The following is a 57,671-nucleotide window of genomic DNA, read 5'->3' as shown; positions in this document are numbered from 1 at the left end:
CGCTCGACGCGCTGAGCGCGACGTTCGCCATGAACGCCGGCAACGTCGCGCACGCCGTGCGCGTCGGCGGCCAGGTGTTGGCGTCGCCGGCGGCCGACGATCAGGCGGTGGCGTGGGCGGCCAGCGCCGCCGCGCTGTGCGCGGCGCGGCAGGGCCGCTTCGACGACGTGGAGCCGTTGGCGCGGCGGGCCTTCGCCGCCGAGCATCCCGGGCTGCTGCGGTTCACGGTCGGGCTCGGGCAGACCACCGCCCTGTTGATGACGGGCCGGCTGGACGCGGCGGCGGCGCTGGCGCAGCAGTTCACCGACTTCGCCGAATCGCAGCAGCCGGGGCGCGCGATCGGCGAGGTGCTGCTGGCGCACGTGTTGATCGCGGCCGGCGAGTTCGACCGCGCCGTCGCGCTGCTCGAGCCGGCGGCGTCGACGCTGCAACGCACCGGCTACTCGTGGGGCCCCCTGTCGCTGATGCTGCTGGCCACCGCGCTGGCGCAGCTCGGTGACACCGCCGCCGCGGCGAAGGCGTTGAGCCGTGCCGAATCCCGGCACGGCACCAAGTCGGCGCTGTTCGCCCCGGAGCTGGGCCTGGCGCGCGCCTGGCGGCTGGCGTCGATGCGCGACCGGCACGGCGCGGTGTCGGCCGCCCGCGACGCCGCCCGGATGGCCGAGCGCGGCGGGCAGCTGGCCGCGGCGCTGCGCGCCTGGCACGAAGCCGTCCGGCTCGGCGACACCCGGGCCGCCGAGCCGTTGGCCCGGCTGTGTGCCGAGATCGACTGCGCGACGGGGCGCGTCGCGCTGGCGCACGCCCGCGCGCTGGCCGCCGGCGACGACGCGGCGCTGCTGGCCGCCGCGGCCGAGCTGGCGGCGCTCGGCATGCACGCCGCCGCGACCGACGCCGCCGCGCAGGCGCGGGGCGCGCCGATCGGGCGACCGGGCTAGGCCGCGCTCAGCCGGTCAGGTAGTCGCGCAGCATGTCCACGGCCGCGGTGATGTTGGCGACCGGGACCCGCTCGTCGCGCTTGTGGGCCAGGTTCGGATCGCCGGGCCCGAAATTGACCGCGGGCACCCCGCGGGCGGCGAACCGCGACACGTCGGTCCACCCGTACTTGGCCCGGACCTGGCCGCCGGCGGCCTCGACCAACGCCTTGGCGGCGGGCTGGGACAGACCGGGCAGCGCCCCGGCCGCGGCGTCGGCCAGCTCGATCTGCACGTCGAGACCGTCGAACACCTCGCGGACGTGCTGCAGCGCGTCGGCGACCGACCGGTCGGGGGCGAAGCGGAAGTTGACCGTCACCGACGCGGCGTCGGGAATGACGTTGCCGGCCACGCCGCCGTCGATGCGCACCGCGGACAGGCCCTCGCGGTAGGCGCAGCCGTCGATGTCGACGGTGCGCGCGCTGTAGGCGGCCAACCGGTCCAACACCCCGCCCAGCTTGTGAATGGCGTTGTCGCCCAACCATGATCGGGCCGAGTGGGCGCGGGTGCCGGCGGCGCTGACGACGACGCGCAGCGTGCCCTGGCAGCCGGCTTCGATGTAGCCGCCGGTGGGTTCACCCAGGATGGCGACGTCGGCGGCCAGCCAGTCCGGCAGCTCCCGCTCGATGCGGCCCAAACCGTTGGCGGCGGCGTCGATTTCCTCGCAGTCGTAGAACACCAGCGTCAGGTCGTGGGCCGGCTCGGCGACCGTGGCCGCCAGGTGCAGGAAGACGGCGTCCCCGGATTTCATGTCGGCGGTGCCGCAGCCGTACAGGTCGCCGCCGTCGCGCCGGCTGGGCAGGTTGCCGGCCACCGGGACGGTGTCGAGGTGCCCGGCGAGCAGCACCCGCGATCCCAGCCGCCGGTGGGTCCGCGCCAGCACCGCGTTGCCGTTGCGGACGATCTCGAATCCCGACGTCTGGGCGCGCAACGCCGCCTCCACCTCGTCGGCCAGGCGCGCCTCGTCCCGCGATTCGCTCGGGATGTCGACCAGCGCCGCGGTCAGCGCGATCGGATCCCCGCCCAAGTCCAGCACGAACCTGAGGGTAATCGCTGCGGCGGTGCGTGCCGCGCTAGACGAACACCTGCGGCGGCATCACCTTGGGCTTGACGCCGTACCGCGGCCCCACGCCGTAGCCGCCGCGCCCGGCCGAGGCCACCGCCGGCATGCCCGTCGCCCAGGTGGTCTGCGGTTCCCCGTCGAGGGGCGCGGCCCATTCCGAACCGGCCAGCGTCGGTGGTGGGGCGGCCGGGGTTGCCGCCGACCAGGCGGCCGGCACCCGCAGCGCGCCGATCGCGTTCGCCGAGCCCAGACCCGCCAGCACCGGGGTGGCCGCGGAGCCGGCCGGGGCCCCCGCGGCCAGCAGAGCGCCCGCGCCGCCCAGCCCGCCGGCCACCGCCGCCGCGGGCACGGCCGTGTCCACGGTGTGCTGGTAGAGCACCCCGGACACGATGGCGTTGAACACGTTCCACGACACATCGTCGAACGCGGCGTTGCCGACGTTGGAGACCACCGAGTTGCCGAGGATGTCGTCCAGCGGGGTCGCGGTCGGATCCGCCAGCGACTGCACCAGGTCGGGCGCGTTGGACACGGCTTGGTGCAACCCGTTCGTCGTGGCCGCGGCCGCCGACGCCGGCGCCAAACCTCCGGCCTGGTCGGTGGCCGGGGGCGGCGCCGTGAGCGGGCTCAGCCGCGCGGCGGCCGCCGACGCCGCCGCGTAGCCGTACATGGCGGCGGCGTCGGCGGCCCACATCTCGCCGTATTGCGCCTCGGTGGCGGCGATGGCCGCGGTGTTCTGCCCGAGCACGTTGGTGGCGAGCAGCGCGGCGAGTTGGGCCCGGTTGGCGGCGACGACGGCCGGCGGCACCGTCATCGCGAACGCCGCCTCGTAGGCCGCCGCCGACGCCATGGCCTGGGCGGCGGCGTGCTCGAGTTCACCCGCGGTGGTGCGCAGCCACGTCAGGTACGGCTCGACGGCGCTCGCCATCGCGGCCGACGACGGCCCGATCCACTCGTCGCCGGTGAGGTTCGCGATCGCCGACTGACTGCCCAGGGCGGTGCTGTTCAGCTCGTCGGCGAGTGCGCCGAACGCCGCCGCGGCGGCCAGCATCGGCCCGGCGCCGGCGCCGGTGTACATGCGCAGGGAATTGGTCTCGGGCGGCAGCGCCCCGAAGTCGAAAGCCATTGCTCTGCTCCTGTTCGGCGGGTTGTCAGACGGCGGGCTTGGGCATGACGGTGGGCTTGACGCCGTAGCGCGGCGCGCCGAGGCCGGAGCCGCCGCGGCCGGTGCTGGCCATCGCGGGCAACCCAGCGGGGACGGCGCCGACGGGTGCGGCGGGCGGCGCGGCGGCGCTGTGGCCGGTCAGCTGCACCGGCGCGGTGCTGGCCGCGGGGACCCCACCGGCCGCCCAGCCGGGAGGCACCGACAACGCGCCGATCGACGGGCCCCCGCCCACGTTCGCGAGCACCCCGGGCGCGGCGCCCGGGGCCGCCGGCGGCGCGGCCGCAGCCACCGGCACCGCGGCACCGGCGTCGGCGGTGACGGCCGCGGAGGTGCTGAACAGGCCGGCGCCCGGGGCGAATTGGCCGGCCCCCAGCGAGATGAAGTCCGACGCCGCGGCGCCGACGTTCTGGCCCCATTCGATGGTGGTGCCCAGCGCGGCGCCCGTGTCGGACGACGGGTCGGCCGCCGCCGCGGCGGCGGCCCTGGGCAGGGCAGCGGCGCTGGTGGTCACCTGGTTGGCGGCCTCGGTGTCGCCGTACGAACCGGCGTTGCTGGTGAGCGTGCTGACCAGCGATTGGTGCACCGCTTTGGCCTGCGCGCTGACCTGCTGGTACCAGGTGCCGTAGGCGGAGAACTGCGCGGCCTGCAGCGCCGACACCTCGTCGGCGGCCGCCGGCGCGATGCTCGTGGTCGCGGCGGCGGCCGCCGCATCCTGGGCGGCCAGCGCCGAACCGAGACCGTCGAGCGCGCCGGCCGCGGCCAGCAGCGCCTCGGGTCGGATGGTGACAAAGGACGTGGTGACAAGGGACGTGGTAACGGACATCGTGTGCTCCTCCGGTGATCGAGCGGCCTCGACGGGCCGGCGGAGGGATCAGCGGCGGGCCCACGACGTGACCTGCCTCACCCCCGAGCGCCCGCGTACCCGGAAATCCGCCGTTAACGCCGCCGTTACGGGTGCGGCGTCGTCGGGGCCGGGCGGGTCCCGCACGGTCGTCCGGGGGCGATAACCTGACCGCCGTGACTGGAGCTGCGGTGGGTGTGGGGCTGGCGACGCTGGCGTCGGATGGATCGATCCTCGACACGTGGTTTCCGGCACCGGAACTCACCGACTCCGGGACGTCCGGCACGTCGCGGCTGGCGCTGTCCGACGTTGCGCCGGAGCTGGCCGCGTTGGTCGGCCGCGACGACGACCGCGGCACGGAGACCATCGCGGTCCGCACGGTCATCGGCTCGCTCGACGACGTCGCCGCCGACGCGCACGACGCCTACCTGAGGCTGCACCTGCTGTCGCACCGGCTGGTGGCGCCCCACGGGCTGAATGCCGGCGGCTTGTTCTCGGTGCTGACCAACGTGGTCTGGACCAACCGCGGGCCGTGCGCCATCGAGGGCTTCGAGGCGGTCCGGGCGCGGCTGCGCCGGCACGGGCCGGTGACGGTGTACGGGGTCGACAAGTTCCCGCGGATGGTCGACTACGTGCTACCGACCGGGGTGCGCATCGCCGACGCCGACCGGGTGCGCCTCGGCGCGCACCTGGCGCCGGGCACGACGGTCATGCACGAAGGCTTCGTCAACTACAACGCCGGCACGCTGGGCGCGTCGATGGTGGAGGGCCGCATCTCGGCCGGCGTCGTGGTCGGCGACGGCTCGGACGTCGGGGGCGGCGCGTCCATCATGGGCACCCTGTCCGGCGGCGGCACCGAGGTGATCTCGATCGGCAAGCGCTGCCTGCTGGGCGCCAACGCGGGGCTGGGCATCTCGCTGGGCGACGACTGCGTCGTCGAGGCCGGCTTGTACGTCACCGCCGGCACCAAGGTCGCCACGCCCGACGGTCAGGTGCTCAAGGCCCGCGACCTCTCCGGCGGCAACCACCTGCTGTTCCGGCGCAACTCGGTGAGCGGGGCGGTCGAGGTGGTCCCGCGCGGCGGGCAGGGCATCGCCCTCAACGAGGACCTGCACGCCAACTGACGGCCCCTATAGCCGCGCGGGCTGCTTGGGCGCCGCGCGGCCGCTGCGCAGCGTCGTGCCCCTGGTCTCGGGCAGCAGGTAGATGGACACGAAACTGGCCAGCACCAGGGCGGCCATCATCAGCCCGATCGCCCAACTGCCGTAGCTCGCCAGCAGCGGGCCCGCGAGCAGCGGCGGCACGGCCGCGCCGAGGATGCCGGCCAGGTTCATCGCCACCGCCGCGCCGCTGTAGCGGTACCGGGTGGCGAACAGCTCGGGCACGAACGCCCCGGACGGCCCGTTGGCGACGGCCGCGGCGGCGAACATGCCCAGGACGGCGACCGCGTAGAGCACCGGCTTGCCGGTGTCCATCAACGGGACGACCAGGAACGCCCAGGGCAGGCACGCCGACAGGCCCACCAGCATCACGCGACGGCGTCCCACCCGGTCCGACACCCACGCCGAGACGGACACGAACACGATGCTGGTCAGCCCGCCCAGCGCGCCGACCCCCCAGATGAAGGCGCGCGAATAGCCGAGGTGGTTGTGGGCGTACATCACGAGGAACGTGTTGCCCAGGTAGACGAAGCCCATGCCGCCCAGGAAGCTGCCCGCGACCAGCAGGATCTCGCGCCGCTGCAGCCGGAACAGCTCGGCCAGGGGCGCCTTGGGCACCAGGTCGCGGGCTTTCTCCTCCACGAAGACGGGGGTCTCCTCGATGTTGAGCCGCACGTACAGCGCGATGGCGATCAGCCCGCTGCTGATCAGGAACGGCACCCGCCAGCCCCATTCCATGAAGGCGGGGCTCTTCTCGCCCATGGTCACGTTGACGGCCAGGAAGGTCAGGCTGGCCAGCACGCCCGCGGTGCCGCCGCCCAGCGAGGTGAACATGCCGTACCAGCCGCGGCGGCCGACCGGCGCGTACTCGGCGCTCAGCAGCACCGAACCGGCCCACTCGCCGCCGACCGCGAACCCCTGCAGCAGCCGCAGCACGATCAGGATCAACGGCGCCGCGACGCCGATCGACGCGGTGCCGGGCACCAGGCCCACGCTCACCGTCGACGCGCCCATGATCAGCAGCGTGGCGACCAGCGTCTTCTTTCGGCCCAGCCGGTCCCCGAAGTACCCGAAGACGGCGGCGCCGAGCGGCCGGGACACGAACGCCGTCGCGAACGTGGCCAGCGACGCCAGGGTCGCCACCGCCGGGCTCAGACGCGGGAAGAACACCGTCGGGAACACCAGCGCCGCCGCGGTGCCGTAGATCAGGAAGTCGTAGAACTCGATCGCCGACCCCACCAGGCAGGCGGCGGCCACCCGCCGCATCGGTGTCGGCCGCGGACCGGCGGCGCTCGTCGGGGCCGAGCCATCCGGCCGCCTCAGCTGTGTCACGTGTCATCCTCGAAGAACGGGTGTCCGGTCGGACTCGGACGTCGTGCAGGTCCACAACGAAGCTATGCGAACGCGGGGCCGCACGCTTGTCCAGAATGCTGGCAATCTGCTGCGTGTCGGGCAGCGCGGCCGCTGACCGGGAGTTTTGTGCCGCCGTCGTGACGCAATTGAGACGTGGCGGCACCCCCGCGTTAGCCGTCGGCTAGCAGCTGCTTCTTGAGGACCTTGCCCATCGCGTTGCGGGGCAGCGCGTCGACGACGCGCACCTCCCGCGGCCGCTTGTGCACCGAAAGCTGCTGCGCCACATGGTCGATCAGCTCGTCGGGCTGGGCCGAGCCGACGACGAACGCGACGATGCGCTGGCCCAGGTCCTCGTCGGGCATCCCGATGACCGCGGCCTCGGCCACCCCCGGGTGCCCGAGCAGCGCGGTCTCGATCTCCCCGGCGCCGACGCGGTAGCCGCCGGACTTGATGAGGTCGACCGACTCGCGGCCCACGATGCGGTGCATGCCGCCGCCGTCGACGACCGCGACGTCGCCGGTGCGGTACCAGCCGTCGGCGTCGAACGCCGCGGCCGTGGCCTCGGGCCGGTTCAGGTAGCCGTCGAACATCGTCGGCCCGCGCACCTCCAACTTGCCGACGGTCTCGCCGTCGTCGGGCACCGGCGCGCCGCCGTCATCGAGCAGCCGGGTCTGCACGCCCGCCAACGGCAACCCCACCCAGCCGGCGCGCCGCTCGCCGTCCGCCCGGGTGGAGATGGTGATCAGCGACTCCGAGGCGCCGTACCGTTCGATGGGCTGGTGCCCGGTCAGCGCCTCGAGCCGATCGAACACCGGCACCGGCAGCGGCGCGCTGCCCGAGACCAGCAGCCGCGCCGGGCGCAGCGCGCGGGCGGCGGCCTCGTCGGCCACCACCCGCGACCACACGGTGGGCACCGCGAAGAACAGCGTCCCGCCGAGGTCCTCGGCGGCCTGCGCGTAGGCCTCCGGCTTGGGCCTGCCGGTGTGCACGAAGCGGTTGCCGATCCGCAGCGACCCCAGCAGCCCGAGCACCAGGCCGTGGATGTGGAACAGCGGCAGCCCGTGCACCAGCACGTCGTCGGCCGTCCACTGCCAGGCCTGCGCCAGCGCGTCCAGGTCGGCGGCGATCGCCCGCCGGCTCACCACCACGCCCTTCGGCGGCCCGGTGGTCCCGGAGGTGTAGATCACCATCGCGGTGGCCTCGGGCGGCGGCTCGGGATAGCGGTGCCAGGACCGGGCGTGCGCGCGAACGGGGATGTGCGGCAACCCCTCCCGCTCGTCGGGGACCGGCCCGAGCCACGCCTGCGCCCCGGAATCGGAGAGCATGTGCCGGCGCTCGGCCGCCCCGACGTCGGAGGGCACCGGGACGAACGGCACCCCGGCGATGAGGCAGCCGGTGACCGCGAGGACGGTCTGCGCGGTCGGGGTGGCCAGGATCGCGACGCGCCCCGCGCCGGCGACCCGCTCGGCCACCGAGGTGGCGCCGCCGACCAGATCGCTGCGGCTCAACACGGCGCCGTCGATGCGCACCGCATCGGGAATATCGGTCGCGGCGACCGCCGCGGGATTCAGAGACTCCAGCAGCACGACTGCAGGGTACCGCCCCTAGAAAGTCAGACCTGCTCGTCCCAGATCTTCATCAGCAGGGACAGGATCTCCTCGCCGCGGCCCAGCCCTCCGAGGTGACTCTCGCCCGGCAGCACGAACAATTCCGCGTCGGGCAACAGCTGCACCACGTGCTCGCCGTGGGAGAACGGGACGATGTGGTCGCTGTCGCCGTGCCACCAGCGGACCGGCACCCGCACCTCGTCGAGCCGGAACCCCCAGTCCTGGGTGAACAGGATGATGTCGTTGAAGGGGGCCGCGAGCTGCTTGCGGCTGCCGTTGAGCAGGTCGTCGAGGAACATGGCACCGAATTCCGGCCGGGTCAGCAAGCGCCGGTCCCCCTCGGGCGAGACCGCGGCGTAGAGGTAGAGGGCGGTGTTCGCGACGGGGCGGATGGCGCGGACCATCAGGCTGGCCCCGATGCGCAGGGGATCTCCGCCCAGCCGCAGCAGCGGCGCGGCCCGTTTGCCGAGATTCATCAGCCCGCTGGTGATGCCCTCGTCGCCGAGGAACGGCGCCACGCCGCCGAGGATGCCGGCCGCGACCACCCGGTCGGACAAGGCCGCGGCCGACGCGAGCGCGTACGGGCCGCCCCCGGACAGGCCGATGACGGCCAGCCGGTCGATGCCGAGGGTGTCCGCGATCGTCGCCAGGTCGTCGGCGAAGGCCCGGATGTTGGGGTACCGGTGCGGGGTCGACGAGCCGATCCCCGGACGGTCGAGGCCGATCAGGCGGATGCCGTGATCCTTGGCGTACACGCGGGCCTCGGTGGGAATTTGGCGGCGCGCGCCGGGCGTGCCGTGCAGCCAGAAGACTGCCCGCCCGTGCGGGTCGCCGAACTCGGCGAAGCCGATCTGGCGATCCTCACCGACGGCGACGTTGCCTTCGAGTTTGGGGCGGGCGATCTCCATGACCATGTCAGCAGCTTGGCATGTGACGGCGTGTTTACGAAAGGCTCACCGCGCGGGTCGGGCGGGCGGCGGCGGGTTAGCTGCGCATTGACACGGGCTGGCGCCGCGGAGTAGGCACAACGGGGCATCGTCGGGTCGCCGATCCCGCGCCGCGGCACATCAGGAGGGTCAGGTTGGTGGCAGGCTCCGACACCGATTCCGCGTTTCACGCGAAGCTGCGCGCGCTGGTCGGGCAGCACACCGGCGGCACCGGAAGGCCGACGGTGGCCCCGGATCCGGTAAACCAGCCGATGATTCGGCATTGGGCCCACGCGCTGGACGACATGAATCCCGTCTACCTGGAACCGGAGTTCGCCGAGGCGTCGCGGTTCGGCGGGATCGTGTCGCCGCCGGTGATGCTGCAGACCTGGACCATGCCGTCGCCCAAGCTCGACGGCATCAAGGAACGCGGCGGCGCCCCGATCGAGGTCGAGGGCAACCCGACGGCGTTCCTCGACGAGGCGGGCTACACCAGCACCGTGGCGACCAACTCGGAGTTCGAGATCGAGCGCTACCCCCGGCTGGGCGACGTGATCAGCGCGACGTCGGTGTTCGAAAGCGTCTCCGAGGAGAAAAAGACCGCGCTGGGCGCGGGCTACTTCCTGACCTGGGTCCTGACCTATTCCGATCAGCACGGCGAGGTGCTGGGCCGGCAGCGGTTCCGGGTGCTGCGCTTCCGGCCGGCGAACTGATGGCGGCCCGACTGGCGCCGGCCGTCAGCCCGGACACCGAATTCTTCTGGAACGGGTTGCGCGACAACAAGCTTCTGATCCAACGTTGTGACGGTTGCGGGGCGCTGCGCAACCCGCCACGGCCGATGTGCCCACACTGCCGGTCCCTGGCCTGGACCGCGATCGAGTCGTCGGGGCGCGGCACCGTGTACAGCCACGTGGTCCCGCTGGAACCGAAATTCCCGTTCTTCGACTACCCCTACGTCGTGGTGCTGGTCGAGCTCGACGAGGGCGTCCGGCTGGTCTCGAACCTATGCGGGGTCGACCCGGCCGCGGTCACGCCCGGGATGCCGGTGGAGGTCTTCTTCGAGCAATTCGACGACGGTCTCGTGCTGCACCAGTTCCGGCCCGCGCCCGAAGGACGCCCATGACCGCCCGCACCACCCTGCGCTGGGCCGACATCGCGGTCGGCGACCAGGTCACCCCGCTCGAAATACCGGTCACCACAACGCTGATCGTCGCCGGCGCGATCGCCACCCGCGACTTCATGCCAGTGCACCACGACCGCGACTACGCCAACCAGCAGGGCTCGCCCAACCTGTTCATGAACATCCTGACCACCAACGGCTACTGCGTGCGGTTCCTCACCGACTGGGCCGGGCCCGAGGCGATGGTCAAGAACCTGTCGATCCGGCTGGGCGTGCCGTGCTATCCCGACGACCCGCTGCGCTTCGCCGGTGCCGTCACGGGCAAGACGGCGGGATGCGGGGGCGAGAACTTCGTCGAGGTCGCCTTCGCCGGCGCCAACAGCCTCGGCAACCACGTGTCCGGCACCGCGGTCCTGAGCCTGCTCGACGCGGCAGGCTCCACAGCGTGAGCGCCCTGCCCGGCCACTGCGCCATCGCCGGCATCGGCCAGACCGAGTTCTCCAAGGAATCGGGGCGCAGCGAGCTGCAATTGGCTTGCGAGGCAGTCAGTTCCGCGCTCGACGACGCCGGCTTGTCCCCGTCCGACGTGGACGGCATGGTCACGTTCACCATGGATTCCAGCGACGAGATCGACGTCGCCCGCAACGTGGGCATCGGCGACCTGTCGTTCTTCTCCCGGGTGCCGCACGGCGGCGGGGCGGCGGCCGGTACCGTGCTGCACGCCGCGACGGCGATCGCCGCCGGCGTCGCCGACGTGGTGGTGTGCTGGCGCGCGTTCAACGAGCGGTCTGGTTTCCGGTTCGGCGGCAGCGGGCGCAGCATGGCTGAAACCCCGCTGTTCATGGCGCATTACGCGCCGTTCGGGTTGCTGACGCCGGCGGCGTGGGTGGCGCTGCACGCCCAGCGTTACATGTCGACCTACGGCGTCACCAACGCCGACTTTGGCAGGATCGCGGTCGTCGACCGCCACCACGCCGCCACCAACCCCGACGCCTGGTTCTATCGGCGGCCCATCACGCTCGACGACCACCAGCAATCCCGCTGGATCGTCGCGCCCGTGCTGCGGCTGCTCGACTGCTGCCAGGAAAGCGACGGCGGGGTCGCTCTCGTCGTCACCAGCGCCGAACGCGCCCGCGACCTGCGCCAGCCGCCGGCGGTCATCACCGCGGCCGCGCAGGGCGCAGCGCGCGAGGGCGAGATGATGACCAGCTACTACCGCGACGACATCACCGGGCTGCCGGAGATGGGCGTCGTCGCCCGACGGCTGTGGCGGGACTCCGGCCTCACCCCCGCCGACATCCAAACCGCCTTCATCTACGACCATTTCACGCCGTTCGTGTTCACCCAGCTCGAGGAGCTCGGGTTCTGCGGTCGCGGGGAGGCGAAGGACTTCGCGACCGTCGAGCGGCTGTCACTGGGCGGCGACTTGCCGATCAACACCAACGGCGGGCTGTTGGGCGAGGCCTACATCCACGGCATGAACGGCATCACCGAGGGGGTCCGCCAAATCCGCGGGACGTCGCACAACCAGGTGGACCACGTCGAGCACGTGCTGGTCACGTCGGGCACCGGCGTGCCCACGAGCGGGTTGATCCTGGCGCCGGCGGGGTGAGGTGGCGGCGCACCGCGTCCCGACGGCCCAGACCCGCGCGCTCACCGATGGGCCAGCGCGCGCAGGAAGAACGCGAGGTTGGCGGGCCGTTCGGCCAGCCGCCGCATGAAGTAGCCGTACCACTGCCCGCCGAAGGGGACGTAGACCCGCACGGCGTTGCCCGCTTCGGCCAGCCGGCGCTGCTCGTCGTCGCGGATGCCGTAGAGCATCTGGTACTCGAAGTCGGCTGTGCCACGGCCGAACTGCCCGGCCAGCCGCGGAACCGCCTCGACGATTTGCGGGTCGTGCGAGGCCACCATCGGATAGCCCGCGCCGCCCATCAGCACCCGCAGGCATGCCAGGTAGGACTCGGTGACCGCGGCCGCGTCCCGGTAGGCCACCGACGCCGGTTCGTCGTAGGCGCCCTTGCACAGCCGGACCCGCGCCCCGGTCCCGGCGAACTCCGCGCAATCGCCGAGGGTGCGCCGCAGGTAGGCCTGCAACACCACCCCGAGCCAGTCGAAGTCCCCGCGCAGTTCCCGCACGATGGACAGCGTGGTGTCGGTGGTCGTGTGGTCCTCGGCGTCCACGGTCACCCACACGTCCGCACGTTGCGCCGCCGCGCAGATCGCGAAGGCGTTGTCCCGCGCGATCTTTGCGCCGTCGCGGTCCAGCGCCCGCCCCAGCGCGGACAGCTTCACCGACACCTCCAACGGGCGCACGCCGCCCGCCGGCTGCGCGTCGCGGCGCCCGAGGCGCTCGATCAGGTCGAGATAGACCCGCACCGCGGCGTCGGCGTCGCGGACGTCGGTGACGTCCTCGCCGAGGTAGTCGAGGCTGACCAGGCGACCCGAATCACGCAGCGCCGCAGCGGTTCCCAGCGCGGCGTCGACGGTCTCGCCCGGGACGAACCGGCGCACCACCCTGCGGGTGGCGGGTAGGCGCTCGGCGGCGCGGCGCAACCCCTCGCCGCGGCCGGCCGCCAAGATCACCGGGCGCAGGGTGCCGGCGAACACGCCGGCCATCAGTCGGCGTCCATGTGCGGGTAGCCGTGCCGGGTCGCGGGCACGAACGTCTCCTTGATGGTCCGGGCCGAGGTCCAGCGCATCAGGTTGAGCACCGACCCCGCCTTATCGTTGGTCCCCGACCCGCGCGACCCGCCGAACGGCTGGCGCCCGACGACCGCGCCGGTCGGCTTGTCGTTGACGTAGAAGTTGCCGGCCGCGAACCGCAACCGCTCCTGGGCTTTCAGCACGGCCGCGCGGTCGTCGGCGATGACGGCACCGGTCAGCGCGTACCGGGAGCCGGTGTCGATGACTTCGAGGATGCGGTCGTAGTCGTCGTCGGGGTAGACGTGCACCGCCAGCAGTGGGCCGAAGTATTCGGTGGCGAACGCCTCGTCGGTCGGGTCGTCGGAGAGCAGCACGGTGGGGCGCACGAAATACCCGACGCTGTCGTCGTATTCGCCGCCCACCGCGACGGTCAGGTGGGCGGCGCCCTTGGCCCGTTCGATGGCGTCGACGTTCTTGGCGTACGCGCGCCGGTCGATCAGCGCGCCGCCGAAATTGCTCAGATCGGTGACGTCGCCGTAGCGCAGCGCCGCCGTCTGGTCCAGGAACTCGTCGCCCATGCGCCGCCACACCGACTCGGCGACGAAGGCGCGCGAGGCCGCCGAGCACTTCTGCCCCTGGTAGTCGAAGGCGCCGCGGATCAGGGCCGTGGCCAACACCTCCGGGCGCGCCGAGGCGTGGGCGAGCACGAAGTCCTTGCCGCCGGTCTCCCCGACGAGTCGCGGATAGCTCTGGTAGCGGTCGATGTTGGCGCCCACCCGTTGCCACAACTGGCCGAAGGTGGCCGTCGAACCGGTGAAGTGGATCCCCGCCAGCCGCGGATCGGCCAGCGCCACGTCGGAGACCGCGAGGCCGTCACCGGTCACCAGGTTGATCACCCCGGGCGGCAGGCCCGCGGCTTCGAGCAGTTGCATGGTGAGGTAGGCCGATAGCGTCTGGGTGATCGACGGCTTCCACACCACGGTGTTGCCCAGCAGCGCCGGCGCCGTCGGCAGGTTGCCCGCGATGGAGGTGAAGTTGAACGGGGTGATCGCGTACACGAACCCGTCCAGCGGCCGGTAATCGCTGCGGTTCCACTCCCCCGGCCCGCTGATCGGCTGCTGCGCCAGCAGCTGGCGCGCGAACGCCACGTTGAAGCGCCAGAAGTCGATCTGTTCGCACGGCGAGTCGATCTCAGCCTGATAGGCCGACTTGGACTGGCCGAGCATGGTTGCGGCGGCGATCTTTTCGCGCCACGGCCCGGCCAGCAGGTCGGCGGCCCGCAGGAACACCGCGGCCCGCTCGTCGAAAGGCGTTGCGGCCCAATCGTGTTTCGCCGACGTCGCGGCGTCGATGGCCGCTGCCGCGTCGGCGGCCACGGCGTTGGTCAGGGTGCCGAGCGTGGCGGCGTGGCGGTGTGGCTGCACGACGTCGACGCGATCGCCGTCGCCCATCCGGTGTTTACCGCCGATCACGTGGGGCAGGTCGAGGGGATTGTCGGCCAGGGCGGCGAGTTCGGCGCGCAGCCGGGCGCGTTCCGGCGAGTGCGGGGCGTAGTCGTGAACGGGCTCGTTGCCCGGCACGGGGACTTGGGTGATCGCGTCCATGGTGCCAGGGTCCTCGCGCCGGACGCGCAGGAATTTAGCCGATCGGACAAGACTGGCGCGCGAGAGTAGTACGATCGGACAGCATGGCCGGTGTCGGGCTGGGTCAGTTGCTGCTCGCGCTGGACGCGACGCTGGTCAGCCTGGTGGACGCGCCGCGCGGCCTGGACCTGTCGGTGCGCTCGACGGCGTTCATCGATTCCGACGACGTCCGGCTGGGTCTGGCGGCGGCGGCGAGCTCCGCCGACGTCTTCTTCCTGGTGGGTGTCGGCGACGCCGAGGGGTTGCGCTGGGTCGACGACCAGGCGCGGGACCGGGTGCCGGTGGCGGTCTTCGTCAAGGAACCGTCGGCGGCGTTGGTCAGCGCCGCCGTCGCGGCCGGGTCGGCCGTCGTCGCCGTCGACCCGAGGGCCCGCTGGGAGCGGCTGTACCACTTGGTCAACCACGTCCTGGAGCACCACCGCGACCGCGCCGACGCGGTGGACGACTCGGGCACCGACCTGTTCGGGTTGGCGCAATCGCTCGCCGAACGCATCCACGGCATGGTCAGCATCGAAAACGCCCGCTCCCACGTGCTGGCCTACTCGGCGTCCAACGACGAGGCCGACGAGCTGCGCCGGCTGTCCATCCTCGGCCGGGCCGGCCCGCCCGATCACCTGGAGTGGATCGGCCAGTGGGGCATCTTCGACGCGCTGCGGGCGGGCAACGAGGTGGTGCGCGTCGCCGAGCGGCCCGAGTTGGGGCTGCGTCCCCGGCTGGCCGTCGGCATCTACCGGCCGGCGCCCGACGCCCGGCGACCCCCGGTGTTTGCCGGCACCATCTGGGTGCAGCAAGGTTCGACGCCGCTGGCCGACGACGCCGAGGAGATGCTGCGCGGCGCGGCCGTCCTGGCGGGGCGCATCCTGGCGCGCCTGGCGGCCCGCCCGTCGACGCAGGCGCGCCGCGTGCAGCAACTCCTCGGGCTCACCGACGCCGGCCCCGTGACGCCCGACGACGTCGCCGCCGCCGCGCGCGACCTGGGCCTGAGCGCCGACGGCCCCGCGGCGCTCGTCGGTTGGGACGCCACGGGCAGCACCCCCCGGCTGGCCCGGCTCGACGAGGTGATCGCGCTGAGCGCCAACGCGTTTCGCCACGACGCGCAGGTGGCCACGCGGGCGTCGCGGATCTACGTGCTGCTGCCGCAGACGCAGCCCCGCGCGGTCGCGTCGTGGGCGCGGGGGGCGGTCGGCGCGTTGCGCGCCGAGCTGGGCGTGCAGCTGCGGGCGGCCATCGCCGCGCCGATCGCCGGCCTGGGCGGGGTCGCCGCGGCCCGCGTGGAGATCGACCGCGTGCTGGACAGCGCTGAGCGCCATCCGGTTTCGATCGGGCCGGTAACGTCGTTGGCCGAGGCGCGCACCACCGTCCTGCTCGACGAAATCGTGACGCTCGTCGGCGGCGAGGACCGACTGCTCGACCCGCGGATCGCGCAGTTGCGCGCGCAGGAGCCGGTGCTGGCCGAGACGCTGCGCACCTACCTGGACAGCTTCGGCGACATCGGCGCGGCCGCGCGGTCGCTGCAGGTACACCCCAACACCGTGCGCTACCGGGTGCGCCGGATCGAGAGGCTGCTGGCGGTGTCGCTGGCCGATCCCGAGGTGCGACTGCTGTTTTCGCTGGGCCTGCGGGTCGCGCAGCAACGATAGCGACACCCCGTACCACCCCGGCGGCCGCGGGGCCGTTCCCCGGTAACGTGGCCCGCATGCGCCAACTCGTGCGGGAGGTCCACGCCTGCGCGGGCGAGACATTGCGGGCCCCGGCGCCTTGATCCCGTCCGCCGTGCTGGTCACCATCGTCGTGATGGCCCTCGCCGTCAGCCTGGAGCCGTTCCGCATCGGCATGACCGTGCTGATGCTCAACCGGCCCAGGCCGGCGCTGCAGTTACTGGCCTTCCTGTCCGGCGGCTTCGCGATGGGGACGACGGTCGGCCTGGCGGTGCTGTTCGTCTTTCGGCGCGTGTTGCCCGCAGCCACATACTTCACGCTGCCCCGGGTGCAGGTCATGATCGGTGCGCTGGCGCTGCTGGCCGCGGCCGTGCTGGCGGGCCGGGCGAGCGTCCTGCGGCGATCGCGGCGCGATCGGGCAGCGCCGGCCGGCGACGAGCGGGACGGCTCCGGGGGAGCGCCAGGACGGTTGGCCTCGTGGCGAACCCGGATCCGCAACGAGCGCTCGCTCTGGGTGGCGGCGGCGGCCGGGCTGGGCATCGCGCTGCCGTCGGTGGACTACCTGGCCGCCCTGGCCGCCATCCTGGCGTCGCGTGCCGCGGTCGTCAGCCAGGTCGGCGCGCTGGTGGTGTTCAACGTGGTCGCGTTCGCCTTCGTCGAGATCCCGCTGATCGCCTACGCCATCACGCCCGAGGCGACGCGCGCCACCATGACCGCGCTGCAGCGGTGGATACGGTCGCGGCGGGACACCGAGGTCGCGGGCCTGTTGGCCGCGGTCGGTGCTGTCCTGCTCGCGGTCGGCGCGATCAGCCTGTAGCGCTAGGGCTGCGATTCGGCGAGGAACCGCTCCACCACGTCGGGCCCGGTGGAATGCAGCGCGATGGACAGCTCCAGCAGCCTGTCCTTGGCCTTCTTGGGGAGCAACTCGATCGACTTGGTGGTGGCCGAGTCGTACTTCGCACCCGGAAATCGCTGCAACACAACGTCTTTCTGCTCTTCGGTGGTGTAGATCTCCAGCAGCTTCATGCCGGCGAAGGCCTCTCTGGCCGAATCGGCCATCCCCGCCTCCGCCAGCGCCTGCAGCCGCTCCTCGTTGATCCAGACATTGACCTTGATCGCGGCGTCGGTCGTGCTCATCGGTCGCGTCCCTCCAATTGCTCCAGGTAGAAGATGGGAAGCCGGTTCTGCAGATACTCTTCGTCGACGAACGGCGACCCCTGCCCGTACTGGGCGGCGCTCTGCATGACCACGTCGAAAACCTCGGGCCGCATCACCATGCGCGTCGGCTTCACCTCGTCGGTCAGGATGCTTCGGATCAAGCTGCCGCTGAAACTCTGGGCCGTCTCGTCGAAGCCGCACAGCGCCGAGCTTTCGATGCCGGAACACTCCGGGCTGAACCAGTTCTCGCGCAGGAAGACGGGCTTGAGACCGAGTTGGTCCCGGTGTTGCTGCAGCAGGTTCTGCGCGTCGTAGGGGCCGTAGAAATCGCCGACCCCGGCGTGGTCGCGCCCGAACATGTGATGCGTGCAGCCGAGATTCGTCCGCAGGATGGCGTGGAAGATGGCCTCCCGAGGGCCGGCATACCGCATGTCCCACAAGGTGAACGACACCATGTGCACGTCCTCGCGGAAGTACCCGCTGGTGCGCAGCGCGTCTTGGGTCAGCAGGATGGCCTCGTCGACGTAGTCGCCAATCCTTTTCTGCCCCATGATCGCGTTAACGAGCACGCCGGTCTTCAACGTGTCGACGGGCAAGTCCTCGTTGGCGGCGAACCAGGCCTGCTTCATCAGCGCCTCGTGACCCGTGTGCGGGACGTTGCGGGTCTGGTGAGCGACGACGTGCTGCCAGCCTTTGCGCTGCGCCGCCTCGCGGTGCTGGATCGGGGTCAGCCAGAAGCTCTTGAAGGGCTCGTTGAAGACCGGTTCGTTGATCAGCGTGATGTCCCCGCCGACGAACCGGTTCTCATATGCCAGCGTCTTCTTCACCCCGGGATGCCGCGGATCCGTTGTCCCATAGGTCTTTTCGGCGAGGCTGTGCAGGTCGTACTCGTAGATCTCGGCGACGTCGAAGATCGCGATCGGGGCGTCGAGGTAGTCGAGCACCACGCTGGCGCCCTCCGTGATGCCCAGCCTCTCGATGTCGTCGGCGGAGATGTCGAACACGATCGGAATGCTCCACAGCGTTCCGTCCGGGAGCTGCAGTTTGTCCAGCGTGCTGTCCACCTCGTGGCGGCCCATGAACCCGGTCAGCGGCGTGAAGAACCCGTAGGAGAGGCTGATGACCTCGTGCGCCGTCGCCTTCGATATCGGAACTCGCGGCAAGCCCTCGATCCGGCCGGCCGCGCCCTCGGTCGACACCCGCTGCACGATCGGCTTTCCGTTGTGTCCCGTATAGCTCATCTGCTGACCTCGTTTCGACGATTCGCCTCTGACAGTGACGTTTTCGGCCGGCCCCGCGCTTCTGCAGGGCCCGCAGGGGTCCTAGACCTCGGCGCCGTCCCGGTCGGCGGCGACGGTCGGGATGATGCCGGTCTTCTCGAGGTGCGCAATCACTTCGTCGGCCAGCGTCTCGGCGTCCTTGAGGCCGCCCTCGAGCCGCAACTCCGGCTCCGCGGGAGCTTCGTACGGGTCGTCGATGCCCGTGAATCCCTTAATCTGTCCGGCCCGCGCTTTCTTGTAAAGCCCTTTGGGGTCGCGCTTTTCGCAGATCTCGATCGGCGTGTCGATGAAGATCTCCTGAAAGTCACCCTCGTCGAGGGTTTCGCGCACCGCGTCGCGGTCGCGCCGGTAGGGACTGATGAAGGCGGTCAGCGCGATGACGCCGGCCTCGCAGAACAGCTTCGAGACCGCGCCGATGCGCCGGATGTTCTCCTCGCGATCCTCCGCGGAGAAGCCCAGCCCGAACCGCCGGGCGAACTCGGCCCCGTGGCGCGGTTCGAGGGTGTCCGGGCCGGCGTTGAGCCCGTAGCGGACGTTGTCGCCGTCGAGCAGGTAACTGCGCACCCCGCGCTCGTAGAGCTTCTGCTCGACCGTGTTGGCCACCGTGCTCTTGCCGCTCCCGCTGAGCCCGGTGAACCACAGGACGCAGCCGCGGTGCCCGTTCAGTTGTTCCCGGCTGCCGCGGCTGATGTGGTGCTCGTGCCAGGTGATGTTCGACATTGCTAGCTCCTCGTGGCCGTCGCGGGCAGGGCATCGGGTGGGGCGTGGGGGTGACGCGACCTACCGCGACCGCGCACCGAGGCGACGGCGCCGCGTCGCTGACAGTCAGCTAACTTTACGACAGATCCCCAGCCGCCAAGTCACGTCGCTGCACGCGGTAGCCGCCCGCCGCGTCGTCGCGCGTCGGCGGTTTCGCGGCCTCGGCACCGCCGCGCCGTGGGCACCCGCCGGCCCGGGCCGCCGATCCGCCGCGCCGCGGCGCTCAATCGCGCACGAAGGCCCAGCAACGGTCGCCGCGCGGGCACGTGCGGTCGGCACCCGCGGGGTTCGGCGACGCGGCGCTCGACACCGCCCCGCCGGCCCGGCACGACGGCCCGCGGGTGCCGCGACGGCGCCGACGCCAGAGTTACGATCGGGGCGAGTTCAACTGCCACCCGCGGGTGGGGGTCACTGCCCACCCGGCTGCGCGACCACGTCGGGCACCTGCTCCGCCAAGTACTCGGCGAGCCCACCGATCGTCGGATAGTCGAAGACCGCGGTGGCGTTGATCGTGAACACCCCACCGAACTGAGCGTGCAACCGGTTGCGCAGCTCGACCGCCATCAACGAGTCCGTGCCCAGGTCCAAGAACCGGCTGGACGCGGCGGGCGGCGTGGCGAGCCGCAGGAAGTGCTGCACTTCGCGCTGCAGGTGCTCGGTGAGGAAAGCGGCGCGCTGCCCCTCGGGCACCTCGTGCAGTTGCTTGAGCAGCTCGCTGTCGACGACTTCGGCCGATTCGCTGGGCAGCACCAGATCCAGGATCGGCGGCCGCGAGCCGCCCATGACTTTCGCCGCCCGCGCCCAGTTCGCCTTGAGCACCGTCGCCTGCCCGGTGCCGTTGGCGACCACCTCGGCGAGCGCGCCGAGGGCGTCCGCGGCGTCCAGCGGGAGCAGCCCCTGGGCGCTGATGTTCGCGCTGGCCGCCTCCGACGCGGCCATACCGGCGCCACCCCAGGGACCGAAGTTGATGCAGGTGGCCGGCAGGCCGCGCGCTTTGCGGTCCGCGACCAGGCCATCGAGCAACGCGTTCGCCGTCGAGTAGTTCGCCTGCCCGGGCGGGCCGAGCAAGCTCGACACCGACGAGGACACGATGAAGAAGTCCAGCGCGTCGTCCCGGGTCAACCGGTCCAGGTGCAAAGCGCCGAAGGCCTTCGGCGCCAACGTGGTTCGGAACCGGTTGAGGTCCTGCTGCTTGAGCAACGCGTCGTCGAGAACCCCGGCCAGATGCGCGACACCGGCGAGCGGCGGCAGCTCGTCGCGGATGCGCTCCAGCAGCTGTTCGACGTCCGGCTCGCGGCCCACGTCGGCCGAGAACGTGTGGATCCGCGTCTTGTAGCGCTCGGTGATCTCCTCGATCGTCGCGCGCGCGTCCGCGTCCGGCTCCCGCCGGCTGGTCAACACGATGTCCCCCGCGCCGCGCTGCGCCAGGTAGGCCGCCGCGCTCAGGCCGATGGCGCCCAGGCCGCCGGTGATCAGGTAGGTCCGATCCGGTTGCGGCGCCAGCGCATTGGGCATCTGGCACACGATCTTTCCGATGTGGCGGGCCTGCTGCATGCGGCGGAACGCCGTCCTGGCCTCGGTCAGCGGGTAGACCTCGGCGGGCAGCGGCATCCACTCCCCCTTGGCCAGCCCTTCCGACACCTCGGTGAGCAGGTCGCGGATGCGTTCCGGCTCTTCGAACATCACCGTGTCCAGCGCGACGATCTCGTAGGCGATGTCGGGCCGGGCTTCGGCCATCTGCTCGCGGGTCCAGATGTCGCGTTTGGCGATCTCGGCGAATCGGCCGTTGCGCGCGGTGGCCCGCACCGTCGCCTCGATGAACCCCTCACCGGTCAGGCTGTTGAGCACCACGTCCACGCCGGCGCCGTCGGTGTCCCGCAGGATCTGGTCGGCGAAATCGGTGCTGCGCGAATCGTAGACGTGCTCCACGCCGAGGTTGCGCAGCGTCGCACGCTTGAAGGTGCTGGCCGTCGCGAAGACGTGAGCGCCGTGCTGCTGCGCCATCTGGATCGCCGCCAATCCGACACCGCCGCTGGCGGCGTGGATCAGCACCTTGTCGCCGGGGTTCAGCTTCGCCCAGTCGAACGAGAGCCGCACCGTGAGCGCCGCCGCCGGAATGGTGGCCGCCTCCACCGCGCTGACCCCGTCCGGGATCGGCGCCACGAATTGGGCGGGCACGTTGAACCGGCTGGCGAACGCGCCCTGCATGGAGCCGTAGACCCGCTGGCCGACCTCCAGTCCGGTCACGCCCTCGCCGAGTTGGGTGACGGTGCCGGCGAAGTCACCACCGACCGGGCCCGGGTCCCCGGGGTAGAGGCCCAACACGTTGAGCACGTCGCGGAAGTTCAGGCCGGCGGCCTCGACCCGCACCTGGACGTAGCCCCCGTCCGGCGGCAGGGCGTCCTTCTCGGTCAGACGCAGGTTGTCGATCGCACCGCGTTCGGTGGGCAACAGGGCGTAGTCGTCGGCGCGCGGCACGTTGAGGTGACCGCTACGCGACCACTGCAGCAGCCGGGACGCCAGCGCCTTGCCTTGCCGCACAGCCAATTCCGGCTCGTCGATGGGGCTGGCAAGCAAACCGGTCAGCAACGTCACCGCCTCCGGCGAGCCGTCGACGTCCACGAGCCTGCTGCGCAGCCCCGGTTCCTCGTTCGCCAGGGTGCGCCCCAGGCCCCACAGCGCGGCCTGGACCGCGTCGACCGGCTCCGCGGATTCGGTCGCCACAGCGCGTTCGGTGACGATCCACAGCCCGCCGGGCAGTTTCACCGAGTTGTCTTCCTGCGCGGTGTGCACCGCGCTGAGCAGGTTGTCGACCTCGGCCTCCAGCCGGCTGATCGCCGCGGCGGTCGACTCGTTCGCCGCGCGGCCGCGGCTGCGCCACACGATGCCCGTGTACGGCACGCCCGTCTGGTGCGCGTGCGCCAGCACCTGGCCCAGCAGCTCGGAGTCGTCGGTCCGGTCGAACGGGATGCAGCCCGGCAGCGCCGCCGCCAGTTCGCCGAACCCGGCGACCAGCCAGGTGCCGCCGGGGTGTGCGGCCTGCTCGGCCGCGGCCAGCGGCACCTCGTGCCAGCCCAGGGTGTAGAGCAACCGGGTCGCGTCGCCGCCGAGCCCGCGCAACAACGCCTCCCGCGGCGCCCGCTTGACGGTGAAGCCGTGGATGCCGCCGAGGTCGCGGCCGTCGCGGCCGACGTAGTGCAGGTCGAAGACCTGGGTTTCGCTCATCAGCTCGTTGGTGCGCCACGTGGCCCGGCAGTAGAACCGGCGAGGCATCTTGTCGGTCAGCGTGACCTGCTCGTAGCGCAGCGGCAAGAACAACCCGCTGACGCCTTGTTCGGCCGCCCGCAGCGCCGGGAACGCGGGAAACGCGACGCCCGTGCACAGGTCCATCAGCACCGGGTGCATCGGCTCGGTCCCCAGGTTCTCTGCCAGCTCCTCGCCGACCGAGATGTCGCCGACCGCCTCGCCCTCGCCGAGCCACAGCGATTTCAGCGACCCGGACCAGTTGGGGCCCCACGACAGCTCCATGTCGTCGAAGGTCTCGAACAGCTCCTGCGGACGCATCCGCTCCATCCGTTCGATCGCGTCGTCGATGGGCTCGGCCTGGTCGGGCTCGGCGCCGGCACCCGCGAGCGCGGTGCCGTCGGCGTTGCGCGACCACTCGGCATCCTTGACGCCGTAAGGCCGGCTGTGCACCGAAAACTTCCAGCCCTCGTCGAGCGGGTGCAGCGTCAGTTGCACCTCGCGAGACGCCTTGTCGGGCAGGATGATCGGCTCGTAGAAGAAGACCTCTTTGACGTGCGCCGGCGTGCCGACGGCGGCCAGGGCCATCGCGGCGTAGGTGGCGCCGGGAACGACGACGGTGCCATAGATGACGTGGTCACCCAGCCAGGGCTGCGATTTGACCGACAGCCTGCTGGTGTAGACCGTGTCGCCCGACGCGAGATCCTTGCCGCTGCCGAGCAATCCCGACATCGCCGGGCCGTCGACGGTGATCGCCGAGCTCTTGGGCCAGAAGCGGCGCCGCTGGAACGGGTAGGTCGGCAGTTCCAGCCGGCGGCCGCGCGGCGGGTGCAGCGCGGCGAACGTTGGCCGGTGACCGCTGACGTAGGCGTTGGCCAACGCGTCGGCGATCTGACGACGGTCGGCGACGCCCTTGCGCAGCGACACGATGGCCCGCGGTGCGGCCAGGTGCTCCGGCCAGACCTGGACCGCGGCCCCGGTCAACACCGGCTGCGGGCCGATCTCCATGAGCACCGTGCAACCCAGCGCGGCGACGGTGCGCACGCTCTCGGCGAACTGCACCGGCTGCCGGGAATGCCTGCGCCAGTATTGCGCGTCCAGCGGGGTTTCCGCGGTCAGGATGGCGCCCGTGCGGTTGCACACCAACGGCAGCGTCGGCGTCGCGAACGCGAATTGGCTTGCGAACGACTCGAATTCACCCAGGACCGGTTCCAGCAGCTCGGAGTGGAAGGCGTGGCTGGTCTCCAGCCACGTGCAGCGCACCCCGTCGCCGCTGAACGTGGCGACCACCTGCTCGAGGTCGCCGACCGGCCCCGAGAGCACCGTGTTGGGCCCGTTGTACGCGCCGACCGAAACCTTCGGGAACGCACCGGCCACCTGCTCGACCTGCGTGGGGTCGGCGAAGACGGCCACCATGCGGCCGCCCGCGGGCAGGCTGCCGAACAGCCGGCCGCGCTCGGCCATCAGGCGGGCACCGTCCTCGAGGCTGAACACCCCGGCCACGCAGGCCGCGGCGTACTGGCCCACGCTGTGGCCGAGGACGACGTCGGGCTCGAGGCCCCAGGACTGCCAGAGTCGCGCCAGACCCATCTCGACGGCGAACAACGCCGGCTGCGCGAACGACGTGTGCTTGAGCGTTTGCCCGGCCCTGCCGCCGGTTTCGCGGTCGGTGGCGAAGATGACGTCCAGCAGCGGCTGTCCGAGGGTCCCGCTGACCGCGTCCGCGCACCGTTGCACCGTCTCGGCGAAAACCGGCTCCGCGGCGAACAATTCGCGCGCCATCCCGGGGTATTGGCTGCCCTGCCCGGTGAACAGCCACGCCGTCGTCGGCCGGTCGGCGCACTCGGCGCGATACACGCCCGGACGCAGCTGGCCGGCGGACAGGTCGGCGATGCCCGTGAGGGCCGTGGGCACCGAATCCACCACGAGCGCGGCGCGGTGCTCGAAGTGCGAGCGGCCCGCACCGGCCGTCAGTGCCACCTCGGCGATGTCGGCGTCCGGGTGTTCGGTCAGCCACGCGCCGTACCGCTGCGCGAGTTCGACCAGCGCCTCCGCGGAGCGCGCCGACAACGGCAGCACGCTGACCGCGCCGCGCGAACCGGTCGACTCCGCGGCATCGGCGGGCTCGGCGTCGGCGACCGCCGGCGCCTCTTCGATCAGGACGTGCGCGTTGGTGCCGGTGAACCCGAACGAGCTGACACCGGCGCGCCGCGGCCGCCCGTTGGCCTCCCACGGCGTCGGCGCGTCGACGACCTTCACCGGCAGCGAGCCCCACGGGATGTGCGGCGACGGGTTGTCGAAGTGCAGGCTGGGGGGCAGCACACCGTTTTGCAGTGACAGCACCACCTTGATCAGCCCCGCCGCGCCCGACGCGGATTCGGTGTGGCCGATGTTGGTCTTCACCGAGCCCATCAGCAGCGGCCGGTTGGTGTCGCGCGCCGCGCCGTAGACGGCTCCGGCCGCCTGGACCTCGATCGGGTCGCCGAGCGGGGTGCCCGTCCCGTGCGCCTCGAGGTAGTCGATGTCCGCTCCGGACAGGCCGGCCCGGGCCAGCGCCGTGGCGATAAGCCGTTGCTGCGCACCACCATTGGGGACGGTCAGACCGCTCGACGCGCCGTCCTGGTTGACCGCGCTGCCCGGGATCACCGCGGCGACGTGGTCACCGTCGCGCCGCGCGTCGCTGAGCCGCTTGAGCACCAGGATGCCGCAGCCCTCGCTGCGGACGTACCCGTCGGCCGAGGCGTCGAAGGTCTTGCACCGCCCGACCGGCGACAGCATCCGGGCGCGCGACGCGGCGACCACCGTCACGGGACTGAGCAAGACGTTCACCCCGCCCGCCACCGCGAGGTCGCAGTCACCGGAGTGCAGCGCCTGCACCGCCTGGTGGACGGCGACGAGCGACGAACTGCACGCCGTGTCGACCGCGACCGCCGGCCCCTCGAAGCCGAGCGCGAAGGCCACCCGCCCGGAGATCGCGTTGAGCGCGTTGCCGGTGATGAAATACGGCTCGATCTTGTCGATGGACTCGGCCGAGAGCAGATGCGCGTATTCGTTGGCCGCCACACCGGCGAAGATGCCGGTTCGGCTGCCGCGCAACGACGCCGGCGCGTAACCGGCCCGCTCCAGCCCCTCCCACACGGTTTCGAGCATGAGCCGCTGCTGCGGCTCGATCCAGACGGCCTCGCGCGGCGAGATGCCGAAGAACTCGGGGTCGAACCCGTCGATGCCGTCCAGGAAGCCGCCGAAGCGGGTGTAGGTCTTGCCCACGGTGTCCGGGTCGGGGTCGTAGAACTCGTCGATGTCGAACCGGTCCTCGGGCACCTCCCGGATCGCGTCGACACCTTCGGACAGCACGCCCCAAAACGCCTCGGGATTGGGGGCTTTGGGGAACCGGCAGGACACGGCGATGATCGCGATCGGCTCGTCGGAGGCGGCCGCGGCCGCGGCGGCCGGCGCCGGGGTGGACTTGTGCTCGGTCAGCGCCAGGACGTCACCGAGCAGGTAGTCGACCACGTCGGACAACCGGGGGTAGTCCATGGCCAGCGTCGCGGGGATCTCGGCGCCCACCCCCTGCTCGATGCGCCGCCGCAACTCGACGGCCATCAGCGAATCCATGCCGAGGTCGAAAAATCCGGCGTCCTCGCGGATCTCGGACGGGTCTATCCGGGTGACGTCGGCCACCTCGTCGCGCAGGAAGTTCGACAGGAGTCTGCGGCGTTGCTGCACGGGCGCGCCTGCGAGCCGTTCGACCAACTCCGTCTTCCCGGACGCCCTGGTGCGCGCCGCGACGCCGCCGGGCACCTCACCCTCGAGTTCGGCCTCCAGCTCGGCCAGGAACGCGCGCCGGCCCGCTTGCTGGTAGAGCGGCAGGAATCGCGCCCAGTCGACACGGGCCACGACGCCCTGCGCGGCCCCCCGGTCACCGGCGATCAGGTCGGCCAGACCGGCCAGCGCGTCGGCCGGCGTGAGGGTCTTGATGCCGCGCTTGTCCAACTTGGCGCGCGCCTCGGCGTCGGCCATGCCCACCGACCAGGGGCCGAAGTTGGCGCTGACACCGGCGATGCCGCGCTCGCGCAGGCGCCAGCTCAACCCGTCCAAGAAGGCGTTGGCCGCGCCGTAGGCGGTCTGCCCGTAGCCACCCCACACCGAGGCGATCGAGGAGGTGCAGACGAAGAAATCCAACGCCAAATCCTCGGCGGCCTCGCTGAGATGCCAAGCCCCCCAGACCTTTCCGGCAAAAACCCGGTCGATCTCGGGGTCGCCGAGGTCGCTGAGCGCGGTGCCGGCGATCTCGCCCGCGGCATGCACGATGCCGGCCAGCGGCGGCAGCTCGGCCGCGACGGTGGCCAGCAGTCGCGCGACGTCGTGGGCGTCGGCGACGTCGGCGGTCACGACGCGGATCTCGGTGCCGTGCTGCCCGCCCAGCGCGTCGATGCGCTGCCGCGCAGCCTCGGTCGGGGCGCGCCGGCTGGTCAGCACCAGGTGCTTGGCACCGTGGGCCGCGAGGTAGCCGGCGATCTCCAGCCCGATCGAACCGAGGCCTCCCGTCACCAGGTAGCTGGCGTCGGCGCGCACCGCCGGCGGGGCGGCGCTCGGCGCGCCGACCCGGCGCACCAGCCGGGGCACGTGCGTCGAGTCCGTACGGATCGCCAACTGGTCCTCGCGGCGATCGGCGACGGCCAGGTGGTCGAGCAGCCGCGCCCACTCGCCCGCGTCGCCCGTCGACAGGTCGGCCAGCCCGCCCCACACGTGGGGCAGCTCCAGCGAGGCCGCCCGGCCGAATCCCCACAGCGCCGTCTGTTCCGGTGACACGACGTCGCCGTCGAGGACGCGCTGCGCCCCGCGGGTCACCAACCAGATCGGCGCCCGCAGCCCGGCGGCCGCCGCGGTCCCCAAGAGCCGCCGGGCGCCTCCGAGCAGCTGGTGTTGCAGCCGCAACAGTGCGCGCTGCGAGGGCCCGGTGGACGCCTGCGGCGCCGCGACGGCCACGATCCTCAAGCCCGCGGACTGCTCGGCCGCCGCCGACATTGCGGCCGTCAGGGCGACCGTCAACTCCTGCTCGTCGGTGTCCGATGCGGGCAGCGCAAGGACGCGGTGGTCGTCGCCGCGCGCGGTGAGCGCCTCGAGTAGCGGCGCCATCGCGGCACCGGGGTCGCCGACGAGCAACCAGGTGACCGGCTCGGCGACGCCGGATTCGGCGAGAGCGCCCGTTTGCCAACGGAATTCGTAACGCGCGTCGGTGATGGCGGCGGTGGTGCGCTGCGCGTTGTGCTGAGCGGCGAGCTTCGCGAGCACACCGAGGGTGTGCGCATCGTCACCGGCACCGCCGACGAGGGCGGCCAGTTCGGCGATCTTGCCGTCCTCGAGCAGCCGCACGACGGGGCTGGTCGACGGCGACTGCTGCGACGGCGCCTCGCGGCCCTCCCGGAACCAGTACTGCCGGTGCTGGAAGGGGTAGGTGGGCAGGTCGAGCCGGCGCGCGGGCCCGTGCAGCACCGCGCGGAAGTCGGGTTCGTGCCCCAGCGCGTAGGCGTCGGCGAGGGCTTCGAGGATCTGCCGGTGGTCGGCGGTGTTCTTGCGCAGCGACGCGATCGCCCGCGGCGTGGTCGACGGCTCGGGCCACGCCCGCAGCGCCGCGGCGGTGAGCACCGGCTGCGGTCCGATCTCCAGCAGCACCTTGCAACCCAGTTCGTGCAACGTCCGCACGCTCTTGGCGAATTCGACCGGCTGGCGGGCGTGCCGGCGCCAGTAGTTGCCGTCGAGCTTCTGGGTGCGGCCGATCGCGGCGCCGGTGCGGTTGTCGATCAGAATCCGTTGCGGCGGCGCGTAGGTGAAGCCGTCCGCGTACCTCTCGAACTCGTCGAGAATCGGGTCCAGCAGCGCCGAGTGGAACGCGTGGCTGGTGTCCAGCCGGTCGCAACGCGTGCCGTCGGCGCTCAGCGCCGCGACCGCCTGGTCCACATCGCCTGCGGGACCGGACAATACGGTGTTGGCGCCGTTGTAGGCGGCGACCGACAGGCTGGGGAACCGGTCGGTGAGGGCCTCTACGCGCTCCGCGCCGGCGAACACCGCGACCATCCGGCCGCCGGCGGGCAGGCTGCCGAACAAACGGCCACGCTCGGCCATCAGCAGGGCGCCGTCTTCGAGGCTCAGCACGCCGGCGACGCACGCCGCCGCGTACTGGCCGACGCTGTGCCCCAGCACCACGTCGGGTTCGAAACCCCAGGACTGCCACAGCCGGGCCAGACCCATCTCGATCGCGAACAGCGCCGGCTGGGCGTACGACGTCTGCCGCAGCGTCTCGCCGTCCCGGTCGTCCACCGCGAAAATGACGTCGAGCAACGGCTTTTCGAGCGCGTCGGCGACCACTTCGGCGCAGCAGCGCACCGTGTCGGCGAATACCGGCTCGCTGTCGAACAATTCGCGGGCCATGCCCGGGTACTGGCTGCCTTGGCCGGTGAACAGCCACGCCGTCTTCGGCCGGTCGTGCGCCTCCCCGCGGACCAGCCCGGGCGCGGGGCGGTCCTCGGCCAGCGCGGCGAGCAGGTCGCGGGCGCCTGCCATCGAGTCGACGACCAGCGCCGCGCGGTGTTCCAGGTGTGCCCGGCCCACGCCGGCGGTGAAGCACAAATCCGCCACGGTCGCTTCGGGGTGCGCGCGCAGCCAGGTGTGGTAGTTCCCGGCGAGCTGCACCAGCGCGGCCGGGGTGCGCGCCGACAGGGCAAGCACGCGGGGCCGCCCCTCGCGGTGCGCTTCGACCGGCTGGGGCGCCGCCGTGGCTCGGTCCGCCGGTTCGGGAGCCTCCGCGAGGATGACATGGGCGTTGGTTCCGGCGAAACCGAAGGAGCTGACCCCCGCGATCCGGGGCCGGCCGTTGCGTTCCCACGCGGTCGGTTCCGTCACGACCTGCACCGCGAGCCGGTCCCACGGAATGTGCGGCGACGGGTCCCGGAAGTGCAAATGCTCTGGCAGCAACTCGTTTTCGAGCGACAGGATCACCTTGATCACCCCGGCGATGCCCGCCGCGGCTTCCAGGTGCCCGATGTTGGTCTTGACCGAACCGATCAGCAGGGGCCGGTCCGCCTCGCGCCCGGCACCCAAAACGGCGCCCGCGGCCTGGGCCTCGATGGGATCGCCGAGCGACGTCCCGGTCCCGTGCGCCTCCAGGTACCCCACGTCACCGGGCGCGACGCCGGCGCGTTTGCACGCCTCGGCGATAACCCGCTGTTGGGCAACGCCGTTGGGGACCGTCAAACCGCCCGACGCGCCGTCCTGGTTGATCGCGCTTCCCCGGATCACCGCGCGGATCCGGTCGCCGTCGCGGATCGCGTCGGCGAGCCGCTTCACGACGATCACGCCGCAGCCCTCGCCGCGCACGTAGCCGTCGGCCGCCGCGTCGAACGTCTTGCACCGGCCGTCGGGGGCCAGCATGTGCGCGTGCGAGAACGTGATCATGGTGGCGGGCGTGAGCAACACGTTGGCGCCGCCGGCCAGCGCGAGGTCGCATTCCCCGAGGCGCAGCGCTTGGCAGGCCTGGTGGATCGCCACCAGCGAGGAACTGCACGCCGTGTCGACCGCGACCGCGGGACCCTGCAGACCCAGCCGGTAGCTGATCCGCCCGGCCGCCGCGGCCGACGACGTCCCGATCGCCATGTAGGGCTCGATCTCGGCGTACGTCAGCTCGTCGGACGCCATGCCCAGGTAATCATGGGTGGCCAGACCGACGAAGACGCCGGTGTTGGTGTTCGCCAAAGCCGTTGGCGCCGTTCCCGAATGCTCCACCGCCCGCCATGCCGTCTCCAGCAGCAGCCGGTGTTGGGGGTCCAGCGACTTGACTTCGCGGGCCGACATGCCGAAAAACGGCGCGTCGAACCCCGCGACGTCGTCGACGAAGCCGGCCCGCCGGGTCACCACCTTGCCGGGCGCGTCGGGGTCGGGGTCGAAGAACTCCTCGGCGTCCCACCGGTCCGGGGGCACCTCCGAGATGGCGTCCCGGCCCTCGCGAAGGACCTGCCAGAACTCGTCCGCGTCCGCGGCACCGGGAAAGCGCGCCGCGTAGCCGACGATCGCAAAACTCGATTCCGTACCTACAGGGCCTTCGACGGATGCCATGCAGCTGTCCTCCTCACCTCGGCCGGTGCGGGTCCGATGCCCACGCGCCGGCCTACCGACTCCGGGCCGCGGAAGACCCCGGAGCACGTCACGCGCCGCACACCACACACCGCGAGCCGCCCTTTTCGGACCGGCCGGTGCGGAACCTGCGCAGCATAATCCTCGACCGCATCACGGTGTTGCCCCGCGACACCTTCGTCGCGCCGCGCCCGGCGAACGCCACCGGGCCTGACCGTACGGCCCGCGTCCAGGGCGGGCCGCCCATCACCATAACCACTCGGCGGCCGGAATCGCCGGAGCCGTGCCGACGCGTCCACCCCCACCACGGCGCGCGGCACAGACGCTATCTTGGGTCTGGCTATCTTGGGTCTCGCCACCAACCCGGCCGCGGCGCAGCCTTCACTTCAAGGCAGCCTTGCCCAAGAAAATCTCGCCGGATCGAAAGAGAAGATATTGCAAATCGGGAAAATCACGATCGGCGCGCTCGACGATTGGCTGCCGTCCCCGGGCGCCGTCGTCTCCTGGCACCCGACGCCCGCGGCCGCCGAGCAGGTGCGCCACGCGCCGGTCAGCACCGTGCCGGTCAGCTATATGCAGGGCCAACACCTGCGCAACTTTCACGAGCGCACCACCGCGGGCCTGGACTTCTCCCGTCAGATCATCGCCACCTGCGAGGTTCCCGGCCGATGTGACATCGCGGCGATGGATTACGCCGTGAACACCTACTTGCGCCGCCACGACACGTTTCGCAGCTGGTTCGAGCGCACCAGCGACGGGGAATTTGTCAGGCACACCATCGGCGACCCCGCCGTCATCGAATTCGCACCGATCGACCACGGCACCATGACGGTCGAGGGTATCCACGCGCACGTCGTCGCGATCCCGAATCCCCTGGAGTGGGGCTGCTTCACCTTCGGAATCGTGCAGAGCGAGAGCACATTCACGTTCTTTGCCGCGATGGACCACGTGCACGGGGATGCGACATTGATCGGCACAACGATGCTCGAGGCCAACGGCATGTATTCGGCGATGAGCGGCGGCGGTGCGCCCTTGACGCTTCCCGACGCCGGTAGCTTCGACGACTTCTGCTCCCGCGAACGCGAGTACACCTCGACCCTGACCGTGGATTCGCCGGGGGTGCGCACGTGGATCGAGTTCGCGGAGAACAACGACGGCGGGTTTCCCGAGTTCCCGCTGCCGCTGGGCAACCCGTCGGAGTCCACCACGAGCGCCATGACCTCCGAGTTGCTGATGAGCGCCGAGCAGACCCAGCAATTCGAGTCCGCCTGCGCGGCGGCGGGCGCGCGTTTCGTCGGGGGCCTGTTTGCCTGTCTTGCCCTGGTGGAGCACGAATTCACCGGTGCGCTGACGTATTACGGGTTGACCCCGCGTGATTCGCGGGCGGCCACGGACAATTTCATGACGCAGGGGTGGTTCACCGGCCTGATCCCGATCACCGTTCCCATTGCCGCGACGTCCTTCGGTGAGGCGGCGTGGGCGGCGCAGAGTTGTTTCGATTCGGGGCTGCATCTGGCGAAGGTGCCCTACTACCGGGTGCTGGAGCTGGCGCCGTGGCTGAGCTGGCCACGACCGAACTTCCCGGTGTCGAACTTCTTCCACGGCGGCGCGGCCCCGCTCAACGCCGTCCTCGCGGCGGCCGAGATGGGCCTGGCCAACAACATCGGGATCTACTCGGACGGCCGGTACTCCTACCAGATGACCGTTTACATCTTCCGGTACGGGGAGGGCACGGCGATGGCGTTGATGTATCCGGACAACCCGATCGCGCGTAAATCGGTTGCGCGCTATCTGGATGCGATGAAGTCGGTGTGCGGGCGTGTCGCCGACAGCGGGCATTGGGGACGCGTTGCCTGACGGGAATTCGGCGGGCCCGGCGCCGGAGCGTCGGCGGCCGCCGCCGCCCGCGGGCGCGCACAATGGCAGCGATCGAGGTGAGGCGATGTGCGACGAGTAGCAGATTTCGTGGTGCGCTGGCCGTGGGCGGTCGTGGGGTTGTGGCTCGCGGTGGCGGTCGCGCTGCCGCTGACGTCCCCGTCCCTGGGTGAGATGGCTCAGCAGCATCCGCTGTCGATCCTGCCGCACGACGCACCGTCCAGCGTCACCGCCCGGAAGATGACCGAGGCCTTTCACGAATCGGGTTCCGAGGACCTGCTGCTGGTCGTCCTCACCGACGACAACGGGCTCGGCCCCGTCGACGAGGCGGCCTACGCCAAGCTGGTGGACGCCCTGCGCCGGGACACCCGGGACGTGGTGATGCTGCAGGACTTCCTCAGCACGCCGGCATTGCGATCGGTCGTCACCAGTTCCGACCACAAGGCGTGGGTGCTGCCCGTCGGCGTCGCCGGCGAGATCGGCACCCCACGGTCTGACACCGCGTTCCATACCATCGGCGACATCGTCGACCGGACCCTCAAGCAGGCCCCCGCCGGCTCGCATCTGAGCGCCAACCTCACCGGACCCGCGGCGACCGTCGCGGACCTGACGGTCGCGGGGGCGCAGGATCGGATGCCGATCGAGCTGGCGATCGGGGTTCTGGTGCTGCTCGTGCTGCTGGTGATCTACCGCAGCGTGGTCACGATGCTGCTGCCGTTGCTGACGATCGGGGTGTCGCTGGTCATCGCGCAGGCGGTGGTTGCCGCGTACTCACAGCTGACCGGTGCGGGCGTCTCCAACCAGTCCATCGTGTTCCTCAGCGCCATCATGGCCGGCGCCGGAACGGATTACGCGGTGTTTTTAATCAGCCGCTATCACGACCACCTGCGGTCGGGCGCGGCCCCCGACGAAGCGGTCAAGCGCGCGATGGTGTCCATCGGGAAAGTCATCGGCGCGTCCGCCGCCACCGTCGGCGTGACGTTTTTGCTCATCAGCTTCGCCCGCATGGGTGTGTTCAAGACCGTCGGGGCGTCGTCGGCGATCGGCATCGGCGTCGCGTTCCTGGCCGCGGTGACGTTGCTACCCGCGGTCCTGGTGCTCGCGGGACCCCGCGGCTGGGTGCGGCCGCGGCGCGAGTTGACCGCCCGCTTCTGGCGCCGTTCCGGCATCCGCATCGTCCGCCGGCCGCGGGCACACCTGCTCGCCAGCGTGCTGGTGCTGATCGTGTTGGCCAGTTGCGCGGGCCTGGTGCGCTACAACTACGACGACCGCAAGGCCCTGCCGTCGTCGGCGCCCAGCTCGGTCGGATACGCCGCGCTGGACCGCCATTTCCCGGTGAATCAATCGATTCCCGAATACATCCTGATCCAGTCGCCGCGGGACCTGCGTACGCCGAAGGCCCTGGCGGACTTGGAACAGCTGGCCGACCGCGTCAGTCAGCTGCCGAATATCGCTGCGATCAGCGGCATTACGCGTCCCACCGGCCACGTGCCGGAACAGTTCCGGGCGACGTATCAGGCCGGCGCCATCGGCACCTTGCTGGCCGGCGGGTCCACCATGATCAACGACCACGTGGGCGACCTCAACCGGCTGGTCGCCGGCGCGGGCACGCTGGCCAACAACCTCGGCGACGTCCGCGGCCAGATCACCCAGCTCGCCGCCAGCGTGCAGGAAGTGGACAGCGCCTTCGCCTCGGCGAAGGGCCAGTACAGCGGCGATGCGCTGGTCCGGCAGGTCGACCTGGCGGCCCAGCTCGTCGACCACGTCAACTCGCTGAGCAACGCCATGGGCTGGAACTTCACCGCCGCCAAGAACATGTTCGCCTGGATCGGCCCGGTGCTGACGGCTCTGCAGGGCAACCCGGTCTGCGACGCCGACCCATCGTGCAGCAGCACGCGCGGGACGTTCGAGCAGCTGCTGGCCTCGCGAGACCAGGCGGACCTGGACGCCATCAACGATTTGGCACATCAGCTGCAGGATTCCCCGGACAAGAAGGCCCTGAAGGCGTCGACCGACCGACTGCGTGGCGCTTTGGCCAAGCTCACCACGGTGCTGCGCTCGATGGGAATGGACAAACCCGGTGGGCTGCAAGCGAACCTGAACAGCGTGCAGGACGGCGCGGGGCGCCTCGCCGGCGGCAGCCGCCAATTGGCCGACGCGGTGGCGCAACTCGTCGACCAAGTCAAGCAGCTCGGTGCGGGCCTCAGCGAGTCGGCGACGTTCCTGTTGTCGCTCAAGCGCGACGCGGCCCAGCCGGCGATGGCCGGCTTCAACATCCCACCGCAGCTGCTGCACCTCGAGGAATTCCAGAGGGCGGCCAAGGTGTTCATCTCGCCCGACGGCCACTCGGTGCGGTATTTCGTTCAGACGAAGCTCAACCCGTTCAGCACCGAGGCGATGAACCAGGTCAACGCGATCACCGCGGCCGCGCGCAGCGCGCAGCCGAACACCGCGCTGTCGGACGCCACGGTGTCGATGGCGGGCTACACCGTCGGCCTAAAAGACACCCGAGACTACTACGAACACGACATCCGGTTCATCATCGCCGTCACCCTGCTGGTCGTGTTCGTGACGTTGATCGCGCTGCTGCGTGCCATCGTCGCGCCGGTGTATCTGGTTGCCTCCGTGGTCATTTCGTATCTGTCCGCGGTCGGCATCGGCGTACTGGTGTTTCAGTATCTGCTGGGCCAGCAGCTGCATTGGAGTGTGCCCCCGTTGGCGTTCGTGGTGCTGGTCGCGGTGGGGGCCGACTACAACATGCTGCTGGTGTCGCGCATGCGTGAGGAGTCTCCGAACAGCATGCGCTACGGCATCATTCGCACCCTGGGGTCGACGGGCGGGGTGATCACCGCGGCGGGTTTGATCTTTGCCGCCTCGATGGGCGGCCTGCTCTTCTCCAGCATCGGCACCGTCGTCCAGGGCGGACTCGTGATCGGCGTGGGAATTTTGCTGGACACCTTCCTGGTGCGCACCGTCACGGTGCCGGCCATCGCCGCGCTGGCGGGGCGCGCCAACTGGTGGCCGTCCCGGGTGGGCGCGCGGTCGTCGAGGCGACGCGCCGAGCCGCAACACAATTAGCGCATGCACATGACCTGTGTGAAACTACGAGGCGAATCCGAGCGGGCAGGATTAGAGATGAAGAGATTACTTTCGACGGTCACCGCCCTGGCAACCGTCGCTGCCACAGGGTGTTTCGGAGTGAACACCGCGACGGCCGACGACACGCCCATCGGCGGTCCGCCGACGCCGGGCGCGCCCGGAGACCAGACCGCGTACGCGCTCGGCGGCGCCCACGTCGCGGGCATCCCCTACGACGAGTACATCCGCCAAGAGGGCGCCCAATGGTTTCCCGGCCAGAAGCGGGACATCGTCCCTTACCCGGCGGGCCAGATTCAGGGGCACGTGCTGGAGCGGCTTTTCCCCGGCATCGGCAAGCTCAACGAGGAGTTCCCGGGGCTGGGGGTGGACGGGCCCAGCATCGGCGAATCGGTCGACCAGGGCATCCCCACGCTCGACGCGGCGATCCGCGCCGGCCGGCCCGGCACGGCGATCGGCCTGTCCGAGGGCGGATTCGTGGTCGACGGTGAGCAGGCGCGGCTGGCGACCGACCCGAACGCTCCCCCGCCGGACAGGCTCAACTTCGCCACCTTCGGCGACCCGATCGGGCATCACGCGTTCGGCCAAAGCTTTTTGACCGCGCTGTTTCCGGTCGGCAGCGTCGTGCCCGCACTCGACTACACCATGCCCCCGCAGTACGAAAGTCAGTACGACACCAACAGATTCGTGGCTGCCTACGACCTGATCGCGGACTTCCCCGATCGCCCGGACAACATGTTCGCCCTCGCCAACACGCTGCTCGGTCTCGCCACCGGTCACACGGCGGTGGCCTTCACCAACCCGAGCATGGTGCCGCCGCAGAACATCAGGACCACGGTCAATTCGCGGGGCGCCAAGGACACCACGATCATGGTGCCGGAGAAGCACCTTCCGCTGGTGATGCCGCTGAAGTACCTCGGCATCGACGAGGGCACGCTGAACAAGCTCGACGCGATCCTGATTCCCCGGGTGAACGCCGGTTACGCCCGCAACGACGACCCCGCCACCGCCCCGGTGCAGGTCGACCCCGTGCACGGCTTCGACCCGGCCCAGGTCATCGCACCGGTCAACCGCGCCGCGCTCGGCGACGGCGACCCGCTGACGCAGGCGCTCGGCGGCGCCACGGCCGCGTTGGCGCCCGGCGCCGGTGAGGCCGGCCACTGACGATCCGACACCTTCGACCGACGAGTTTGGACATGTTGTGACCCTTATGCCGCAGTCGACCATCCTCTCCATGCTGCACGGGCGAGCCCGCCTGCGCCCCAACGACATCGCGTTCACCTTCACCGATTACGCGAAGGACTGGGCGGGGGTGCCCGAAAACGTCACGTGGTCGCAGCTGTCCCGCCGGACGCTGAGCCTGGCCCACGAACTGAGCCTGCACGCGTCGGTCGGGGACCGCACGGTGATTCTGGCCCCGCAAGGCCTCGATTACGTCCTGGCGTTTCTCGGGTCCATGCAGGCCGGGCTCATCGCCGTTCCCCTCCCGCTGCCGCACCGCGGCTCGAACCACGAGCGGGTGGGTGCCGTCTTCGCCGACACCTCGCCGGCCGTGGTCCTCACCACGTCGGCGGTCGCGCAGGACGTCGGTGACTATGTCGACCAGTCGCCCCTGGACACCGCCCCGAAGCTCATCGAAATCGATGCGCTGAACTTGGACGTCGACGCCCAAAACAGCGTTGCGCCAATCGATCTGCCGAGCATCGCCTACCTGCAGTACAGCTCCGGTTCGACGCGCACGCCCGCCGGGGTGATGATCTCGCACCGCAACCTGCAGGCGAACTTCGAGCAGCTGATGCGCGGGCTGTTCACCGATTGCGGCGTCACGGCGCCGCCGAACGCCACGATCGTCTCCTGGTTGCCCTTCTACCACGACATGGGCCTGGTGCTGGGGGTCTGCGCGCCGATCCTCGCCGGCTACCGCGGCGTGCTGAGCAGCCCCGTCTCGTTCCTGGAGAGGCCGGCCCGCTGGGTGCGCTCGCTCGCCGAGCACCCGCAGGCGTTTTCGGCGGCGCCGAACTTCGCGTTCGACCTGGCCGCCCGCAAGACCAGCGACGACGACCTGGCCGGGCTGGACCTCGGCGGGGTGGTCGGCATCATCAGCGGCGCCGAACGGGTCGAGCCCGCGACCCTGCGGCGGTTCGTCGATCGCTTCGCGCACTTCAACTTTCGCGACCACATGGTGCGCCCCTCCTACGGCCTGGCCGAGGCGACGGTCTTCGCCGCCGCCGGTACCTGGGACGAAGCAGCGCCCCCCGCCCGCTTCGACGTGGCGGAGCTGTCCGCGGGTCGGGTGCACCGCACCAAGGGCGCCAGCAGCACCGCGCTCGTCAACTACCGGGTCCCGCAATCCCCCACGCTGCGCATCGTCGACGCCGACACCGGCCGCGAGTGCCCGCAGGACGTGGTGGGCGAGATCTGGTTGCACGGTGACAACGTCGCCGAGGGGTATTGGCGCAAACCCCCGCAGGAACAGGCCTGCTTCGGGGCGACGCTGGTCGAACCGTCCGTCGGCACGCCCGCAGGCCCGTGGCTGAAAACCGGTGACCTCGGTTTCCTGTCGAACGACGAGCTGTTCATCGTCGGGCGCATCAAGGATCTGTTGATCATCCGCGGGAGCAACCACTACCCCGAGGACATCGAGGCGACGGTCCAAGAGATCACCCGGGGCCGCGTCGCCGCGATCTCCGTTCCGGTGAGCAGCACCGAGAAGCTGGTCACAGTCGTCGAGCTGAAGAAGCAGGGCCGGTCCTCCGAGGAGGCGGCGCACTGGCTCAGCCGGGTCAGGACCGACGTGACGTCGGCGATCTCCAACGCGCACGGCCTGAACGTCGAGGACCTGGTGCTGGTGTCGCCGGGGTCCATCCCCACCACCACCAGCGGCAAGATCCGGCGCGCCGCCTGCGCCGAGCAATACCGCCGGGAGCAGTTCACCCGCCTGGACGCCTGAGCGGGCCGGGCCGCGATCAGCTCTCGGCCGGCTGCCCGGCGTCGCCGGAACCCTGGTCGTCCGTCGGATCCTCGACCACCTGGTAGGTGGGATCGACCATCCCCAGTTCGCGGCCCGACTCGCGGGCCTCGCGCTGCCCGGCGTAGCGGGCCTTGCCGGTGATGCGCAACACCTGCCCCGGCTGGATATCGGCGCCGCCGTGGCCCGGGCGGAAGGTCACGGTCAGCTCGCCGCTGCTGTCCCCGACGACCACCTGGCGGCGCGTGCGGCCCCGCTCGGTCACGTCCTCGACCTCGCTGACCCGTCCCTCGATGATGGCGCGCTGGCCGGAGATGAGGCCGGCCACCAGGATCGTCGACGGTGACCGCTCGGGGTGTTCGTAGGCGTCGACCTTCCGGTCCTCGTCCTGGGACACCCACGCCTCGAGCTTGTCGATCTCCTGGGCGATGCGCTGCTCCAGGGTGTCGGGATAGGCGGCCCGGATCCGGGATTCGACGTCGTAGGGGACGATCGTCGCCGCGGCGTCGGGAATCAGGCTGACCGCCCGGGAGATCTTGTCGGCCGTGCGGTCGTGCAGCAGCCGGCCCAGCAGGCGCGCGAAGGTGCGGCGCGGCAGCAGCACCGTCACGTTGGTGTCCGGCTGTTCGTCGCGGACCTTGGCGACCATCAGCTGCGCGGACCGGATGATCCGCCGGTCGGGGCAGTCGACGATGCGCAGCGGCGTGTCGAGGCCGAAGTGGTCCCAGCGCTTGCGCAGGTGCGCGGCGTGCGCGGGGTCCACCATGAAGTGCACGGCCAGCAGGTCGTCGGCCCGCAGCCCCCTGCCGTAGCGCAACGCCTCGATCACCGCGAGGTCCACCGAGTCGATGAACACCAGCACCCGGTGCCGCGCATATTTGGTCAGCTCCGGCCGGTCCGTGCGGAACATCTCGAGAATGGCCGCCTCGGCCCGGTATTCGCGGTTGAGCCGCATCAGCAGGAACACCAGCAGCGGGAAGACGACCACCACCAACCAGGCACCCTCGGTGAACTTGGCCACCGCGAAGATGCCCACCACGACCGTGGACAGGACGGCCGCGGAGAGGTTGATGGCCAGCCGCCGGCGCCAGCCCGGCTCGCGATGGGTGAGGTGGTGTTTGGTCATGCCGTAGCCGGCCATCGCGAACCCGGTGAAGACGCCGATCGCGTAGAACGGCACCAGCGCGTTGACCGAACCGCCGGTCACCACGAGCAGCAGCACCGAGAGCGCGGCCAGCGTCAGGATCCCGTTCGAAAACACCAGGCGGTGACCGCGTTTCATCAGCTGCCGCGGCAGGAAGCGGTCCTCGGCGACGAAGCTGGCCAGCGCCGGGAAACCGTTGAAGCTGGTGTTGGCGCCGGTGAACAGGATCGCGGCGGTCGCCGCCTGCACCAGGACGAAGAAGACGTTGCCCACGGCGCCGTTGCCGAACACGGCGCGCCCGATCTGCGAGAGCACCGAGGGGTATTCGGTCAGGTACGGCGTCGCGTGGGTGACGTGGGCCAGGTAGGCGACGCCGGCGAGCAGCAGGCCCAGGATGACGGCCATCGCGGTGAGCACCCGGCGGGCGTTGCGGCCCTGCGGTTTTCGGAAGTAGTCGACCGTGTTGGAGATGGCCTCGACCCCGGTCAACGACGACCCGCCGTTGGCGAACGCCCGCAACAGCACCAGCACCGTGGCGCCGAGCACCAGGCCGTTGCCCTGGTGCACCGGCACCGTGCCGGGCAGGTGTTCGGCGTCGTAGGTCGGGAGGTTGCCCAGGGCCGCGCGGACGATGCCGACCACGATGGTGGTCCCCACCATGACGACGAAGGAGTAGGTGGCCACGGCGAACGGCAGCCCCGCCTCCTTCAGTCCGCGCAGGTTCGCGTAGCAGATGGCGAGCACCACGCCGACGGTGAGTTCGAGGCTGTAGGGGCCCAGCGCGGGGATCGCGGACACCACCGCGACCGTTCCGGCCGCGGATTGCACCGCCACGGTGACCACGTAGTCGATCAGCAGCGCCGCGGCGGCGACCTGGGCCACCCGGGGCCCGAAGTTGTCGCGGGCGACGATGTAGGAGCCACCCGCCCGCGTGTAGGCCATCACCACCTGCCGGTAGGACGCCGCGACCAGCACCAGGATGAGCAGGATGACACCCGTGATGGGCAGCAGCAGCGCGAACGCGGCCAACCCGGCGTGCGGCAGCAGCTCGATCAGGATCTGCTCGGGGCCGTAGGCCACCGACGACACGGCGTCGGGTGAAAGCGCGCCCAACGCAACGCCGTTGGACAGCTTCTCGGACGCGATGTCCTCGGTGATCAGCGGCTTGCCGAGAAACACCCGCTTGACGATGTCGCCCACCGATAAGGGGATCTGCAGCTTGCCGGCCGAAGTTGTCACGACCACCGTCCTCGGGGTTGCCAACGAAACGCTTCGGCAAGCATTCTGCACGGCGCCGCGCGCCCGGACGGTACGCGGGCCGGGCGGCGGGTCGGCGCCGCTCAGGCCAGTCGCTGCACCGCGGCCGCGATCCGCTCGTCGTCGGCGGTCAGCGCCACCCGCACGTGCCGGGCCCCGGCGGGGCCGTAGAAGTCACCCGGCGCCACCAGGATGCCGCGCTCGGCCAGCCACGCGACGGTGTCCGCGCACGGCTCGTCGCGGGTCACCCACAGGTACAGGCCCGCCTCGGAGTGGTCGACGGTGAAGCCGGCCGCCCGCAGCGCGGGCAGCAGGGCGGCCCGCCGACGTTCGTAGCGCTCTCGCTGCAGCCGCTCGTGGGCGTCGTCGTCCAGGGCCGCCACCATGGCCGCCTGGACCGGCGTCGGCACCATCATCCCGGCGTGCTTGCGCACCGCCAGCAGCTCGGCGATCAACCCGGGATCCCCCGCGACGAACCCGGCCCGGTAGCCCGCCAGCGACGAGCTCTTGGACAGCGAGTGGATGGCGAGCAGCCCGGTGTGGTCACCGTCGCTGATCGACGGGTGCAGCACCGAGAGCGGCTGGTCGTCCCACCCCAGGCCCAGGTAGCACTCGTCGGAGGCGACCACGGCGCCGCGGTCGCGGGCCCAGCCGACCACCTTGCGCAGGTGGTCGGCGCCCAGCACCCGACCGGTCGGGTTGCTCGGCGAGTTCAGGTACAGCAGGGCGGGCGATTGCGGCCCCAGCTGGGTCAGCGAGTCGGCGCGCAGAATCCGCGCGCCGGCCAGTCGCGCGCCGACGTCGTAGGTGGGGTACGCCAGCTCGGGCACCGCGACCATGTCGGCCGGGCCCAGGCCCAGCAGCGTGGGCAGCCAGGCGATGAACTCCTTGCTGCCGATCACCGGCAGCACGGCGGCCTCGGTCAGGCCGCTGATGCCGAAACGGCGGTGCAGCGCGGCGACCGCCGATTCCCGCAGCCGGGCGGTGCCGACGGTGGCCGGGTATCCCGACGCCCCGGCCGCGGCCGCCAGCGCCTCTTGGATCAGCGGCGCCACCGGGTCGACGGGGGTGCCGACGGAGAGGTCGACGATGCCGTCCGGATGGGCGTTGGCCCGCGCCTTCGCGCCGGCCAGCGTGTCCCACGGGAACTCCGGCAGCGACGCGGACACCGCCCCGCGGCGGGGCCGTGCGGCCGCCTGGCGTTCGTGCAGCACCGGCCCGCTCAGTCGCCTTCGCCCTGCGGCGGCAGGTCCTTGACGGCCTGCGGGTCGTTGTCCGTCTGGCCGACCTTGGCGGCCCCGCCCGGCGACCCCAGCTCGGTGAAGAAGTCGGCGTTGATCTGGGTGTACTGGCTCCACTGCTCCGGCACGTCGTCTTCGTAGTAGATCGCTTCCACCGGGCAGACCGGCTCGCAGGCTCCGCAGTCGACGCATTCATCGGGGTGGATGAACAGCATCCGCGCGCCCTCGTAGATGCAGTCGACCGGGCACTCCTCGATACACGCCTTGTCCTTGATGTCGACACAGGGTTCGGCGATCGTGTACGTCACAGACGTCTCCTCCATGTACTTCTGGGTCTGGCGGGCTGATGAACCAGGCACGTCGGCTGGCACCGGCGCTGCCGGGCGCTTCGGCCAAGCTTTCGGTTACTGATACTAGACGTTGCACATACACGTCAACCACCTCGCCACGCCCGACGCTATCCGGTTTCAAGACCGACAGTCTCGCGCTGCGGGCGGATACCCCGTTTCGCCGAGCGCGAACACCCGAATGCGGCCGCTGACCTGCGGGTAATAGTCCGCGCGGTCAGCCCCTGCGGATCCGTTGCGTTGCGAAGCCGTCCGCGGGGCCTGGTAATCTCGACCGGAAGACGGCAACCGCTGGGCAGATGTCGTCGCCTTTATAGCGGTGCATTACTTGGGGAAGGTGTCCACATCATGAGGCTGTCGTTTACCAAATTGACCGTCGCCGTCGGGAGCGCGGCGGTGGCGTTGACCGCCGCGTCCGGGATCGCGTCCGCGGACCCGGCCGACGCGATCATCAACACCACGTGCAACTACGGGCAGGTGATCGCTGCGCTGAACGCGACCGACCCGGCCGCCGCCGCCCAGCTCAACAACTCGCCGATCGCGCAGTCCTACATCCGCAACTTCCTGGCCTCGCCGCCGCCGAAGCGCCAGCAGATGGCTCAGCAGATCCAGGCGATGCCGTCGGCGCAGAAGTACTACGACGACATCAACCAGGTCGCCGTCACCTGTAACAACTACTGAGCCGTTCGCGCCCGGCGCGACCTCAGTCAGTAACCGGCCAGCAGGCGCCGGACCCGCCCTAGGGCGTCGGGTCCGGCGCTGCTGCGTATCCGGCCGGGATCGGCGGGCTTGCGCCCCCACAGCAGTAACACCCGCGCGGCCGCGTCGGTGTGCAGCGTGGCGGGCCCGATGGGCGCGGCGAACCCGAGGGTGGCCCCGTCGTCGTCGGCGCTGATCGACACGTCGTCGGTGCCCGCGACGCGTAGCCGGGCGTCGACCCGCTCCCCGGGCCGCAAGGCCTGCGCACCCTTGCGCAGCAGCGGCCGCCCGACCGCCGTCACGCTGTGCGTCGTCATCCACGGTTCGGCCAGCGCCGCGTGGAACGCCGTGGGGCCCGCGGTGTCCCCGGTGATGTCCCAGCCGTGCAGCACCAGTTCCTGGCGCATGTGCTCGGCGAACCAGGGCACCTTCATCGTGCGGCCGGTCCAGGCGACGTCGGTGTCGGCGGGGACCTCGTCGGCCGCCACCGCGACCCGATTCAGCCGCGCCATCCGCTCCTCCAGGGCACCCCACAGTTCGGCGTCACCGAGGGCGCGCAGCGGCGCCTCGCGTTCTTCGAAGCCGCGGGTGCCGACGGGCTCGCCATGCAGGTGGGCGCCCAGCACCCGGGCCAGTTCCTCGGCCGTACCCGCCTGGTGAATGACGACGTCGCGGACCGTCCAGGCGTCGCACCAGGTGCCGGCGTCGGGACCGCGCCGCTGCGCAGCGTCGAGGAAGGGCTGCCACTCCGGGAACCGGTCGTGGTCGATCTGCTCGGTCACGCCTCCGGTATACCCGGGGCGTCCGACAGCGTCGGCGCTACGCCGCCAACGGGGTGTAGTCGGTGGTGCGCTGCCGCGCGGGGCGCCCGATGCCCTGGGCGATCGCGGTCAGCTCCTCGACGGTCTTCGACGAGCCGTGCTCGGACCCGGCCATCCGCGAGATGGTCTCCTCCATCAGCGTGCCGCCCAGGTCGTTGGCGCCGCCGTTGAGCATCACCCGGCTGCGCTCGACGCCCAGCTTGACCCAGCTGGTCTGGATCTGGGAGATGCGGCCGTGCAACATGATTCGCGCCAGCGCGTGCACCGCCCGGTTGTCGCGGTGGGTCGGCCCCGGGCGGGCGGCGCCGGCCAGGTACAGCGGGGAACTCTGATGCACGAACGGCAGCGGGACGAACTCGGTGAATCCGCCGGTGCGGTCCTGGATGCCGCGCAGCACGTTGAGGTGGCCGATCCAGTGACGCGGGCTGTCGACGTGTCCGTACATCATGGTCGACGACGAGCGCAGGCCGACCTCGTGCGCGGTGGTCACGATGTCGATCCACTCGGAGGTCGGCAGCTTGCCCTTGGTCAGCACCCAGCGGACCTCGTCGTCGAGGATCTCGGCGGCCGTGCCGGGGATGGTGTCCAGCCCGGCCTCGCGCAGGCCGATCAGCCACTCGCGCACACTCAACCCGCTCTTGGTGACGCCGTTGGCGATCTCCATCGGCGAGAACGCGTGCACGTGCATCGACGGCACCCGCGCCTTGACGGCACGGACCAGGTCGGCGTAGCCGGTGACCGGCAGCTCGGGGTCGATGCCGCCCTGCATGCACACCTCGGTGGCGCCTTGGACGTGGGCCTCCCACGCGCGCTGGGCGACCTCGTCGGTGGACAGCGAGTACGCGTCGGCGTCGCCCTTGCGCTGCGCGAACGCGCAGAACCGGCACCCGGTGTAGCAGATGTTGGTGAAGTTGATGTTGCGGTTGACCACGAAGGTCACGTCGTCCCCGACGGTGTCCCGGCGCAACGAATCGGCAAGCGCGGTAACGGCTTCCAATGCGGGCCCGTCGGCGGTCGCCAGCGCCAGGTACTCGTCGTCGGAGCAGCCCGCCGGGTCGCGTTCGGCGGCCCGCAGCGCGGCCAGGACGTCGGTGTCCAGGCGTTCCGGCGCTGTGGCGCCCTGGGCGGCCAGTTCGTGCACGTGCGCGCGGATCGACTCCCAGTCCCCGAACGCGCTGTCGACGTCGCTGCGGGTGTCGGTGTGGCGGCCCTCGGTGTCGATCGCCGCGTTGAGGTCCGCGCGGCCCACGGTGCCCACGTCGTCGGGCTCCTGCCACGGCAACCCCGCCGGGTTGACGTCGCGCGCCAGGCCGGTCGCCGGATCCGCGAGCGCCGTGACGTGGCCCCGCACCCGCGGATCGATCCAGGCGGCGCCCGCCTGCACGTACTTGGGCTGCGCGGTCAGCCGCTGCACCAATTCGTAACCGGCCTCGGCGGTGACCGCGGCCAACTCCTCCAGCGCGGGCCACGGCCGCTCGGGGTTGACGTGATCGGGCGTCAGGGGCGAAACACCGCCCCAGTCATCGACTCCCGCGCCGATCAGCGCCAGGCACTCGGCGCGCGACACCAGGTTCGGCGGTGCCTGGATGCGCATGCCCGGACCCAGGACCAGGCGGGCCACCGCGACCGTCGCCAGGTAGTCCTCGATCCCCGCGTCGGGGACCGCGGCCATCGCGGTGTGCTCCTTGGCCCGGAAGTTCTGCACGATCACTTCCTGCACGTGCCCGAACTCCTTGTGCGACTTGCGGATCGCATGCAGCGTGTCGGCGCGTTCGGCCAGGGTCTCGCCGATGCCGACCAGCAGACCTGTGGTGAACGGGATCGAGAGCCGGCCCGCGTCGGTCAGGGCGCGCAGCCGGACGGCCGGGTCCTTGTCCGGGCTGCCATAGTGCGCAAGGCCTTTGGTCTCGAACAGGCGCCGCGACGTGGTCTCGAGCATCATGCCCATCGACGGCGCCACCGGCTTGAGCCGCGCCATCTCCGACCAGCTCATGACGCCGGGATTCAGGTGCGGCAGCAGCCCGGTCTCCTCGAGCACCCGGATCGCCATGGCGCGCACGTAGGCCAGCGTGGAATCGTAACCGCGTTCGCCAAGCCACTCCCGCGCCTCCGGCCAGCGCTCCTCCGGCCGGTCGCCGAGCGTGAAAAGGGCTTCCTTGCAACCCAATTCGCCGCCGCGGCGGGCGATCTCGAGAATCTCGTCGGGCTCCAGGTACATGCCGGCGCCGCGGGCGCGCAGTTTGCCCGGCACCGTCACGAACGTGCAGTAGTGGCAGTTGTCGCGGCACAGGTGGGTGATGGGGATAAACACCTTGCGCGAGTAGGTGATCGGCAGCCGCCCGCTCGCGGCGCGCCGGCCTGCCGACTCGAGGCCGGCGTCGCGCACCCGCGCCGCGCTCGCGCACAGGTCCGCCAGGTCGGCACCGCGCGCGGTCATCGCGATCGCGGCCTCGTCGACGTTGAGCGCGACGCCGTCGCGGGCGCGCCGCAGCACGCGCCGCACGCCGACGGCGTCGCTTTGACGGCCGCCCCAGCATCCGTCCCGGCGGCGACCGCGGCGGGAAAGGCAGGATCAGGCAGGGCGGTAGGTTCCTCGCCCGGAGTCAGCAGCACCTTCGTGTAACTTCCCCACGATCGAATTTCATCCGCGCGTCCCAACATGTGAACTCGTGGCACCCGGGCCGGGTCCCGGCCGGGCAACAGTCAACAGTAGCGCCCTGCCCGCGACCCCGATCGGGTGACGGCGGGGCCCACCGTTGCCGCACGTCAGCCGAGTTGGTTGCGCCGCCACAGCACCCAGACCGGCGGCGCCACCCCGAGCACGATCAGCAGCAGGGCCCCGTAGGCGAACAGGCCGCTGCCGCCCAGGATGACGTCGTCACCGGGGCCGCCCATGCTGATCACCGCCACGGTCAGCAACCACGTCCACAGGGGCAGCGCCGCCACCCGCGGCGACTGGGTCCAGCGTCCCGCGGCCCACACGAGGGCCGCGTTGAGCAGCCCGCTGAGCAGCCCGCTGATCGGAAATGGGACCGCCCCGAGGTACGACGGCAGCAGCAGGGCCCCGGCGAGCGCGGAGAGGATTCCGTCGACCGCCAGCAGGGCCAGGACAACGAAGCGGATGGCGGGATCTGTGGCGCCGGCGTCGTCCAGCGACGCGGCGCGCGGCTTGGTTTCGGTCAGGTCGGAACGCTGTCGATGTTGGACAGTATCGAGCCGATCACCCACTGCAGGCTGTCGAGCCGGTCCTGCCAGTGCTGCTGATTAGGGTCCAGGTCGGGGTCCATGCGAATTCCTTCCGTGGCTGCCTGACTCGCAGCCTACCGCGTCGGCGCGGCGGCCAGGTCCACCCCGGCGAGCAGATCGGTCTCCCAGCCGCGCTGGTCGCGCTCCCCCGCCGTGCCCGCGGCCAGCACGTAGTGCTCTTCGGCGACGATGGGCAGCGCCACGTTGTTCGACAGCGCGCAGGCGCGGCCGGTCGGGCCGACGACCACCTGGGTGGCGTGCGCCGCCAGCGCCGCGGCCTTCGCCTCGCGGGCCGCCGGGCCGGCCTCGACGACGGCGTGGATGTCGGCGTCGGCGTAGCCGAACGTGAACTCCTCGGGCGGCGCAAGCGTCCACTCCGGCCGCAGGTCCTGTTCGGTCAGCGCCGCCACCGCCGGCAGGAAGGTGCTGGACGCGAAGACCGACCAGTAGAACTTCGGCACCTGCCACGGCGCGCCGGGGAAGTCACCGGTGGCCGCCGCCGCGACGGCGGCCACCGTCACGGTGTGGGCGTGCACGTGGTCGGGATGGCCGTAGCCGCCGCCCGGGTCGTACGTCACCACCACGTGGGGTCGCTGCTCGCGGATGATCGCGACGAGCGCGCCGACGGCCTCGCGTTCGTCGGCGTCGATGAAGCGGACGTGCCGGCGCGCGGGGGTCCCGCGCATCCCGGAGTCGCGCCAGCGGCCCGCCCCGCCCAGGTACTGCGGCTCCCCGGCGCCCAGCGCGCGCAGCGCCGCGGTGAGCTCGCCGATCCGGTAGCCGCCCAGCTGATCCGCCCGGTCCACGGCCAGCTGGGCCCACCGCTCACCGATCACCTCGCCCTCCTCGCCGAGCGTGCAGGTCACCACCCGGACCTGGGCCCCCAGCGCGGCGTAGTGGGCGATGGTGGCGCCGGTGCCGAGGCTCTCGTCGTCGGGATGGGCGTGCACGAACAGCAGGCGGGGCGTCTCGGGCATGGACGCACCCTACCGATGACGCCGCGAGCGCCGCTGCGCCCACGGCGCGCGCCAGATAGGAACGCGCACGAATACTATCGAGGGATGCCGCAGTGCACCGGGACGGCTGGCGGCCGCAGCCGCCGGCGGGGCGAGGTCCTCGAACGCGCCCTCTACGAGGCGACCCTGGCGGAGCTGACGGAGGTCGGGTACGGCGGGCTGACCATGGAGGGCATCGCGGCGCGGGCGCACACCGGCAAGGCCGCGCTGTACCGCCGCTGGGACACCAAGTGCGAGCTGGTGCACGCCGCCCTGGTGTTCGCGCTGCCGCCCGCGCCCGAGCTGCGCGCGGGCCGCTCGGCCCGCGCGAACCTGTTGACGCTGTTCGTCGCGCACTGCGACGTCTTGGCCGGCAAGACCTGCTTCCCGGGGCTGCGCGTCATCCAGCAGCTGATGCACGAGCCCGAGATGCGGGAAATCTTCGCCCACGCGGTGGTGGGCCCGCGGCTCAGCCTCGTCGAATCGGTCCTGCGCTCCGCGATCGACGACGGCGATCTCGACCCGGGGACCGTCAACGAATTCACGGCGAGCATCGGCCCGGCGCTGATCAACCATCATTTCCTGCTCACCGGGGAGCCGCCCTACCGCCGGCAACTGGAACTGATCGTCGACACGGTCATCCCGCCCCGCGGCCGCTGAGCGTCAGGGCCCGGTCTTGATCCACTGGCCGGCGTCGCCGACGATGCCGACCGGCACCGCCCCCGAGAGGCTGACGTTCTCCACGCTGGGGCCGGCGGCCACGATGGTGGTGTCCTGCAGGATCGGCAGCACCGTGGACATGTTCCACAGCCGCGGTTCCACGGCGGTGATCACGTCGTTGATGTTCTTGGTGCCGTTGAGGGCCGCGTCGATGTTCGACTGCAGGCTGCGGTCGCAGATGCCGGTGAGGTTCGACGGCGCCTGCACCAGCGCGTTGGGGTCCGGCGGCCTGCTGGGCGGCGGCGCCGGAGTGGACGACGCCGGCGCCGGAGCGCCCGAGGGCCGCGCGGAGCCCGGGCCGGTCGTCGCGGCCGGCGTAGTCGAGCCGCTGGGCGGTGCGGTGGCGGTGGTCGTCGGCACCTGGGTGGACTCCAGCGCGGGGCAGCCGTAGCGCGAGGCCAGCCGCGTCGCCAGGTTGCCGCCGGCCTGGTGCCAACCCACGATCGCGTCCACGCGGTTGTCGGCCAGGGCGTCGCGGTAGAGCGTCACGGGATCCAGCGCGAGCACCGTCGCGGCGATGCCGACGTTGCGCAGCTGGTCGGCGGCGGTGTTGGCGACGGCGACCGACGTCGGGTCGTTGGCGGCCACGCCCATCACCAGCGACAGCTGCTGGCCGTCCCTGCTGATCCGGCCACGGATGACCTCGGGCGGCGCGGTGCTCCCCGGCGTCGGCGCGGGCGACGCCGACGGGTTCTTCTCCACCTTGTATCCGGATTCCTCCAGCAAGGCCAGCGCGGCCTGCGTCGTCATCGCGGGCGGCGCGGTCGGCTCGTAACCGGGGTCGCTCGGCGCGCGGATCTGCGCCTGGTCCAGGGTGACCGTGTTGTCGCTGCCCGCGCCGACGGCGGCGAGCAGGTCGACGTCGAGGAGCCCCAGGATCGCCTTGCGCACCTGCGAATCGGCCAGCTTGGCCTCGTTGGCGCGCAGCGTCAGCTGCATGACCCGCGGCGTCACGATCCGGGCGGTGCGCACGTCGGGAATGGCCGACAGCTGCGCGAAGGCCGCCGAGCCGCCGTGCACCTGGGCGACCTGGGTGTCACCGTTGCGCACGGAGTCGGCCAGCGCGGCGGGCGCGCCGGCGCGGCGGAACAGGATCAGCGCCGGCTTGGCCGGTGGGCCCCAGTAGCGGTCGTTGCGGGCGACCAGGATCTCGTCGCGCTGCGGGTCGATGCTTTCCACCCGGAACTGGCCCGCCGTCACCGGCAGGGCGCGGGCCAGGCCCGCCGCGAAACCGCCGGGCACGTCCTTGACGATGTGCGCCGGCAGGATGTTGCTGAACAGCTCCTTCCACGCCGGGTAGGGCTGGGAGAAGGTGACGACGGCCTGCTTAGCGCCCTCCAGGGACTGCACGCCGGTGATCAGGTCGTACCCGGCGGGGTCGACGACGCCGGGTTGGCTGACCATCTGATGCCACAGGTACCAGAAGTCGTCGGCGGCGACGGGGGCGTTGTCGGTCCACTGCGCCTCGGGCCGGATCTTGTAGGTGACCGTGAACGGGTTCTGGTTGGTCACCTCGGCCGACACCAGCAGCGACGAGTCCATCTCCCAGCGCGAACCGGTCGGCGAGTTCGGGTCGGGCACCGGGCGGAAGGCGCTCGGCAGCACCAGCGCGCTGATCGCCGCGTTCACCGGGGACAGGTCGGACAGCAGGTGCGGGTTGAAGCCGGCACCGATCGAGTCGATGCCCATGATGATCTGGGTGACCCGCGGCGGCGGCGGGGGCGAGTTGTGCGGCGTGTCCGTGCTCTGCGGCGCCGGCGGCGGGTTGACCGTGCACGCCGAGAGCGCCAGCCCCGCCACCGAGACGGCCGCGCCGGCCGCCATCAGGTAGCGGCGGACGCGTCGTGGCACGCTGCTCAGGGTATCGAGCAGGTGCCCGGCAGCCCGTCCGGCCACGCGGCGTTAGCCCCGGGCCTTGGCCCGCGACCTGCTGCGGGCCCGGGAGGTGGCGTCCAGCTCGACCTTGCGCACCCGCACGATCTCCGGGGTGACCTCCACGCATTCGTCGGACGCGCAAAACTCCATCGCCTGCTCCAGGTCCAGCTCGAGAGGCCGGGCCAACGTCTCGATGACGTCCGCGGTCGACGACCGCATGTTGGTGAGCTTCTTTTCGCGGGTGACGTTGATGTCGAGATCCTCGGCCCGCGGGTTGATCCCGACGACCATGCCCTCGTAGGTGTCCTGGCCCGGCTCGACGAAGAATTGGCCCCGGTCGGCGAGCTGGATCATGGCGAAGGGCGTGATCGTGCCCGCGCGGTCGGACACCAGCGACCCGGTGTGGCGGGCCCGGATCTCGCCGGCCCACGGCCGGTAGCCGTCGAACACGGCGTTGGCGATGCCCGTGCCGCGGGTCAGGGTGAGGAAGTCGGTGCGGAACCCGATCAGCCCGCGGCTGGGCACGATGAAGTCCATCCGGACCCAGCCCGCCGCGTGGTTGGTCATCTCCTCCATCCGGCCCTTGCGGGCGGCCATCAGCTGCGTGATGGCCCCGACGAATTCCTCGGGGCAGTCGATGGTGATCGCCTCGAACGGCTCGTGCAGCTTGCCGTCGATGGTCCGGGTCACCACCTGCGGCTTGCCCACGGTGAGCTCGAAGCCCTCCCGGCGCATCTGTTCCACCAGCACGGCCAGGGCGAGCTCGCCGCGGCCCTGCACCTCCCAGGCGTCGGGCCGGCCGATGTCGACCACCCGGATCGACACGTTGCCGACGAGCTCCTGGTCGAGCCGGTTGCGGACCATTCGCGCGGTCAGCTTGTGGCCGGACACCTTGCCCGCCAGCGGGGAGGTGTTGGTGCCGATGGTCACCGAGATCGCCGGCTCGTCGACGGTGATGCGCGGCAGCGCGTGGGCGTGGTCCGGGTCGGCCAGCGTGTCGCCGATCATGATCTCGGGCAGGCCGGCCACCGCCACGATGTCGCCGGCGACCGCCTCGTCGGTGGCGCTGCGCTCGACGCCCTCGGTCGCCAGCAGCTCGGTGATCTTGGCGCTGGTGATGACCGGCAACCCGTCGACCTCGCGCATCCACGCGACCTGCTGGCCCTTGCGCAGCTTGCCGTTGTAGATGCGGATCAGGGCGAGCCGGCCCAAGAACGCTGAGGCGTCGAGGTTGGTGACCAGCGCCTGCAGCGGCGCCTCGGGATCCCCCGACGGCGGCGGGATGTGCTCCATCAACACCTCGAACAGCGGGTCGAGGTTGTCCCCGGCGGGCACCTCGCCGTCGGCGGGCTGCTCGGTGCTGGCGATGCCGGCGCGGCCGGACGCGTACAGGGTCGGCAGGCCCAGCGCGTGCTCGGCGGCGGCGGCCGCCTCGTCGTCGAGATCGGAGGCGACGTCGAGCAGCAGGTCATGGCTGGCCTCGACGACCTCGGCGATGCGGGCGTCGGGCCGGTCGGTCTTGTTGACCACGAGGATCACCGGCAGGTGCGCGGCCAGCGCCTTGCGCAGCACGAAGCGGGTCTGCGGCAGCGGGCCCTCGGACGCGTCGACCAGCAGCAGCACCCCGTCGACCATCGACAGGCCGCGCTCCACCTCGCCGCCGAAGTCGGCGTGGCCGGGCGTGTCGATGACGTTGATCACCGTGACGGTGCCGTCGGGGTTGTGCCGGTGCACGGCCGTGTTCTTGGCCAGGATGGTGATGCCTTTTTCCTTCTCCAGGTCACCGCTGTCCATGACGCGTTCCTGGGTGTCGTCGCCCCGGTGCGTCAGCGCGCCCGATTGCCGCAGCATGGCATCGACCAGGGTCGTTTTTCCGTGGTCGACGTGGGCGACGATGGCGACGTTGCGAAATGACACGTCGGAGATTGTGGCAGCGGGGACGGCGGATAGCGAACCGGCAGGTTGGTCGGTCGCCGCTCGGGTGTGCGTCCAGGGCGGTGTAGCGCGGCGTTTCACCGCCCTGAGCGCACGCCGAAAGCCCAGGACGCACGCCCGATGGCGAGCCCGGCTGCCAGCCTCTGCGGCGCGGCGGCGATCAGACCCGTTCGCCTCCGCGGCCACCTCGCGGCTGCGGTGCACCCTGTGGCGCCGAACAGGAGTCGGTCGGCGCGCCGACGATGTGCAGCGGCCGGGTGAACGGCGGGGCCCTTCAGTGCGGCTGGATGCCGCCCGGAAGCTCGTCGACTCGGGACGGCGTGGCCAGCAACGCGTCGGTGAGGGCGCCGAGCCACGCGCGGTCGGCGGGCACCCAGTCGACGTCGGGCAGTTCGGCCGCCGTCACCCAGCGCAGCGCCCGGTGCTCGTGCGCGCGGGGCGCGCCGCCGCGCAACCGCACACGGTAGGCGCGCAGCGTCATCGCGGCGCCCAGCGCGACGTCCTCGCCCAGCCGGTGACCGACCTCGACGTCGCGGGTGTCCAGGCCCAGCTCCTCGGACAGTTCGCGGGCCAGCGCGGCGGGCTCGGTCTCGCCGGGAGCCACCTTGCCGCCGGGCAACTCCCAGCGGCCCGCCAGGGCCGGCGGCCGGTCCCGTTGGGCGATCAACAGCGTGCGGTCGCCGATCACGGCGCCCGCGACGACGATCTGCGTGGGCATGGCCAGTGACGGTAGCCCGCCGGCCACGCCGCTGCCGCGCTACTTGGCCAGGGTGAACTGGTTGACGTCGATGTAGCCGGTCCGGAACGCGTCGGCGCATCCGGTCAGGTACTTCATGTACCGGTCGTAGACCTCTTCGGACTGGATCTGGATGGCCTCGTCGCGGCGGGCCTGCAGGGCCTCCGCCCAACGGTCCAGCGTCCGGGCGTAGTGCAGCTGCAGCGACTGCCGGCGGTTGAGGTTGAAGCCCATCTTCGACGCGTGGAACTCGACCATCTCGATGGGCGGCAGCTGGCCGCCCGGGAAGATCTCGGTGCCGATGAAGTTGGTGAAGCTGGCCACCTCCTCGGTCATCGGCAGGCCCTTCTCGGCCATCTGGTCCGGGGTCAGCATGGTGATGGTGTGCAGCAGCATCACGCCGTCGTCGGGCAGGACGCTGTAGGCCTTCTGGAAGAAGTCGTCGTAGCGGTCGTACCCGAAGTGCTCGAACGCGCCGATGGACACGATCCGGTCGACGGGTTCGTCAAATTGCTCCCAGCCCTTGAGCAGGACACGCCGGCTGCGCGGGGTATCCAGGGAGTCGAAGAGGCGCTGGACGTGGGCGGCCTGATGCTCCGACAGGGTGAGCCCGATGACGTTGACGTCGTATTTCTCCAGCGCACGACGCAGCGTGCTGCCCCAGCCGCAGCCGACCTCCAGCAGCGTCATCCCGGCCCGCAAGCCCAGCTTGCCCAACGACAGGTCGATTTTGCGGATCTGCGCCTCCTCGAGGGAGATGTCGCGCAGCCGGTCCCAGTAGGCGCAGCTGTAGGTCATCGTGGGGTCGAGGAACAGCCGGAAGAAGTCGTCGGACAGGTCGTAATGGGCCTGCACCTCTTCGAAGTGCGGCGTGAGGTTCTCTGCCACGGCGGCCGGCCGCCTTTCCACGTTGAAGGGCCATTCAGCTGATTAACGAGTGGACCGGACAGCTGGTTCACCATGGCTTCCCGAATACGCCACCCTGAAACCCTGGGTGCGCCGCGGCTGTAGCGTGGACGCCAGCCGACCGGGGGCGCTGTGCGAAAGAGGTGACCAGCAATGGCCGTGTTGACCGATGAGCAGGTGGACGCGGCGCTGGCCGACCTCGACGGCTGGGAGCGCCGCGACGGCGCGCTGCGGCGGGCGGTAAAATTCAAAGCCTTCCTCGACGGCATCGACGCGGTGCGCCGCGTCGGCGAGCGCGCCGAAAGCGTGGACCATCATCCCGACATCGACATCCGTTGGCGCACAGTAACTTTCGCCTTGGTGACGCACTCCGAGGGCGGCATCACCGAAAAGGACCTCGCGCTGGCGCGCGACATCGACGGAATCGTCGCCGGCTAATCGCGCCGGCCGGTGGCCGCGATCCAGCCCAGCGTCGCCACGGCCGCCGCGATGTAAACCAGGCCCGCCCAGGCGAGGTACCACGGCCGGCTGATCTGCCAGATGGTCGGCTGGGCGAAGCTCAGCAACCACGGAACCCCCACCACCGTCAAGGCCAGCCAGCCCCACCCCACGATCCGGGCGCCCGGCCGCCGCCGCGGCGGCCCGTGCAGCGCCCACACCATCAGCGGCACCAGCCACACCCAGTGGTGGGTCCACGAGATCGGCGAGAGCAACAGCCCGAACAACTCGACCACCAGCAACCTGCCCAGCCGGTCGGAGGTGTCCAGCGCCCGCCAGGCGAGCGCCGCCAGCGCGGCGGTGGCGGCGATCGCGATCAACAGCGGCGCGCCGAAGCCCACGTCGTGGCCCAGGATGCGCGAAAGTCCGCCGCGCCACGACTGATTGAACGACGTCGCGATGGGCCCCACCCGGTGCGCGTCACCCAGCAGGTCGGAAAAGTAGTACCGCGTCTGATCGCCGACGACGATCGCTGAAATGCCCACGGTGGCAACGAAAACGACCGCCGAGAAGGCCGCCGCGGCCCATCGCCGGGCGCCCAGCAGGTACAGGCCCGCGATCGCGGGGGTCAACTTGATGCCGGCCGCCGCCCCGACCAACAGCCCCGAGAGCCACCACCTGCTGGTGTAGACCGCCCATAACACCGCCAGCATCAGCCAGACGTTGACCTGGCCGTAGTCGAAGGTGCTGCGCAGCGGCTCGATCCAGATGGCGATCGCCGTCCACGGCATCGCGAGCCGACGCCCGCCGGCGTGCCCCATGATCCGCTGGCTGAGGCGGATCGCGCCGTAGAGCGCGGCCATGGTCGCGAGCTGCCAACCGAAGGCGACAAGCCCAAAAGGCAAGAGCTGCAACGGATAGAACACGACGGCGGCGAACGGCGGGTAGGTGAAGGGCAGCGGGAAATCCGGCGTCTGGTCGGCGTAGACGTAGCTGTACAGGGTGCCGGGATGGTTCAGCGCGGCCGCCCCGCCCAGATAGACGTGCAGGTCGACGAAGTTGGCGCCGTGCGGCGTCAGGTAGGTCCAGGCCAGCCGGGCGGCGACGCTGGCGACGAGCAGCGCCGGCGCGGCGGCGAGCAGCCGCGCCGCCCGCCGCGGGGTGCGGGGTGCCGCCGCGGCGGCCGAGGTGGTGTCTATCCGCCTGACTTTAGCGAGCCGGCCTCGCGCGCCGGCATCGCGGCTGTTCAGCGCCGTTTTTCCGGCCGGTTACGCCCGGGGGCGGCCGGTGGCTGACGCCGTCGGCCCGCTTGGTCACCGCCGGCACTCGTCTCAATAACGATCAAATAAATGCCACACGTGTCACTCAAGTCCCATCGGTATCAGCCGTAACTTCGGCGCCGGGACCTGTCATCGACAACCAGGGAGAGTCATGCCAACCATCTGGACCTACATGCGCGCAGCCGCCGTCGTCGTCGGTTCGTCCGCAGCACTGCTGACGGGCGGGATCGCCCACGCCGACCCCGTGCCGGCTCCGCCGGTGCCGAACATTCCGCAACAGCTGATCAGCTCGGCGGCCAACGCGCCGCAAATCCTGCAGAACCTTGCCACCGCACTGGGCGCCACGCCGCCGGCCCCGCCGGCCACTCCGGGCATCAGCTTCCCGGGGGTGCCCTCGGCCGCCGCCCCGGCGGCGCCGGCCGCGGCGCCCGGTGGGCTGCCGTCGATCCCCGGGCTGACGCAGGCCGCGCCGGCCGCGCCCGCCGCGGCTCCCGCCGCTCCGGGACTGAACAGCCTGCTGCCGGGCCTCGCGCAGCCGGCCCCCGCGGCGGCGCCGACCGCGCCGACCGCACCCGCCTCGTCGGCGATTCCGGGCCTCCCGGCGATCCCGGGCCTGTCGGCGCCGGCGGCCCCCGCCACCCCGCCGGCCCCGCAGTTGCCGCAGGCGCGGGTCGACATGCCGGCGATGCCTTCGGGCCTGCCGGTGAACGTGCCGCCGCAGCTGAACCTGCCTCAGGACCTGACGGCCCTGACCAGCCAGCTGCCCGGCGCAGCGGCAGCACCGGTGGCGGCCGCGGCACCCGCGGCGGCCAGTCCGGCGGGACCGGCGGCGCCGTTCCTGGCCGCCCTGCCCTGATCAGTTTCGTCACCGACTAATCCACTACCCACGACCGGAGGACACAGTGGCAATCGTTGGAAATCTGTCCAAGGGTTTGGCTGCTGTCGCCATGTCGGTCGCCGCGCTCGGGCTTTGCCCGAGCGCGGCGGCTGACCCGGCGGCGCCGCAGCCGACTCCGCAAACCAACTCGACCGCCGGTCTGCCGGGCCTGCCCGCGCTCTCGCAGCTCAGCCCGATCATCCAGCAGGCGGCCGGCGATCCACAGCAGGCGACACAGCTGCTGATGGCCGCCGCGCAAGCCTTCGCCCACAGCCCGACCGCCCCCAGCGAATCCAAGAGCGTGGCGGCGTCGGTCAACCAGTTCGTCGCGGAACCGCCGGTGCCCGACGGCGCCCCCGTTCCGCACGTGCCCGCCGCGGGCATCGAGCCCGGGTTGCAGGCGCACCTGCCCACCGGCATCGACCCGGCCCACGCGGCCGGCCCGGCGCCGGCCGCCTGCTGGATGATCGGGCTGAGCTGCGAGAGCGCGGGCAGGCC

The 57,671-nt window shown here is 71.3% G+C and carries 39 protein-coding genes and 2 pseudogenes (1 of these 41 running past the window's edge); 17 read left to right on the top strand and 24 right to left on the bottom strand.

Features of this window, described 5'->3' with window-relative positions; genetic code table 11:
• On the top strand, nt 1–935 hold the 3' end of the coding sequence (locus A5700_RS09080) for an AAA family ATPase (RefSeq protein WP_068204639.1). Its footprint begins 1,195 nt before the window's first position; 935 of the gene's 2,130 nt are visible here — the last part of the coding sequence; its start codon lies off the left edge, out of view; its stop codon occupies nt 933–935.
• Nucleotides 936–942: 7 nt separating this feature from the next.
• Here A5700_RS09080 and dapE read toward each other — a convergent pair whose 3' ends face one another.
• Genes dapE through A5700_RS09065 form a run of 3 tightly spaced genes read right to left on the bottom strand, consistent with a single transcriptional unit; the run spans nt 943 to nt 4,019 of the window.
• The gene (gene dapE / locus A5700_RS09075) at nt 943–2,007 is read right to left on the bottom strand and encodes a succinyl-diaminopimelate desuccinylase (protein ID WP_068069558.1); all 1,065 of its coding nucleotides are present in this window, start codon (nt 2,005–2,007) and stop codon (nt 943–945) included.
• 37 nt (nt 2,008–2,044) lie between these two features.
• Nucleotides 2,045–3,157 (bottom strand): PPE family protein, encoded by a 1,113-nt coding sequence (locus tag A5700_RS09070; RefSeq protein ID WP_068069555.1) that lies wholly within the window; start codon nt 3,155–3,157, stop codon nt 2,045–2,047.
• 25 nt (nt 3,158–3,182) lie between these two features.
• On the bottom strand, nt 3,183–4,019 hold the full coding sequence (locus tag A5700_RS09065; RefSeq protein WP_068204636.1) for a PE domain-containing protein: 837 nt from the start codon (nt 4,017–4,019) through the stop codon (nt 3,183–3,185).
• Between the two features lie 185 nt (nt 4,020–4,204).
• Between A5700_RS09065 and dapD the strand changes: the two genes are divergently transcribed.
• Complete coding sequence (gene dapD / locus A5700_RS09060) at nt 4,205–5,161, top strand: 2,3,4,5-tetrahydropyridine-2,6-dicarboxylate N-succinyltransferase (protein ID WP_156671150.1); 957 nt, start codon at nt 4,205–4,207, stop codon at nt 5,159–5,161.
• A gap of 6 nt (nt 5,162–5,167) precedes the next feature.
• Here the strand turns inward: dapD and A5700_RS09055 are convergent, their stop codons facing one another.
• From A5700_RS09055 to A5700_RS09045, 3 genes are all read right to left on the bottom strand, one after another.
• Nucleotides 5,168–6,463, bottom strand: coding sequence for an MFS transporter (locus A5700_RS09055; RefSeq protein WP_068069549.1), 1,296 nt, complete (start codon nt 6,461–6,463; stop codon nt 5,168–5,170).
• A 257-nt stretch (nt 6,464–6,720) separates the two neighbouring features.
• Complete coding sequence (locus tag A5700_RS09050; RefSeq protein WP_068069546.1) at nt 6,721–8,136, bottom strand: acyl-CoA synthetase; 1,416 nt, start codon at nt 8,134–8,136, stop codon at nt 6,721–6,723.
• 26 nt (nt 8,137–8,162) lie between these two features.
• Nucleotides 8,163–9,071, bottom strand: a complete 909-nt coding sequence (locus A5700_RS09045) for an alpha/beta fold hydrolase (RefSeq protein ID WP_068069544.1) — start codon at nt 9,069–9,071, stop codon at nt 8,163–8,165.
• 257 nt (nt 9,072–9,328) lie between these two features.
• Here A5700_RS09045 and A5700_RS09040 point away from each other — a divergent pair, with 257 nt between their 5' ends.
• From A5700_RS09040 to A5700_RS09025, 4 genes are read left to right on the top strand one after another with little or no spacing between them, the layout of a single operon-like run.
• Nucleotides 9,329–9,796 carry a MaoC family dehydratase N-terminal domain-containing protein gene (locus A5700_RS09040; RefSeq protein WP_369828253.1) on the top strand — a complete coding sequence of 156 codons (468 nt, stop codon included), beginning with the start codon at nt 9,329–9,331 and terminating at the stop codon, nt 9,794–9,796.
• Nucleotides 9,796–10,206 carry a Zn-ribbon domain-containing OB-fold protein gene (locus tag A5700_RS09035; RefSeq protein ID WP_068069540.1) on the top strand — a complete coding sequence of 137 codons (411 nt, stop codon included), beginning with the start codon at nt 9,796–9,798 and terminating at the stop codon, nt 10,204–10,206. Before A5700_RS09040 ends, A5700_RS09035 begins: the two co-directional genes overlap by 1 nt.
• Nucleotides 10,203–10,652, top strand: a complete 450-nt coding sequence (locus A5700_RS09030) for a MaoC family dehydratase (RefSeq protein WP_068069538.1) — start codon at nt 10,203–10,205, stop codon at nt 10,650–10,652. The genes A5700_RS09035 and A5700_RS09030 overlap by 4 nt, the downstream gene beginning before the upstream one ends.
• Nucleotides 10,649–11,815: a lipid-transfer protein gene (locus tag A5700_RS09025; RefSeq protein ID WP_068069536.1), complete on the top strand. Its 1,167-nt coding sequence runs from the start codon at nt 10,649–10,651 to the stop codon at nt 11,813–11,815. The genes A5700_RS09030 and A5700_RS09025 overlap by 4 nt, the downstream gene beginning before the upstream one ends.
• Before the next feature lie 41 nt (nt 11,816–11,856).
• On the opposite strand, the gene A5700_RS09020 is transcribed toward A5700_RS09025, so the two are convergent.
• Entirely contained in the window at nt 11,857–12,819 is a 963-nt protein-coding gene (locus A5700_RS09020) for a proline dehydrogenase family protein (RefSeq protein WP_068069534.1), read from the bottom strand.
• Complete coding sequence (gene pruA, locus A5700_RS09015) at nt 12,819–14,450, bottom strand: L-glutamate gamma-semialdehyde dehydrogenase (RefSeq protein WP_068069532.1); 1,632 nt, start codon at nt 14,448–14,450, stop codon at nt 12,819–12,821. Before pruA ends, A5700_RS09020 begins: the two co-directional genes overlap by 1 nt.
• An 83-nt stretch (nt 14,451–14,533) precedes the next feature.
• Here pruA and A5700_RS09010 point away from each other — a divergent pair, with 83 nt between their 5' ends.
• Both A5700_RS09010 and A5700_RS09005 read left to right on the top strand, forming a co-directional pair.
• Entirely contained in the window at nt 14,534–16,129 is a 1,596-nt protein-coding gene (locus A5700_RS09010; protein WP_068069530.1) for a CdaR family transcriptional regulator, read from the top strand.
• Nucleotides 16,130–16,262: 133 nt separating this feature from the next.
• A complete protein-coding gene (locus A5700_RS09005) occupies nt 16,263–16,964 on the top strand; it encodes a GAP family protein (RefSeq protein WP_068069527.1) in 702 nt (233 codons plus the stop codon).
• 2 nt (nt 16,965–16,966) lie between these two features.
• Here A5700_RS09005 and A5700_RS09000 read toward each other — a convergent pair whose 3' ends face one another.
• The 4 genes from A5700_RS09000 to A5700_RS08985 form a co-directional block, all read right to left on the bottom strand.
• A complete protein-coding gene (locus A5700_RS09000; protein WP_068069525.1) occupies nt 16,967–17,284 on the bottom strand; it encodes a hypothetical protein in 318 nt (105 codons plus the stop codon).
• Nucleotides 17,281–18,546 carry a sulfate adenylyltransferase gene (sat, locus tag A5700_RS08995; RefSeq protein ID WP_068069523.1) on the bottom strand — a complete coding sequence of 422 codons (1,266 nt, stop codon included), beginning with the start codon at nt 18,544–18,546 and terminating at the stop codon, nt 17,281–17,283. Before sat ends, A5700_RS09000 begins: the two co-directional genes overlap by 4 nt.
• A gap of 81 nt (nt 18,547–18,627) precedes the next feature.
• Nucleotides 18,628–19,305, bottom strand: coding sequence for an adenylyl-sulfate kinase (gene cysC / locus A5700_RS08990; RefSeq protein ID WP_068204633.1), 678 nt, complete (start codon nt 19,303–19,305; stop codon nt 18,628–18,630).
• A gap of 447 nt (nt 19,306–19,752) precedes the next feature.
• Complete coding sequence (locus tag A5700_RS08985; RefSeq protein WP_068204629.1) at nt 19,753–30,699, bottom strand: type I polyketide synthase; 10,947 nt, start codon at nt 30,697–30,699, stop codon at nt 19,753–19,755.
• Between the two features lie 453 nt (nt 30,700–31,152).
• Between A5700_RS08985 and A5700_RS08975 the strand changes: the two genes are divergently transcribed.
• The 4 genes from A5700_RS08975 to A5700_RS08960 all read left to right on the top strand — a co-directional run bounded on the left by A5700_RS08975 (nt 31,153) and on the right by A5700_RS08960 (nt 38,638).
• Nucleotides 31,153–32,574 (top strand): condensation domain-containing protein, encoded by a 1,422-nt coding sequence (locus A5700_RS08975; protein ID WP_068069515.1) that lies wholly within the window; start codon nt 31,153–31,155, stop codon nt 32,572–32,574.
• Nucleotides 32,575–32,661: 87 nt separating this feature from the next.
• A complete protein-coding gene (locus tag A5700_RS08970) occupies nt 32,662–35,670 on the top strand; it encodes an RND family transporter (protein ID WP_068069513.1) in 3,009 nt (1,002 codons plus the stop codon).
• A 57-nt stretch (nt 35,671–35,727) separates the two neighbouring features.
• Complete coding sequence (gene pe / locus A5700_RS08965; protein WP_068069511.1) at nt 35,728–36,852, top strand: acyltransferase PE; 1,125 nt, start codon at nt 35,728–35,730, stop codon at nt 36,850–36,852.
• 46 nt (nt 36,853–36,898) lie between these two features.
• Nucleotides 36,899–38,638 (top strand): AMP-binding protein, encoded by a 1,740-nt coding sequence (locus A5700_RS08960; RefSeq protein ID WP_082960459.1) that lies wholly within the window; start codon nt 36,899–36,901, stop codon nt 38,636–38,638.
• Nucleotides 38,639–38,654: 16 nt separating this feature from the next.
• Here the strand turns inward: A5700_RS08960 and A5700_RS08955 are convergent, their stop codons facing one another.
• The 3 genes from A5700_RS08955 to fdxA form a co-directional block, all read right to left on the bottom strand.
• Nucleotides 38,655–41,039 (bottom strand): amino acid permease, encoded by a 2,385-nt coding sequence (locus tag A5700_RS08955; RefSeq protein ID WP_068069616.1) that lies wholly within the window; start codon nt 41,037–41,039, stop codon nt 38,655–38,657.
• Between the two features lie 101 nt (nt 41,040–41,140).
• Complete coding sequence (gene dapC / locus A5700_RS08950; protein WP_068069615.1) at nt 41,141–42,226, bottom strand: succinyldiaminopimelate transaminase; 1,086 nt, start codon at nt 42,224–42,226, stop codon at nt 41,141–41,143.
• Nucleotides 42,227–42,279: 53 nt separating this feature from the next.
• Nucleotides 42,280–42,606, bottom strand: a complete 327-nt coding sequence (gene fdxA, locus A5700_RS08945) for a ferredoxin (RefSeq protein WP_068069613.1) — start codon at nt 42,604–42,606, stop codon at nt 42,280–42,282.
• Nucleotides 42,607–42,993: 387 nt separating this feature from the next.
• Between fdxA and A5700_RS08940 the strand changes: the two genes are divergently transcribed.
• The gene (locus A5700_RS08940; RefSeq protein WP_068069509.1) at nt 42,994–43,326 is read left to right on the top strand and encodes a hemophore-related protein; all 333 of its coding nucleotides are present in this window, start codon (nt 42,994–42,996) and stop codon (nt 43,324–43,326) included.
• A gap of 26 nt (nt 43,327–43,352) precedes the next feature.
• On the opposite strand, the gene A5700_RS08935 is transcribed toward A5700_RS08940, so the two are convergent.
• The 4 genes and pseudogenes from A5700_RS08935 to mshB form a co-directional block, all read right to left on the bottom strand.
• Nucleotides 43,353–44,126 (bottom strand): maleylpyruvate isomerase N-terminal domain-containing protein, encoded by a 774-nt coding sequence (locus tag A5700_RS08935; RefSeq protein WP_068069507.1) that lies wholly within the window; start codon nt 44,124–44,126, stop codon nt 43,353–43,355.
• Nucleotides 44,127–44,163: 37 nt separating this feature from the next.
• Nucleotides 44,164–46,671 (bottom strand): annotated as a pseudogene (locus A5700_RS08930) (bifunctional FO biosynthesis protein CofGH); the annotation flags it as partial.
• Nucleotides 46,672–46,931: 260 nt separating this feature from the next.
• Nucleotides 46,932–47,393, bottom strand: a complete 462-nt coding sequence (locus tag A5700_RS08925; protein ID WP_068069506.1) for a hypothetical protein — start codon at nt 47,391–47,393, stop codon at nt 46,932–46,934.
• 92 nt (nt 47,394–47,485) lie between these two features.
• Nucleotides 47,486–48,388, bottom strand: coding sequence for an N-acetyl-1-D-myo-inositol-2-amino-2-deoxy-alpha-D-glucopyranoside deacetylase (mshB, locus tag A5700_RS08920; RefSeq protein ID WP_068069504.1), 903 nt, complete (start codon nt 48,386–48,388; stop codon nt 47,486–47,488).
• An 84-nt stretch (nt 48,389–48,472) separates the two neighbouring features.
• Here mshB and A5700_RS08915 point away from each other — a divergent pair, with 84 nt between their 5' ends.
• Complete coding sequence (locus A5700_RS08915) at nt 48,473–49,066, top strand: TetR/AcrR family transcriptional regulator (protein ID WP_068069503.1); 594 nt, start codon at nt 48,473–48,475, stop codon at nt 49,064–49,066.
• 3 nt (nt 49,067–49,069) lie between these two features.
• On the opposite strand, the gene A5700_RS08910 is transcribed toward A5700_RS08915, so the two are convergent.
• From A5700_RS08910 to A5700_RS08895, 4 genes are all read right to left on the bottom strand, one after another.
• On the bottom strand, nt 49,070–50,950 hold the full coding sequence (locus tag A5700_RS08910) for an ABC transporter family substrate-binding protein (RefSeq protein ID WP_197502814.1): 1,881 nt from the start codon (nt 50,948–50,950) through the stop codon (nt 49,070–49,072).
• A 78-nt stretch (nt 50,951–51,028) separates the two neighbouring features.
• Nucleotides 51,029–52,918: a translational GTPase TypA gene (gene typA / locus A5700_RS08905; protein WP_068069497.1), complete on the bottom strand. Its 1,890-nt coding sequence runs from the start codon at nt 52,916–52,918 to the stop codon at nt 51,029–51,031.
• Between the two features lie 292 nt (nt 52,919–53,210).
• Nucleotides 53,211–53,654: a (deoxy)nucleoside triphosphate pyrophosphohydrolase gene (locus tag A5700_RS08900; RefSeq protein WP_068069608.1), complete on the bottom strand. Its 444-nt coding sequence runs from the start codon at nt 53,652–53,654 to the stop codon at nt 53,211–53,213.
• A 39-nt stretch (nt 53,655–53,693) separates the two neighbouring features.
• Nucleotides 53,694–54,560: a cyclopropane mycolic acid synthase family methyltransferase gene (locus A5700_RS08895; RefSeq protein WP_068069495.1), complete on the bottom strand. Its 867-nt coding sequence runs from the start codon at nt 54,558–54,560 to the stop codon at nt 53,694–53,696.
• Between the two features lie 171 nt (nt 54,561–54,731).
• Between A5700_RS08895 and A5700_RS08890 the strand changes: the two genes are divergently transcribed.
• Entirely contained in the window at nt 54,732–55,016 is a 285-nt protein-coding gene (locus A5700_RS08890) for a 4a-hydroxytetrahydrobiopterin dehydratase (protein ID WP_068069493.1), read from the top strand.
• On the opposite strand, the gene A5700_RS08885 is transcribed toward A5700_RS08890, so the two are convergent.
• A complete protein-coding gene (locus A5700_RS08885; RefSeq protein ID WP_068069490.1) occupies nt 55,013–56,266 on the bottom strand; it encodes a mannosyltransferase in 1,254 nt (417 codons plus the stop codon). The genes A5700_RS08890 and A5700_RS08885 overlap by 4 nt on opposite strands.
• A gap of 181 nt (nt 56,267–56,447) precedes the next feature.
• Between A5700_RS08885 and A5700_RS08880 the strand changes: the two genes are divergently transcribed.
• Together A5700_RS08880 and A5700_RS08875 are read left to right on the top strand one after the other, a co-directional pair.
• Complete coding sequence (locus A5700_RS08880; protein ID WP_068069488.1) at nt 56,448–57,152, top strand: hypothetical protein; 705 nt, start codon at nt 56,448–56,450, stop codon at nt 57,150–57,152.
• 46 nt (nt 57,153–57,198) lie between these two features.
• Nucleotides 57,199–57,671, top strand: a pseudogene (locus A5700_RS08875) (hypothetical protein); the annotation flags it as partial.

This window comes from Mycobacterium sp. E1214, from assembly GCF_001666755.1.
Taxonomy (GTDB): Bacteria; Actinomycetota; Actinomycetes; order Mycobacteriales; family Mycobacteriaceae; genus Mycobacterium.
Note: the sequence above shows the minus strand (reverse complement) of the source record. Positions and strands in the feature narration are given on the sequence as shown.

Bases quoted from the DNA above. Each gene is read 5' to 3' on its own strand.
- A5700_RS08940 (WP_068069509.1), top strand. From the start codon at position 42,994: ATGAGGCTGTCGTTTACCAAATTGACCGTCGCCGTCGGGAGCGCGGCG.
- A5700_RS08915 (WP_068069503.1), top strand. From the start codon at position 48,473: ATGCCGCAGTGCACCGGGACGGCTGGCGGCCGCAGCCGCCGGCGGGGC.
- A5700_RS09045 (WP_068069544.1), bottom strand. From the start codon at position 9,071: ATGGTCATGGAGATCGCCCGCCCCAAACTCGAAGGCAACGTCGCCGTC.
- mshB (WP_068069504.1), bottom strand. From the start codon at position 48,388: ATGCCCGAGACGCCCCGCCTGCTGTTCGTGCACGCCCATCCCGACGAC.
- A5700_RS09000 (WP_068069525.1), bottom strand. From the start codon at position 17,284: ATGAGCACGACCGACGCCGCGATCAAGGTCAATGTCTGGATCAACGAG.
- sat (WP_068069523.1), bottom strand. From the start codon at position 18,546: ATGAGCTATACGGGACACAACGGAAAGCCGATCGTGCAGCGGGTGTCG.
- cysC (WP_068204633.1), bottom strand. From the start codon at position 19,305: ATGTCGAACATCACCTGGCACGAGCACCACATCAGCCGCGGCAGCCGG.
- A5700_RS09030 (WP_068069538.1), top strand. From the start codon at position 10,203: ATGACCGCCCGCACCACCCTGCGCTGGGCCGACATCGCGGTCGGCGAC.
- A5700_RS08985 (WP_068204629.1), bottom strand. From the start codon at position 30,699: ATGGCATCCGTCGAAGGCCCTGTAGGTACGGAATCGAGTTTTGCGATC.
- A5700_RS09065 (WP_068204636.1), bottom strand. From the start codon at position 4,019: ATGTCCGTTACCACGTCCCTTGTCACCACGTCCTTTGTCACCATCCGA.
- pe (WP_068069511.1), top strand. From the start codon at position 35,728: ATGAAGAGATTACTTTCGACGGTCACCGCCCTGGCAACCGTCGCTGCC.
- A5700_RS09010 (WP_068069530.1), top strand. From the start codon at position 14,534: ATGGCCGGTGTCGGGCTGGGTCAGTTGCTGCTCGCGCTGGACGCGACG.
- A5700_RS08910 (WP_197502814.1), bottom strand. From the start codon at position 50,950: ATGGCGGCCGGCGCGGCCGTCTCGGTGGCGGGGCTGGCGCTCTCGGCG.
- A5700_RS08900 (WP_068069608.1), bottom strand. From the start codon at position 53,654: ATGCCCACGCAGATCGTCGTCGCGGGCGCCGTGATCGGCGACCGCACG.
- A5700_RS08960 (WP_082960459.1), top strand. From the start codon at position 36,899: ATGCCGCAGTCGACCATCCTCTCCATGCTGCACGGGCGAGCCCGCCTG.
- pruA (WP_068069532.1), bottom strand. From the start codon at position 14,450: ATGGACGCGATCACCCAAGTCCCCGTGCCGGGCAACGAGCCCGTTCAC.
- A5700_RS09055 (WP_068069549.1), bottom strand. From the start codon at position 6,463: ATGCGGCGGGTGGCCGCCGCCTGCCTGGTGGGGTCGGCGATCGAGTTC.
- A5700_RS09035 (WP_068069540.1), top strand. From the start codon at position 9,796: ATGGCGGCCCGACTGGCGCCGGCCGTCAGCCCGGACACCGAATTCTTC.
- A5700_RS08880 (WP_068069488.1), top strand. From the start codon at position 56,448: ATGCCAACCATCTGGACCTACATGCGCGCAGCCGCCGTCGTCGTCGGT.
- A5700_RS09070 (WP_068069555.1), bottom strand. From the start codon at position 3,157: ATGGCTTTCGACTTCGGGGCGCTGCCGCCCGAGACCAATTCCCTGCGC.
- A5700_RS08890 (WP_068069493.1), top strand. From the start codon at position 54,732: ATGGCCGTGTTGACCGATGAGCAGGTGGACGCGGCGCTGGCCGACCTC.
- A5700_RS09020 (WP_068069534.1), bottom strand. From the start codon at position 12,819: ATGGCCGGCGTGTTCGCCGGCACCCTGCGCCCGGTGATCTTGGCGGCC.